At 59.4% G+C, this 56815-nt stretch carries 54 protein-coding genes, 1 rRNA gene and 1 pseudogene (1 of these 56 cut by a window edge); 20 read left to right on the top strand and 36 right to left on the bottom strand.

Going from position 1 to position 56815, the window contains the following annotated elements; genetic code table 11:
* The 3 genes in view from hda to R6W86_RS13460 are tightly spaced (at most 21 nt apart) and all read right to left on the bottom strand, a layout consistent with a single transcriptional unit that may run on beyond the window.
* Window positions 1-368, bottom strand: the 5' portion of a protein-coding gene (hda, locus tag R6W86_RS13470; protein ID WP_410329880.1) for a DnaA regulatory inactivator Hda. 331 nt of this gene lie to the left of the window's left edge; only the first 368 of its 699 coding nucleotides appear in the window; it begins with the start codon at window positions 366-368; its stop codon lies off the left edge, out of view.
* A complete protein-coding gene (locus R6W86_RS13465) occupies window positions 365-925 on the bottom strand; it encodes a CDP-alcohol phosphatidyltransferase family protein (protein WP_410329879.1) in 561 nt (186 codons plus the stop codon). Before R6W86_RS13465 ends, hda begins: the two co-directional genes overlap by 4 nt.
* A gap of 21 nt (window positions 926-946) precedes the next feature.
* Entirely contained in the window at window positions 947-2260 is a 1314-nt protein-coding gene (locus tag R6W86_RS13460; protein WP_410329878.1) for a DUF2066 domain-containing protein, read from the bottom strand.
* Between the two features lie 113 nt (window positions 2261-2373).
* Between R6W86_RS13460 and purM the strand changes: the two genes are divergently transcribed.
* From purM to R6W86_RS13445, 3 genes are all read left to right on the top strand, one after another.
* Window positions 2374-3438, top strand: a complete 1065-nt coding sequence (gene purM / locus R6W86_RS13455) for a phosphoribosylformylglycinamidine cyclo-ligase (protein WP_410329877.1) — start codon at window positions 2374-2376, stop codon at window positions 3436-3438.
* The gene (gene purN / locus R6W86_RS13450; RefSeq protein ID WP_410329876.1) at window positions 3435-4097 is read left to right on the top strand and encodes a phosphoribosylglycinamide formyltransferase; all 663 of its coding nucleotides are present in this window, start codon (window positions 3435-3437) and stop codon (window positions 4095-4097) included. The genes purM and purN overlap by 4 nt, the downstream gene beginning before the upstream one ends.
* A 133-nt stretch (window positions 4098-4230) precedes the next feature.
* Window positions 4231-4923, top strand: a complete 693-nt coding sequence (locus tag R6W86_RS13445) for a DUF3108 domain-containing protein (RefSeq protein WP_410329875.1) — start codon at window positions 4231-4233, stop codon at window positions 4921-4923.
* On the opposite strand, the gene R6W86_RS13440 is transcribed toward R6W86_RS13445, so the two are convergent.
* The 4 genes from R6W86_RS13440 to apbC form a co-directional block, all read right to left on the bottom strand.
* The gene (locus R6W86_RS13440; protein WP_410329874.1) at window positions 4920-6197 is read right to left on the bottom strand and encodes a valine--pyruvate transaminase; all 1278 of its coding nucleotides are present in this window, start codon (window positions 6195-6197) and stop codon (window positions 4920-4922) included. The two genes, R6W86_RS13445 and R6W86_RS13440, sit on opposite strands and share 4 nt — an antisense overlap.
* Window positions 6198-6262: 65 nt before the next feature.
* A complete protein-coding gene (locus R6W86_RS13435) occupies window positions 6263-6862 on the bottom strand; it encodes a YjaG family protein (protein ID WP_410329873.1) in 600 nt (199 codons plus the stop codon).
* Window positions 6859-7425, bottom strand: coding sequence for a dCTP deaminase (dcd, locus tag R6W86_RS13430; protein ID WP_092002980.1), 567 nt, complete (start codon window positions 7423-7425; stop codon window positions 6859-6861). The genes R6W86_RS13435 and dcd overlap by 4 nt, the downstream gene beginning before the upstream one ends.
* 250 nt (window positions 7426-7675) lie before the next feature.
* Window positions 7676-8776, bottom strand: coding sequence for an iron-sulfur cluster carrier protein ApbC (apbC, locus tag R6W86_RS13425; protein WP_410329872.1), 1101 nt, complete (start codon window positions 8774-8776; stop codon window positions 7676-7678).
* A 190-nt stretch (window positions 8777-8966) separates the two neighbouring features.
* Between apbC and metG the strand changes: the two genes are divergently transcribed.
* The 8 genes from metG to nth are packed head-to-tail and all read left to right on the top strand — an operon-like array spanning window position 8967 to window position 17127.
* Window positions 8967-10997, top strand: coding sequence for a methionine--tRNA ligase (gene metG / locus R6W86_RS13420; RefSeq protein WP_410329871.1), 2031 nt, complete (start codon window positions 8967-8969; stop codon window positions 10995-10997).
* Window positions 10998-11022: 25 nt separating this feature from the next.
* A complete protein-coding gene (rsxA, locus tag R6W86_RS13415) occupies window positions 11023-11604 on the top strand; it encodes an electron transport complex subunit RsxA (protein WP_092002993.1) in 582 nt (193 codons plus the stop codon).
* Window positions 11605-11620: 16 nt separating this feature from the next.
* A complete protein-coding gene (gene rsxB, locus R6W86_RS13410) occupies window positions 11621-12199 on the top strand; it encodes an electron transport complex subunit RsxB (RefSeq protein ID WP_410329870.1) in 579 nt (192 codons plus the stop codon).
* The gene (gene rsxC / locus R6W86_RS13405) at window positions 12199-14028 is read left to right on the top strand and encodes an electron transport complex subunit RsxC (RefSeq protein ID WP_410329869.1); all 1830 of its coding nucleotides are present in this window, start codon (window positions 12199-12201) and stop codon (window positions 14026-14028) included. Before rsxB ends, rsxC begins: the two co-directional genes overlap by 1 nt.
* Window positions 14029-14049: 21 nt before the next feature.
* The gene (gene rsxD / locus R6W86_RS13400) at window positions 14050-15102 is read left to right on the top strand and encodes an electron transport complex subunit RsxD (RefSeq protein ID WP_410329868.1); all 1053 of its coding nucleotides are present in this window, start codon (window positions 14050-14052) and stop codon (window positions 15100-15102) included.
* A 3-nt stretch (window positions 15103-15105) separates the two neighbouring features.
* Window positions 15106-15741 carry an electron transport complex subunit RsxG gene (rsxG, locus tag R6W86_RS13395; protein WP_410329867.1) on the top strand — a complete coding sequence of 212 codons (636 nt, stop codon included), beginning with the start codon at window positions 15106-15108 and terminating at the stop codon, window positions 15739-15741.
* A gap of 2 nt (window positions 15742-15743) precedes the next feature.
* Window positions 15744-16460, top strand: coding sequence for an electron transport complex subunit E (locus R6W86_RS13390; RefSeq protein WP_410329866.1), 717 nt, complete (start codon window positions 15744-15746; stop codon window positions 16458-16460).
* Window positions 16461-16488: 28 nt separating this feature from the next.
* Window positions 16489-17127: an endonuclease III gene (gene nth, locus R6W86_RS13385; protein ID WP_113862198.1), complete on the top strand. Its 639-nt coding sequence runs from the start codon at window positions 16489-16491 to the stop codon at window positions 17125-17127.
* A 79-nt stretch (window positions 17128-17206) separates the two neighbouring features.
* Here nth and R6W86_RS13380 read toward each other — a convergent pair whose 3' ends face one another.
* The 17 genes from R6W86_RS13380 to R6W86_RS13300 form a co-directional block, all read right to left on the bottom strand.
* On the bottom strand, window positions 17207-17782 hold the full coding sequence (locus tag R6W86_RS13380) for a chalcone isomerase family protein (RefSeq protein WP_410329865.1): 576 nt from the start codon (window positions 17780-17782) through the stop codon (window positions 17207-17209).
* Between the two features lie 200 nt (window positions 17783-17982).
* Entirely contained in the window at window positions 17983-18972 is a 990-nt protein-coding gene (rpoS, locus tag R6W86_RS13375; RefSeq protein WP_410329864.1) for an RNA polymerase sigma factor RpoS, read from the bottom strand.
* Between the two features lie 205 nt (window positions 18973-19177).
* Window positions 19178-19975: a peptidoglycan DD-metalloendopeptidase family protein gene (locus R6W86_RS13370; protein WP_410329863.1), complete on the bottom strand. Its 798-nt coding sequence runs from the start codon at window positions 19973-19975 to the stop codon at window positions 19178-19180.
* Between the two features lie 205 nt (window positions 19976-20180).
* Window positions 20181-21095: a DUF368 domain-containing protein gene (locus R6W86_RS13365; protein WP_410329924.1), complete on the bottom strand. Its 915-nt coding sequence runs from the start codon at window positions 21093-21095 to the stop codon at window positions 20181-20183.
* 86 nt (window positions 21096-21181) lie between these two features.
* Complete coding sequence (locus R6W86_RS13360) at window positions 21182-21838, bottom strand: protein-L-isoaspartate(D-aspartate) O-methyltransferase (RefSeq protein ID WP_410329862.1); 657 nt, start codon at window positions 21836-21838, stop codon at window positions 21182-21184.
* Window positions 21835-22605 (bottom strand): 5'/3'-nucleotidase SurE, encoded by a 771-nt coding sequence (surE, locus tag R6W86_RS13355; RefSeq protein ID WP_410329861.1) that lies wholly within the window; start codon window positions 22603-22605, stop codon window positions 21835-21837. The genes R6W86_RS13360 and surE overlap by 4 nt, the downstream gene beginning before the upstream one ends.
* 21 nt (window positions 22606-22626) lie before the next feature.
* Entirely contained in the window at window positions 22627-23679 is a 1053-nt protein-coding gene (gene truD / locus R6W86_RS13350) for a tRNA pseudouridine(13) synthase TruD (RefSeq protein ID WP_410329860.1), read from the bottom strand.
* Window positions 23676-24155, bottom strand: coding sequence for a 2-C-methyl-D-erythritol 2,4-cyclodiphosphate synthase (gene ispF, locus R6W86_RS13345; protein ID WP_410329859.1), 480 nt, complete (start codon window positions 24153-24155; stop codon window positions 23676-23678). The genes truD and ispF overlap by 4 nt, the downstream gene beginning before the upstream one ends.
* Before the next feature lie 42 nt (window positions 24156-24197).
* Window positions 24198-24899, bottom strand: coding sequence for a 2-C-methyl-D-erythritol 4-phosphate cytidylyltransferase (gene ispD / locus R6W86_RS13340; protein WP_410329858.1), 702 nt, complete (start codon window positions 24897-24899; stop codon window positions 24198-24200).
* A 150-nt stretch (window positions 24900-25049) separates the two neighbouring features.
* A complete protein-coding gene (locus tag R6W86_RS13335; protein ID WP_410329857.1) occupies window positions 25050-25322 on the bottom strand; it encodes a septum formation initiator family protein in 273 nt (90 codons plus the stop codon).
* Between the two features lie 200 nt (window positions 25323-25522).
* Complete coding sequence (gene eno / locus R6W86_RS13330; RefSeq protein WP_410329856.1) at window positions 25523-26818, bottom strand: phosphopyruvate hydratase; 1296 nt, start codon at window positions 26816-26818, stop codon at window positions 25523-25525.
* A 180-nt stretch (window positions 26819-26998) separates the two neighbouring features.
* Window positions 26999-27844 carry a 3-deoxy-8-phosphooctulonate synthase gene (gene kdsA / locus R6W86_RS13325; RefSeq protein WP_410329855.1) on the bottom strand — a complete coding sequence of 282 codons (846 nt, stop codon included), beginning with the start codon at window positions 27842-27844 and terminating at the stop codon, window positions 26999-27001.
* Window positions 27845-27846: 2 nt separating this feature from the next.
* A complete protein-coding gene (locus R6W86_RS13320; protein ID WP_410329854.1) occupies window positions 27847-29475 on the bottom strand; it encodes a CTP synthase in 1629 nt (542 codons plus the stop codon).
* A gap of 88 nt (window positions 29476-29563) precedes the next feature.
* Window positions 29564-30919, bottom strand: coding sequence for a tRNA lysidine(34) synthetase TilS (tilS, locus tag R6W86_RS13315; RefSeq protein WP_410329853.1), 1356 nt, complete (start codon window positions 30917-30919; stop codon window positions 29564-29566).
* Window positions 30903-31856: an acetyl-CoA carboxylase carboxyl transferase subunit alpha gene (accA, locus tag R6W86_RS13310; protein WP_410329852.1), complete on the bottom strand. Its 954-nt coding sequence runs from the start codon at window positions 31854-31856 to the stop codon at window positions 30903-30905. Before accA ends, tilS begins: the two co-directional genes overlap by 17 nt.
* Window positions 31857-31961: 105 nt before the next feature.
* Window positions 31962-35444, bottom strand: a complete 3483-nt coding sequence (dnaE, locus tag R6W86_RS13305; protein WP_410329851.1) for a DNA polymerase III subunit alpha — start codon at window positions 35442-35444, stop codon at window positions 31962-31964.
* Window positions 35445-35487: 43 nt separating this feature from the next.
* Window positions 35488-35952, bottom strand: coding sequence for a TlpA family protein disulfide reductase (locus R6W86_RS13300; protein ID WP_410329850.1), 465 nt, complete (start codon window positions 35950-35952; stop codon window positions 35488-35490).
* 72 nt (window positions 35953-36024) lie between these two features.
* Between R6W86_RS13300 and arsC the strand changes: the two genes are divergently transcribed.
* From arsC to R6W86_RS13285, 3 genes are read left to right on the top strand one after another with little or no spacing between them, the layout of a single operon-like run.
* Window positions 36025-36378, top strand: a complete 354-nt coding sequence (gene arsC / locus R6W86_RS13295) for an arsenate reductase (glutaredoxin) (RefSeq protein ID WP_410329849.1) — start codon at window positions 36025-36027, stop codon at window positions 36376-36378.
* A 49-nt stretch (window positions 36379-36427) separates the two neighbouring features.
* Window positions 36428-37033: an NAD(P)H:quinone oxidoreductase gene (gene wrbA, locus R6W86_RS13290; RefSeq protein WP_410329848.1), complete on the top strand. Its 606-nt coding sequence runs from the start codon at window positions 36428-36430 to the stop codon at window positions 37031-37033.
* A 13-nt stretch (window positions 37034-37046) separates the two neighbouring features.
* The gene (locus tag R6W86_RS13285) at window positions 37047-37406 is read left to right on the top strand and encodes a DUF2069 domain-containing protein (protein ID WP_410329847.1); all 360 of its coding nucleotides are present in this window, start codon (window positions 37047-37049) and stop codon (window positions 37404-37406) included.
* Between the two features lie 25 nt (window positions 37407-37431).
* On the opposite strand, the gene R6W86_RS13280 is transcribed toward R6W86_RS13285, so the two are convergent.
* From R6W86_RS13280 to smrA, 9 genes are all read right to left on the bottom strand, one after another.
* Window positions 37432-38490 carry a DUF3080 domain-containing protein gene (locus tag R6W86_RS13280; RefSeq protein WP_410329846.1) on the bottom strand — a complete coding sequence of 353 codons (1059 nt, stop codon included), beginning with the start codon at window positions 38488-38490 and terminating at the stop codon, window positions 37432-37434.
* Between the two features lie 29 nt (window positions 38491-38519).
* Window positions 38520-39209, bottom strand: coding sequence for an acireductone synthase (gene mtnC / locus R6W86_RS13275; RefSeq protein ID WP_410329845.1), 690 nt, complete (start codon window positions 39207-39209; stop codon window positions 38520-38522).
* Complete coding sequence (locus tag R6W86_RS13270; RefSeq protein WP_410329844.1) at window positions 39206-39766, bottom strand: 1,2-dihydroxy-3-keto-5-methylthiopentene dioxygenase; 561 nt, start codon at window positions 39764-39766, stop codon at window positions 39206-39208. The genes mtnC and R6W86_RS13270 overlap by 4 nt, the downstream gene beginning before the upstream one ends.
* The gene (locus tag R6W86_RS13265) at window positions 39763-40389 is read right to left on the bottom strand and encodes a methylthioribulose 1-phosphate dehydratase (RefSeq protein ID WP_410329843.1); all 627 of its coding nucleotides are present in this window, start codon (window positions 40387-40389) and stop codon (window positions 39763-39765) included. The genes R6W86_RS13270 and R6W86_RS13265 overlap by 4 nt, the downstream gene beginning before the upstream one ends.
* Before the next feature lie 72 nt (window positions 40390-40461).
* Window positions 40462-41457: an XdhC family protein gene (locus tag R6W86_RS13260; protein WP_410329842.1), complete on the bottom strand. Its 996-nt coding sequence runs from the start codon at window positions 41455-41457 to the stop codon at window positions 40462-40464.
* Entirely contained in the window at window positions 41450-43654 is a 2205-nt protein-coding gene (locus R6W86_RS13255; RefSeq protein ID WP_410329841.1) for a molybdopterin cofactor-binding domain-containing protein, read from the bottom strand. The genes R6W86_RS13260 and R6W86_RS13255 overlap by 8 nt, the downstream gene beginning before the upstream one ends.
* A 1-nt stretch (window position 43655) precedes the next feature.
* Window positions 43656-44135, bottom strand: coding sequence for a (2Fe-2S)-binding protein (locus tag R6W86_RS13250; RefSeq protein ID WP_410329840.1), 480 nt, complete (start codon window positions 44133-44135; stop codon window positions 43656-43658).
* A 72-nt stretch (window positions 44136-44207) separates the two neighbouring features.
* Complete coding sequence (locus R6W86_RS13245; protein WP_410329839.1) at window positions 44208-44402, bottom strand: hypothetical protein; 195 nt, start codon at window positions 44400-44402, stop codon at window positions 44208-44210.
* Window positions 44403-44463: 61 nt separating this feature from the next.
* A complete protein-coding gene (gene smrA, locus R6W86_RS13240) occupies window positions 44464-45045 on the bottom strand; it encodes a DNA endonuclease SmrA (RefSeq protein ID WP_410329838.1) in 582 nt (193 codons plus the stop codon).
* A gap of 169 nt (window positions 45046-45214) precedes the next feature.
* On the opposite strand from smrA, the gene R6W86_RS13235 reads away from it, so the two are divergent.
* From R6W86_RS13235 to R6W86_RS13210, 6 genes are all read left to right on the top strand, one after another.
* Window positions 45215-47128, top strand: a complete 1914-nt coding sequence (locus R6W86_RS13235; RefSeq protein ID WP_410329837.1) for a putative nucleotidyltransferase substrate binding domain-containing protein — start codon at window positions 45215-45217, stop codon at window positions 47126-47128.
* Between the two features lie 12 nt (window positions 47129-47140).
* Entirely contained in the window at window positions 47141-47848 is a 708-nt protein-coding gene (locus R6W86_RS13230; RefSeq protein ID WP_410329836.1) for a PolC-type DNA polymerase III, read from the top strand.
* Between the two features lie 210 nt (window positions 47849-48058).
* Window positions 48059-48322, top strand: a complete 264-nt coding sequence (locus R6W86_RS13225) for a DUF4212 domain-containing protein (protein WP_410329835.1) — start codon at window positions 48059-48061, stop codon at window positions 48320-48322.
* A 6-nt stretch (window positions 48323-48328) separates the two neighbouring features.
* Complete coding sequence (locus R6W86_RS13220; protein WP_410329834.1) at window positions 48329-50095, top strand: sodium:solute symporter family protein; 1767 nt, start codon at window positions 48329-48331, stop codon at window positions 50093-50095.
* 97 nt (window positions 50096-50192) lie between these two features.
* Complete coding sequence (locus R6W86_RS13215) at window positions 50193-50699, top strand: hypothetical protein (RefSeq protein ID WP_410329833.1); 507 nt, start codon at window positions 50193-50195, stop codon at window positions 50697-50699.
* Between the two features lie 51 nt (window positions 50700-50750).
* Complete coding sequence (locus R6W86_RS13210; RefSeq protein ID WP_410329832.1) at window positions 50751-54266, top strand: NahK/ErcS family hybrid sensor histidine kinase/response regulator; 3516 nt, start codon at window positions 50751-50753, stop codon at window positions 54264-54266.
* A 244-nt stretch (window positions 54267-54510) separates the two neighbouring features.
* Here R6W86_RS13210 and R6W86_RS13205 read toward each other — a convergent pair.
* The 3 genes and pseudogenes from R6W86_RS13205 to rrf form a co-directional block, all read right to left on the bottom strand.
* Window positions 54511-54738: pseudogene (locus R6W86_RS13205) on the bottom strand (transposase); the annotation flags it as partial.
* A gap of 397 nt (window positions 54739-55135) precedes the next feature.
* Window positions 55136-56026: a diguanylate cyclase gene (locus R6W86_RS13200; protein ID WP_410329831.1), complete on the bottom strand. Its 891-nt coding sequence runs from the start codon at window positions 56024-56026 to the stop codon at window positions 55136-55138.
* A gap of 604 nt (window positions 56027-56630) precedes the next feature.
* Window positions 56631-56745, bottom strand: a 5S ribosomal RNA gene (rrf, locus tag R6W86_RS13195).
* Between the last annotated feature and the right edge of the window lie 70 nt (window positions 56746-56815).

Genomic DNA, 56815 nt, shown 5'->3' with positions numbered 1-56815 from the left:
CGGTTGTAAAGGTGGAAAACAGCTTCTTCCCAGGCGGCATCACCGGCGATCCGGTCCAGGTCATCGAGGCTGACAAGATCCTGCGTATCAAGACCGGCCAGCGCCTCGGGGCCGAACGCCTCAAGCTCTGCGATACTGACACAGACGGCTGACCAGCCGCGGGCCTCGGCATGGTGACAGGCGGCCTGGAGCAAGTGGCTTCTTCCGGTGTCGGAATCGCCACAAATGACCACCACAGGCACCCCGGCGGGCTGATCGCAGATTGCTTTCAGGCGCCGCGCGGCTTCAATGTTGCGATCACCATGGAAATTATCGAACCGGGCGTCGTCCCGTAACTTGACCCCGAGAACCAGCTGGGAAGCGCTCATGACTGCTTGGCCCTCCAGGCCCGTACACCCCAGACCAGCATGTAATGCCCCCCGCTGATCACGGCCGAAACCGCCACCAGCGGGATACCCGCATCCAGGACCCATGGCTGCATGGGCAAATCTGCAAGCAGGATGATGATGGCCAGCACTACCAGGATCTGGATCAGCGTATTGATCTTACCGAGCACGCTCGGCTCCATTTCATACTGCCCGATGCTGTAATGATAGGCTAGCGCCCCGATGACAATCAGAAGATCACGCCCCAGCACAACCAGAAACAGCCAGACCGGCAACACCGAAGTCAGCGTCAGCATCAGATACGCCGCGATCAGCAGCGCCTTGTCTGCCAGCGGATCCGCGATTGCGCCAACCCGGGAACGCCAGTTGTAATGCCGTGCCAGGAAGCCGTCAAAACCATCAGAAACCGCCGCCACGAAAAAGATCAGCAGGGCAAGCCGATAGTTTTCCATCCAGAGGGCGCCGGCAAAGGGAGCTATCAGCACAATGCGCAGGAACGTCAGCGCATTGGGTATCCATCGCCAGCGTTGCGAATTCACAAGGCTCCCTCCGGTAATGCCTTACTCTTCTCCGGCATTTCCAATGGCTGGTGCTGGTTGCCAGCGGTAGTACAGCAACTGGTAAAGCGACTCGAAGGCCTGTTCCGTACCCTCGGAATCCAGTGGCAGCTCTCCGGACTGAGGCTCGGCTTTTGCCGCCGTTTCGCTGGCTGCATTGTCCAGGGCCCCGGCACCACTCTCAACCCCGACTTCCGGCATGGCTTCAGCTTCTGAAGCGGGATTCGTCTCCGGCTCTGGTTCCGGGCTCTCCGGTTCCGGATCGGGCACATAGGAACCAGCGTCCAGGGGGATAAAGCGGGGGTCCAGTGCAACATACTCCTTGAGCTGGTCCAGTTCGCCGTTGAAGGTGACTCGCAGGGTCAGCTGATCACCTTTGACCCGCGAGGCGCCCACTGCCTGAACCGGCGTGAACCCCTCAATAATCCGGGTTGCCTTGCCGTAATCCTCCACCGACTGGATACCCTGTACCACGATATCAACCTGGGGAAGATCGCCTACTTCGCCGGCGGCTACCGCATAACGACCGGCATACCGGTCTGCCCAGCGGTCAATCACCGCCCGGGCAAGGGCCTGGGGATTTGCCTCGGTGACCACTTCCTCGCCACCGTCCATGGACATGCCGTCAAAGACCCAACCGGCACGCCACTGGCCGCCACTCTGACTGACCCGGACCAACGCCATCACATCATGACTGGTGTCCGGCGCGGAGGAGCGAACGCGGCCGACAAACTGGCCCCAGATCTCGGACAACAACTCCCGGTCTCCCCGGAAGGTCTCGGGGGGAAGTGTCAGCGGAAGCCCCCGCTCGCTGGCCGCCTGCGCAAAAGCCGACTGCCATTGGTCCGCCTCGGCACCTTCTGTGATCAGGCGACGGGAGCCCCTTTCCTCGACCGCGATCCAGGCCAGGGTCAGGGGCCGGTTAGCGCCCCAGACCGGGGCATCGATGGAAGCCAGGGCCAGGTTGACACCAACCGCCCCGAACGACATCTGCAACCGGTTACCACCATCCTCTCCCCGGAGGAACTGGTAAGAAAGCAGCAGGGATTCTGCTTCGGCAAGTACTGACTGAACGCCATCCCGGGCCAGCACGTCCCGGCTTCCGGAGACACGCACCAGCACCCGGCGCAATCCCTCTGCATAACCCTGCTGCAGCTGCGCAGCGGAGGAGTCGTCCACCGGCACCTCGACGGAATAGAGCCCGGAGACTGTTACGGCCTGAGCCGGCGCACCCAGAAAGGCAAAGCCCAATAACAAAACGGCCGCCCGCACGGCAGCCCTGGATACCCGCGCCAAGTATTGTCCTTTTACTGACATGAATCACCCTGGTGTTCGCATGGATGGCGCATAGGATACACCATGGCCTATACAGTGAGTAGCTGTTAAAATCCGCGGCCTGTCCCACTTTTGCCAACGGCCCTATAAACACCATGAGCGAACAGAAGCCCTCCCTGACTTACCGCGACGCCGGCGTTGACATCGACGCGGGCAACGACCTCGTCAACCGGATCAAGGACACCGCCGCCCGCACCCGCCGGCCGGAAGTGCTTGGCGGCCTCGGCGGCTTCGGAGCCATGGTGGCCATCCCCCCTGGCTACAACGAACCGGTGTTGGTCTCCGGCACTGACGGTGTTGGCACCAAGCTACGCCTGGCCATGCAGCTCGAAAAGCACGACACCATCGGTATCGACCTGGTTGCCATGTGCGTCAACGATCTGGTCGTCGGCGGCGCCGAGCCGCTGTTTTTCCTGGATTATTTCGCCACCGGCAAACTGAACGTTGATGTGGCCGCCCAGGTGGTATCCGGCATCGGCGAAGGTTGCGAACAGGCCGGTTGCGCCTTGGTGGGAGGCGAGACCGCCGAGATGCCGGGCATGTACGAGGGCGAAGATTACGATTTGGCAGGATTCTGTGTCGGCGTGGCAGAGCGCAGCGAAATCATTGACGGCAGCCGTGTGCAGGCCGGCGATGTGCTGCTGGCCCTGGGCTCCTCCGGCCCCCATTCCAACGGTTACTCCCTGATCCGCAAGATCCTGGAGGTGAGCAGGGCCGATCTTGACCAGCCCATGGGCGACACCACCCTGGCCAACGCTCTGATGGCCCCGACGCGGATCTACGTCAAGAACCTGCTGCAGCTGATCCGAGAAGTGGATGTCCGCGCCCTGTCCCACATTACCGGGGGTGGCCTGCCCGAGAACATCCCCAGGGTACTGCCAAACGGCAGCATCGCTGCCATTGATACCGAGAGTTGGAAACTGCCTGCGGTATTCCAGTGGCTGAAAGATGCCGGCGGCGTTGCGATCGAGGAAATGTATCGCACCTTCAATTGTGGCATCGGCATGATTGTCTGCGTGCCAGCCAACCAGAAAGACCTGGCGCTGGATACTCTCAATGCCATGGGTGAGAAGGCCTGGCAGGTCGGCGTAATCGAAAGCGGCGATGATGTGGAAGCCGATGCGGTGGTTCGTTACGCACCGGGGCTGCTGTCAGCATGAAGGCAGAACAGGCCCCACTGCCCAGAATCCTCGTCCTTGTTTCCGGCAGCGGCACCAACCTGCAGGCGCTGATTGATGCCAGTCGGGAACGCGACTTTCCCGGCCAGATCACCGCCGTTGGCTCCAACCGCCCCGGGGTCTTTGCCCTGGAGCGGGCGGCCCAGGCCAACATCGAAACCTTTGTGATCGATCACAAGAGATTCGAAAGCCGGGAGGAGTTTGATGCCGCGCTGATGGCTGAGATTCGCCGCCACAACCCCGACCTCATTGTCCTGGCAGGCTTCATGCGGATCCTGACCACGGACTTTGTGCGGGCCTTCCGGGGCAAGATGCTCAATATCCATCCATCCCTGCTGCCCAAATACACTGGCCTCAACACCCATCAGCGTGCCATTGAAGCGGGCGACACCCTGCATGGGGTTTCGATTCATTTCGTGACGGAAGAACTGGATGGCGGCCCGGTGATTGCCCAGGCGGAAGTTCAGGTGGCCCCGGACGACGCCCCGAAATCCCTGGCAGAGAAAGTACAGGAGAAGGAACACATACTGTATCCGATCGTGGTTCGCTGGTTCTGCGAGGGTCGCATCCAACTGGGCAGCGACTACATCCTGTTCGACGGCGAAATCCTGAAAGCCCCGATGCGGCTGCCCGACAACTGAACAGATTGTCATCCTCACGCCGTCCGGGAGCAGCTACACTGTCGCTGACTTTGACAGTTTGAAGGCTTGGCTCATGCGCATGTCAGGATTATTCAGAAGACACGGCAGATCCCCTGCATTCCGGCGGCTGGCCATGCTGGCGTTCCTGTTATTGCCCATTACCGCTGCGGCACGGGAACCGGCGCCCGAGCTGATCCCCTCCCGGGTAAGCTACACCGCCACGATGGACAAGGGCCTAGAGATCAACGGCACCGCTATACGTAGCCTAACCTCCCAAGGCAATGGAATCTGGCTGTACCGCACGGATGTCGACTCGTTCATCGGGGACATCGACGAATCACTGATCCTGAAATGGGAAAACGGCCGGGTGATCCCCCTGCGTTACCGCTACCGCCTCTCCGGCGTTTTTATCAGGGACCGGGAACAGTCCATCGACTTTGACTGGACCCAGGGAATCGCAACCGGCAGCTACCGGGATAGGGGTTTTCAACTGCCATTGAAGGAAGGTGCACTGGACCCGCTCGGCTACCAGCTTCAGCTTCGCCAGGACATCAAGGCGGGCGAGCGGGAAATGAGCTACCAGGTCATCGACGGCAACAACTATGACGAGGAGAAGTTTGCCGTCATCGACGAAGAGCAGGTCTCGACCAACGGCGACACCATCACCCTTCTGAAAGCAGAAAAGGTTCGAGGTGAGAATGCCCGCCGCCAGACTCTGATGTGGTTCGATCCACAACAGGATTTTCTGCTGTCACGCCTGCTGCAGATTGAACCCGACGGCAGCCGTTATGAATTGCGCCTGAAGGATGCAGAATTGGGTAATTAAGCTTTCTTTTCGACCTCTGCCCACACGGCTTTCACTTCGTCCGCGATGATTCGGAGGCCTTCAGCCACACGCTCATCGTCCTGGGAATAGGTCACCCGCAGGCACTCGTGGCGGTGGCGCCAGCCATCCTCCGGCAATCCCGGGAAGAAGTAGTGCCCGGATACCACCAACACTCCCCTGCCCTTCAGTCGCTGGTATAGCTCCAGACTGGAGATGGGCAGGTCCGGGAACCAAAACCACAAGAACATGGCGCCTTCGGGTTTGTGGATGTACCAGCGGCAGCTGTCCTCGCCCATGGCGTCCCGGAAGACGGCCACCGCCTTTTCCATCTTGGCCTTGTAGAAGGGGCAGACCACATCCCGGCTCAGGGACAGAATCTCCCCGGATCGCACCAGCGGCTCTGCCAGCATGGCACCGAAACTCCCGGTGGCCAGGTTCAGGATCGCATTGATCCCGGACAATGCCTTGATGATCGGCTCGGCGGCGATGACGATACCGGTACGTGCGGCCGGCAGGCCCAGCTTGGAGAGACTCAGGCAGAGTATCATCTGCTCGTTCCAGGTGGGATGCGCATCCACGAAGAGCAAACTCGGGAACGGTGTGCCGTAGGCGCCGTCGACAATCAGGGGAATGTCGTGCTGCCTGGCCATCACTTCCAACCGGGCCAGCTCCCCGTCGGTGATGACGTTGCCGGTGGGGTTGGTCGGACGGGAGACGCAAATTGCCCCGGTCTCGCCGGTGACCTCCACCGCATCAAAGTCCACATGGTATTTGAATTCATGGGCATCGGTGAAAGAGATATCCGGCTGCACGGCCCGGAATAGTTCCGGCTCGATGCCTGCGTCGGCGTAACCGATATACTCCGGCGCCAGGGGCAGCAGTATGTGTTTGCGGTGGCCGTCACCGTAATCGCCGCCAAACATGTTGAACAACATGAAGAAGGCGGCCTGGCTGCCGTTGGTCAGGGCAATGTTTTCGGGTTTGAGGCCCCAGCCATACTCCCGGTTCAGCAGGTCCGCCAGCGAGGCGATAAATTGCTTCTCGCCCTGGGGCGGATCGTAGACACCCACCAAGCGGCGGACGTCGTCCTCATTCCGGCTCATATCCCCGAGAATTTCCTGCACCCGTTGCTGGATTTCGGGAATATGCCCGGGATTCCCTCCGCCCATCATGATCATGTCATCCCCTGACGCCATGGCATTTCCCAGATCATCCATCAGGGAAGTGATGCCGGCATCGGCGGTGAATTTGCGACCAAAAGCAGAGAGTTTCATGGCGCTATCCAATCAGGGCTGACAAACAGGTTTAACATCAAGTGTAGCGCGGACAGCCGGTTTATTTAGCTGTCCAGGGCAATTCCGAGATTGCTGACACCGTCGTTGACGGCTTCCGCCCTCAACTCGGCGATAAAGGACTCCTTGGGTACCCGCTGGCGTTTCAGTGCAAGCACCAGATCCCGCTGGAACATCTTGTCTTCTTTCATCAGAGGGTGATGATCGAGCAGGCGAACCAGCTCATCTTCCGGCAGATCTTCGCCTTCGGACATCTCGATGAAGTTCATCACCGTTGCGGTGGCCACCTGGGAGGCCTCGGTTGCCCGATGCTTGTTGGGGTTCAGGCGGTTGAGCAACGCCTGCTCCAGTAACTGACAGAAGTCGAAGGCCGGGTAGACGCCATAGGCGTCGTAGTCGTCCACGTTGGGCGACAGGGTTTCGAGTTTGCTGAGTAACTGTGGAATGGCGGCTTCGCTGGCCTCTTTCTGGAGCATGTCCCACCCCAGATCCAGCAGCTGGCGCATCTTGGCGCCCGTTTTCAGACCAACGGCGTCGGCGAACAGGGCGTAATTTGGAAACGAACGTTCAGCGAGGGCCAGCAGGAAGGCGCATTCACGCCATCCCTGCAGTTGTGCGACGGCTTTGAGAAACTGGTTGGCGTTCATGTCCTGGGCAGGGTCACGCCGGTCTGGCCGAGATATTTGCCGCCCCGGTCTTTGTAGCTTGTTTCACAGACTTCGTCGGATTCGAAGAAGAGCATCTGGGCGACGCCTTCGTTGGCATAGATCTTGGCCGGGAGGTTGGTGGTGTTGGAAAATTCCAGGGTCACCTGACCTTCCCACTCGGGTTCCAGCGGGGTGACGTTGACGATGATGCCGCAGCGGGCGTAGGTGCTCTTGCCCAGGCAGATGGTGAGTACGTTGCGCGGGATGCGGAAGTACTCGACGGTGCGGGCCAGGGCGAAGGAGTTCGGTGGAATGATGCAGACGTCACCGGTGTAGTTGACGAAGCTGTTGTCGTCGAAGTTCTTCGGATCCACTGTCGCGCTGTGGACGTTGGTGAAGATTTTGAATTCGTTGCTGCAGCGGACGTCGTAACCGTAGCTGGAGGTTCCGTAGGAGATGACACGGCCTTTTTCGGTTTCGCGAACCTGTCCATGTTCGAACGGTTCGATCATGCCGTGTTGTTCGGACATCCGGCGGATCCACTTGTCGGATTTGATGCTCATTGGTGAAATCTCGTTTCCACTGGAAAAATTGAGGCGTAGTTTACCTGTTCCCTTGGGGTCTGTCGAAGGCTCATGGGCTTATCTCAGGACTGCTTGTTTGGGGGCTGCGAGGCCTGGGGCTGCTGTCCAAAACACGCTACAAGCACATCCCTGTGCGCTTGTTTCGGGCCGTCCCTGGCCCTCAACAGTTTTGGACAGCAGCCCCAGGCCTCGCGATCGAGCCTTTCGGAATTCGCCCACTAAAGCCGGCTTAGTGTTCGGTTACGGAAACACTTGAGATTGAGCCGGACAGGTTGCGCTCCCGGGTGGACAGTTCTGCCCCAACCCGGCGAGCTATGTCACGATAACGGCGCGCCACTTCGGAATCCGGCTCTGCGACGACAGAGGGAGTGCCGCCGTCGGTCTGTTCCCGGATGGTCATGTGCAGTGGCAACTGGCCTAACAGGGTGGTGTCGTACTCCTCGGCGATGCGTTCGCCACCACCGTGGCCGAACAGGGATTCTTCGTGGCCGCAGTTGCTGCAGATGTGGACGCTCATGTTTTCGACCACGCCCAGGACCGGGATGTCGACTTTGCGGAACATTTCGATGCCTTTTTTGGCGTCCAACAAGGCGATGTCCTGGGGGGTGGTGACGATGACGGCGCCGGTGACCGGGACTTTCTGGGCCAGGGTTAGCTGGATGTCGCCCGTGCCCGGGGGCATGTCGATGATGAGGTAGTCGAGTTCGTTCCAGAGGGTCTGTTGCAACAGCTGCATGACGGCGCCGCTGACCATGGGCCCGCGCCAGACCATGGGGGTTTTCTCGGTGACGACGAAGGCCATGGAGTTGGCTTGCAGGCCGTGGGCTTCCATGGGGACGAAGTATTTGTTTTCTCTCGTATCCGGGCGTTTGCCTTCGGGGACGCCGAGCATCATGCCGATGCTGGGGCCGTAGATGTCGGCGTCGAGGATGCCGACTCTGGCGCCTTCGGCCTGCAATGCCAGGGCGAGGTTGACGGCGGTGGTGGATTTTCCCACGCCGCCTTTGCCGGAGGCCACGGCGATGATGTTCTTGACGCCGGGGACGGACGGGATGTCTTTCTGGACTTTGTAGGAGTGGATCTTCTGGCCGACGTGGACGTCGGCGCTGTCAACGCCGTCGACGTTTTCCAGGGCATTGGTGACGATCTGTTTGAGCGCTCCGGCAATGCCTTTGGACGGGTATGGCAACTCGACCATGAGGGTGACTTTGCCGCTGTCGTCGGCGGCCAGTTTTTTGACGGCGCCGAGTTCGTACAGGTCCTTTTCAAGGTAAGGGTCCCGGTATTCGCGGACAGCGGCTTCGAGGGCCTGCTGGGAAATCTGGGTCATCGGGTTCTCCGGAATAAGCTCATGAACACGGAAACGGGCGTTTCAGGTGAAAAATTACTGCTTGGAAGGTATCATCTGTGCCCGTTTCTGACCATATGGGGTCTTTACCTGGAGCAATCAATTCGGGATCTGTGCCAGGACCCTGTTTTTGTCTTTCCAACCCTTACCAACAGAAGGTTCGGACATCACCATGACGCAAGCGAGCAAGCATCAGCGCAACATTCTGGTTACCAGCGCCCTGCCCTATGCCAACGGGCCGATCCACCTGGGTCACCTGCTGGAGTATATTCAGACCGATATCTGGGTGCGCTACCAGAACATGCGTGGCCACAACTGCTACTACGTTTGCGCCGACGATGCCCATGGCACCGCGATCATGCTGCGGGCCGAGCGTGAAGGCATTACTCCGAAGCAACTGATCGACCGGATCAGCCAGGAGCACCAGGAAGATTTTGCCGGCTTTCATATCCGCTTTGACAACTACTACTCCACCCATTCGGAGGAGAACCGTTACTTCTCCGAGTACATCTACCGCCAGCTGCAGGAAAACGGGCACATCGCCACCCGGAAGATCACCCAGTTCTTCGATCCGGAGAAGGAGATGTTTCTGGCGGACCGTTTCATCAAGGGCACCTGCCCGAAATGCAAGGCGGAAGATCAGTATGGCGACAATTGTGAGGCCTGTGGCGCCACCTATACGCCGGCGGAGCTGATCAATCCGCGCTCTGCAGTGTCCGGTGCCACACCGGTGGAGAAGCAATCCGAACACTATTTCTTCAAGCTTCCGGATTTCCATGACTTCCTGGCCAAGTGGACCCGTAGCGGCACCCTGCAGCCGCAGGTGGCCAACAAGCTGGCTGAGTGGCTGGATGCCGGCCTGCAGGAGTGGGACATCAGCCGTGATGCGCCCTACTTCGGTTTCGAGATTCCCGATGCGCCGGGCAAGTATTTCTATGTCTGGCTGGATGCACCCATCGGCTACCTGGCCAGCTTCAAGAACCTGTGCAACCGCGAAGGCATCGACTTTGAACACTTCTGGAAAGCGGATTCCGAGGCCGAGGTATATCACTTCATCGGCAAGGACATCATCAATTTCCACGCCCTGTTCTGGCCGTCCATGCTGCACGATGCCGGTTTCCGGACGCCGACCGCAGTCTGGGCCCACGGCTTTGTGACCGTCAACGGCAAGAAGATGTCCAAGTCCCGCGGCACCTTCATCATGGCGCGTACCTACCTGGATCACCTGGACCCGGAGTACCTGCGCTACTACTTCGCGGCCAAGCTCACCGGCAGCGTCGATGACATGGACCTGAACCTGGAAGACTTCGCAGCGCGGGTGAATTCGGACCTGGTGGGCAAGGTGGTGAACATCGCCAGCCGCAGCGCCGGTTTTATCACCAAGCGCTTTGACGGTCAGCTGGGCAAGGTGACCGAGCATGAAAAGCTGAAGGACTTCATCGAGGCGGGCAAAGAGATCGAGGAGTTCTTCGAGGCCCGTGAATTCGGCCGCGCCATGCGCCGGATCATGGAGCTGGCGGATATCGCCAACCAGTATGTGAACGACGAGCAGCCCTGGGTCATCGCCAAGCAGGAAGGCCAGGACGACAACCTGCAGGCAATCTGCACCAATGCCATCAACATGTTCCGGATCCTGATGACCTACCTGGCACCGGTGCTGCCGAAGACAGCCGAGGCCTCCGAGGCGTTCCTGAATGCCAGGCTGGACTGGAACAACCGTGCGGAACTGCTGGAAAACCACGGTATCAACAAGTTCAAGCCCCTGATGAACCGCGTGGACATGGCCCAGATCGAGAAGATGCTGGATACCTCCAAAGAGGAACTGCCTGCAGCGACTGGTCAGCCGGAACCTGCTGCCAATCTGGAGCCGATCGCCGATGAGATAGAATTCGGTGATTTCGCGACAGTGGACCTTCGGGTCGTTAAAATTGTCAAAGCAGAGCATGTTGAGGGTGCCGACAAGCTACTTCGCCTGACTCTTGACGTGGGACATGGCGAACGCAACGTGTTCGCTGGTATCAAGTCCGCCTACAAGCCGGAGGAACTGGAAGGCCGCATGACCGTGATGGTGGCCAACCTGAAGCCGAGGAAAATGAAGTTCGGCATGTCCGAGGGCATGGTTCTGGCCGCCGGTCCGGGTGGCAAGGATATTTTCATCCTGTCGCCGGACTCCGGTGCGACCCCGGGCATGCGGGTAATGTAAGGCAGCGCGAGGAAGAGCAGCTCCGATGACAGAGTATTTACTGATACTGGTCAGCACCATTCTGGTGAATAATTTCGTACTGGTTCAGTTCCTGGGCCTGTGCCCGTTCATGGGTGTGTCCGGGAAGCTGGAGACCGCCATGGGCATGTCTCTGGCCACCACCTTTGTGCTGACCCTGTCATCGGTATGCAGTTACCTGGCTTACACCTACCTGCTGGCGCCGCTGGATCTGGCATTCCTGAAGACCATCACCTTTATCCTGGTGATTGCAGTGGTGGTCCAGTTCACCGAGATGGTGGTTCGCAAGACCAGCCCGCTGCTCTACCGGGTTTTGGGCATCTTCCTGCCCCTGATCACCACGAACTGCGCTGTTCTCGGCGTGGCACTTCTTAACCTTAATAAAAACAACAACTTCGTTGAGTCTGTCCTGTACGGGTTCGGTGCAGCGGCCGGTTTCTCCATGGTACTGGTGCTGTTTGCCGCCATGCGCGAGCGTATCGCGGTGGCCGATGTTCCGGTTGCCTTCCGGGGAGCCGCCATTGGTATGGTAACCGCAGGGCTGATGTCGCTGGCATTTTTGGGCTTCACTGGCCTGGTCACTGTCTGACGGAGCATTTGTTGTTATGTGGACGGGCATTCTGATCGCCGTTGCTGTGCTGTTGGCCCTGGCCGTGGTTTTTGGCGGTCTGCTGGGCTTTGCCTCCGAACGGTTCAAGGTTGAGGGCAACCCTCTGGTCGACCAGATCGACGCCCTGCTGCCACAGACCCAGTGTGGCCAGTGCGGCTTCCCGGGTTGCCGCCCGTACGCCGAAGCCATCGCCCAGGGCGAAGCCATCAACAAGTGCCCTCCGGGCGGCGAAAGTACCATCAAGGCCCTCGCCGACCTGCTGGACGTCGAACCCCAGCCCCTGGATGCCGAACACGGCGTCGAGCAGGCCAAGCGCGTCGCGGTCATCCGTGAGGATGAATGCATCGGCTGTACCAAGTGCATCCAGGCCTGCCCGGTGGATGCCATCCTGGGCGCAGCAAAACACATGCACACGGTGATCGAGAGCGAGTGCACCGGTTGCGACCTGTGCGTCGAGCCGTGTCCGGTTGACTGTATCGACATGGTCACCCTCGAACCGGACATCCGCACCTGGACCTGGACACCGCCGAGTTCCGGAATCATTGCCACCGACCGCCAGGGAGCCAACGCCTGATGACTCAATTGTGGGATTTCTCCGGCGGCATCCATCCGGCCGAGAACAAGCAACAGTCCACCTCCCGACCGATCCGGACAGCCGGGTTGCCCGAACGCCTGGTCCTGCCGCTGCAGCAACATATCGGTGATCCTGCAGAACCACTGGTGGAAGTCGGTGAACGGGTGCTGAAGGGACAGAAGATTGCCGATGTCACCATCGGCATGGGCGTTCCGGTTCACGCCCCCACGTCCGGGGTGATAGAGAGTATTGCCAAAATGCCGGTGCCACACCCTTCGGGGCTGGATGACTGGTGCATCACCCTCAAACCTGACGGTGAGGATCAATGGCGGGAACGGAATCCGATGTCCGATTACCGTAGGCTGGAGAGGGAGACGGTGCTGGGAATCATCCATGAGGCCGGCATTTCCGGCATGGGCGGCGCCGGCTTCCCCACCGACATCAAGCTCCGTCCACCCAAGGACCGCAAGGTGGACACCCTGATTCTCAACGGTGCCGAGTGCGAGCCCTACATCACCGCCGATGACATGACCATGCGGGAGAAAGCGGCCGAAGTGGTTGCCGGCCTGAAGGTAATGGCCTGGATCCTGCGCCCGGAGCGTTGCGTGATCGGCATCGAGGACAACAAGCCCGAGGCCATCGAAGCCATGCAAAAGGCCTGTGAAGGCACCCAGATCGAAATTGCGGTGATCCCGACCAGGTACCCGTCCGGCGGTGAAAAACAGCTGATCCGGGTACTGACCGGGCTGGAAGTCCCCAGTGCCGGAATCCCGGCCGATATCGGCGTCATGTGCCAGAACATCGGCACCGCCGTTGCGATCTCCCGGGCGGTCTTTGAAGACAGCCCGCTGATCTCCCGGATCGTCACCATTACCGGAGACGCGCTCCGGGAGCCGGGCACGTTCGAGGCGCTGATCGGCACACCGATCGACTACCTGCTTGAACGGGCAGAGCTGGAGCCGCAGAAGGTCAACCGCCTGGTACTGGGCGGCCCCATGATGGGGTACACACTTACCACCACGGCGGTTCCGGTGACCAAGACCACCAACTGCGTGATCGCCGCCACCGAGGCCGAATTGCCCGCGCCGCCGCCGGAACAGCCATGCATCCGCTGCGGCCAGTGTGTGGAAGTGTGCCCCATGGAACTGTTACCCCAGCAGTTGTTCTGGTATTCGAAATCCGGCGAATTCGAGAAGGCGGAACACCTGAATCTGTTCGATTGCATCGAATGCGGTGCCTGTTCCTACGTGTGCCCGAGCGCCATTCCCCTGGTGCAGTATTACCGTTACGCCAAGGGCGAAATCCGTGTCCAGCGGGCGGAGCAGATCAAGGCCGACCGCGCCCGGGAGCGCTTCGAGGCCCGCCAGGTACGACTGGAGCGGGAGCAGCAGGAAAAGGAGCTGCGTCGTAAGGAGCGTGCGAAAGCCGCTGCCGAAGCCCAGGCGAAGAAACAGGCAGAGGCTGAAAAGGCCGCCGAGGCTGGTGAGGCGGTTGACGATCGTGCCGCCAAGGCGGCGCTTGTGCAGCAGGCCCTGGAACGCAAGAAGGCCAAAGCCGCCAAGGCCAGTCCGGAAGCCAGTGCGCAGACAGCCACCAGCGACGCTAAGCCGGACATCGAGGCCCTGAAAAAACAGTTGAGTCAGGCCAAATCAAAACTGGACACCATGCAGAGCATGCTGGATGACGCCAAGTCTCAGCAGGCCGACAACGTCGACAAGCTAGAGCGCGCGGTGGCAAAAAATCATGATCGAGTGCAACGTGCCCAGCAGGCCCTGGCGGACGCCCGCGAGGGCCTGGCCAGCACCACCGAATCCCAGACATCCGATTAACCGAGCCCAGGCCCATTCTCCATGGCATTTGTTCAGCAATCATCGCCCCACGCCCGCAACGCCCGACCGACGTCCCGGGTCATGCTCTGGGTCATCATCGCGGCATTGCCCGGGATGATTGCCCAGACTGTCTTCTTCGGCTGGGGCAACCTGATTAACGTGGTCTGGTGTATTGCCGTCGCCCTCGCCTCAGAGGCGGCTTTCCTGAAACTGCGCGGCAAACCCGTGGCGTTTTTCCTGAAGGACAATACCGCAGCCGTTACTGGCATGTTGCTGGGTCTCTCTCTGCCTCAGTTTGCCCCCTGGTGGGTGTCCGCTATTGCCGTGATCACCGCCATCATTATCGCCAAGCAACTCTACGGTGGCCTGGGTTCCAATCCCTTCAATCCTGCCATGGTCGGCTATGCCTTGGTGCTGATTTCATTCCCTGTCGCCATGACCACCAACTGGGCCGAGGCTGCCATGCTGTTCCAGGGCGCGCCCGAATTCGGTGAAACCCTGGCCCGGATTTTCTCGGCTTCCCAGACAGCCGTCGACGGCTGGACCATGGCAACACCGCTGGGTGAGTACAAACACAAGATTGCCTCCCATACGGCCACCGAAGTGCTGAACCACCCCACGTTCGGCGACGGCATCGCCCGAGGCTGGGAATGGGTCAATGTTGCCTTCCTGGCCGGCGGCCTCGTGCTGATTTTCCTGCGCATTATCACCTGGCATATTCCTGCAGCTTTTCTTGGCGGGCTGGTGATCATGAGCGTGGCCTTCGGCGCCAATGCCGACCAGTACGCGCCGCTGTCCCTGCACCTGCTGGCGGGCGGTACCATGCTGGGTGCCTTCTTTATCGCAACCGATCCCGTATCAGCAGCAACCAGCCACCAGGGCAAGCTGATCTACGGGGTGGGCATTGGCGTCCTGGTCTACATCATTCGGTCCTGGGGTAACTTCCCGGATGCAGTAGCGTTCAGCGTCTTGCTGATGAATTTTGCCGTGCCTTTTATCGATTACTACACGCCACCGCGTGCTTATGGCCACCACAAGGCCCGGCGCGGTTTGCCTGGCAAAAATCAGGGGTAAGACATGGCTGCACTGGCACAATCCATTCGACGCAGCGCCATCGGCCTGGGCCTCTTTGCCATCATCACCGGCGGATCCATCGCGGTGACCCAGGCCCTGACCGAGGAGCGCATCCAGGAAGAGGCGGCACGGGCAGAGGCCCGAGCTCTGTTTGAAATCATTCCGGAATCGCAGCATGACAACGACCTGCTGAACGATACGGTCCAGTTACCGGCCAGTGATCGGATTGCCATCAAAGGACAGGTGACCGTCTGGGTAGCGCGGAGAAACGGCGAACCAACGGGCTTCATCATGCCCGCAGTGGCCCCTGACGGGTACTCCGGCGACATTCGGCTATTGGTCGGCATCGACCTCCAGGGCACGGTGCTTGGCGTGCGAGTGGTAAGCCACAAGGAGACACCGGGACTCGGTGACCGGATCGAGACCAAGAAATCCGACTGGATTTACAGTTTCCAGGGCCGATCCCTCGATAACCCGGAACCCCGCAACTGGAACGTCAAGAAAAACGGCGGTGTGTTCGACCAGTTCACTGGCGCAACCATCACCCCCCGTGCGGTGGTCAAGGCGGTCCAGAAGTCTCTGGTATACTTCCGCCAGAATCGACGGGAAATCCTGAACCGACTTGAGGAGACGCCCTGATCATGGCAAGCAAGACCTCCGCAGAGATCATCCGCGACGGGCTGTGGAACAACAACCCGGCACTTGTTCAGGTCTTGGGTTTGTGCCCGCTGCTGGCGGTGACCAGTACCGTGGTCAATGCCATTGGCCTCGGCCTGGCCACGCTGATGGTGCTCATGGGTTCGAACCTGGCGGTATCGCTGATTCGCAACTTCGTGGGGGAGTCCGTTCGGTTGCCGGCGTTTGTGATGATCATTGCCTCGTTCGTCACCTGTGCTGAGTTGCTGATGCAGGCCTTCACTTACGAGCTTTACCAGATTCTGGGCATCTTCATTCCCCTGATCGTCACCAATTGCACGATTCTGGGGCGAGCAGACGCCTTTGCCTCCAAGAACAGCCCGGGACCGGCGGTGCTGGATGGCACCATGATGGGCCTTGGATTTCTGGCGGTGCTGATTGTTCTGGGGGGAATGCGCGAGCTGATCGGCCAGGGCACCCTGTTTGCCGATATGAATCTGCTGTTGGGACCCATGGCCACCGACTGGGTGGTTCGCCCGTTTGAAAACTATCCGGACATGCTGTTCATGGTGCTGCCTCCCGGCGCTTTTGTCGGGCTGGGTCTGCTGATCGCCCTGAAGAACGGCATCGATAGTCAACTCGAGGCCAGGCGCAAGGCCGCAGCGCCGGAACCCGCCACCAGTGGCAGCAAGCGTGTCCGCGTCACGGGCAATGTTTCCTGAACCCATACCAGAGCAGTATTGCTGACGGATGAACAAGCAAAAACGTATCGAAATCTTTACCCGGCTGCGGGATGCCAACCCCAACCCGACCACGGAGCTGAACTACTCGTCGCCGTTCGAGTTACTGATTGCCGTGATTCTCTCGGCCCAGGCTACGGACGTGGGAGTCAACAAGGCCACCGACAAGCTGTTTCCGGTGGCAAACACACCGGAAGCGATTCTGGCGCTCGGGGTGGACGGACTCAAGGAATACATCAAGACCATTGGCCTGTTCAACAGCAAGGCCGAAAACGTCATCAAGACCTGCAGGATCCTGATCGAAAAGCATGGCGGCCGGGTCCCGGAAAAGCGTGAGGATCTCGAAGCCCTGCCCGGTGTCGGGCGAAAGACCGCCAACGTGGTGCTCAACACCGCTTTCGGTCACATGGCCATGGCCGTGGATACCCATATTTTCCGGGTATCGAACCGCACCGGCATTGCACCGGGGAAAAACGTCCTGGAAGTGGAAAAGCGCCTGTTGCGCCTGGTACCGAAGGAATTCCTTCTGGATGCCCACCATTGGCTCATCCTCCACGGCCGTTACACCTGCACCGCCCGCAAGCCCAAGTGTGGCGCCTGCATCATCGAGGATCTGTGCGAGTTCAAACAGAAGCGGGACTACCTCTGATCCCCCGCTCCGGAAACAAAAGAGCCGACGCTCCCTGGCAGGTGCGCCGGCTTCCCGATGCGTTCGCAGCGGCTGAGGATCAGCGCTGACCCAGCATCCGCTCTTTCAGGTTTTCCTGGGCCGGCTTATCGGACAGCCAGATTCCGAACAGCGCCTTCTTGAACGCCAGATCACCCACGGTATCCCGCACTTCGCCGTTCTTCAGGACCCGCACGCCCTCACGCGGCAAGTAGACCAGATCAAACACATCGCCTTCCTTGATCTCTTCCTGGAATACAGCCATGAACTGGTCGATGTCATCCTGGACCGCTGCCATGTTGCCGTCGGTAGAGGCCTTGAAGCCCTCAAGAGTCGCCTCGGTCATACGTTCGCTGGTAATCATCCCCGAGATAATGTGCAGGGTAATGGCCTGGGGCTCGTCGGCATTGATCACCGCCTCGCCGTCGCTGATACTTTCCGGAACGTACAGACCACCCACATAGAGGTCCATGAACCATTTGGAGCGGGTACCGGCGCCGTTGAGCTTCAGTTCGGTGCCCATGGCCTGATAGGTCTCGGGAACATCAACGCCTTCAACGGTCAGAGCCGAGGCAGTGGCTGATAACATTGCTGTGAGAATCAGGGATGCAAATCCTGATGAGAGAGCCTTCTTCATAGTCCTTTCCTTTTCCATCGTTATTATTCAATGCGTTTTCATTCGTCACCGGGGCTCGACACCCTATCCTGCCCGGTCAACGCATTCTAACAACGACCCCGGGCAGCAGAGCGCCACCTGGTTCTCATTTGCGAGGCATGAAAACAGAAAAGCCGGCCAAGGTCATTGGCCGGCTTTTCGATTACTGGGGTCAGTGGAACTTACTGGAACAGCAGATTACCGGAAAGGCCTTCCTTTTCCAGGATTTCCCGCAGGCGGCGAAGCGCTTCCACCTGGATCTGACGTACCCGCTCGCGGGTCAGCCCGATTTCCTGGCCAACCTCCTCGAGGGTACTCACCGGATAGCCCCGGAGACCAAAACGGCGGGAAAGCACTTCCTGCTGCTTATCGCTGAGCTGGTCAATCCACTTCTCGAGGCAGGAACACATGTTGTTATCCTGCAACAGGTCCGCTGGATCCGAAGCACCTTCGTCTGCCACGGTATCGAGCAGGGATTTCTCACCTCCGGCACCGATCGGGGTGTCCATGGAGGCAACCCGTTCATTGAGGCCCAGCAGGCGCTTCACGTCCGACGCCGGCTTATCGACCATCTGAGCGATCTCTTCCGCAGAAGGCTCATGATCCAGTTTCTGGGTCAGCTCACGGGCCGCACGCAGATAGAGGTTGAGTTCCTTGACCACATGAATCGGCAGACGGATAGTCCGGGTCTGGTTCATGATGGCCCGCTCGATGGTCTGGCGAATCCACCAGGTCGCATAGGTGGAGAACCGGAAGCCACGCTCCGGATCAAACTTCTCGACCGCACGAATCAGGCCCAGGTTGCCCTCTTCAATCAGATCAAGCAGGGTCAGACCGCGATTGACGTACCGGCGGGCGATCTTGACCACCAGGCGCAGGTTGCTTTCAATCATGCGTTTACGCCCTGATTCCTCGCCTTTACGGGCGAGACGGGCGAAGTAGACTTCCTCTTCCGGCGTCAGGAGGGGTGAAAAACCGATTTCGTTGAGATAGAGCTGGGTTGCGTCCAGCTGCTTCTGGCTGGTGAAGTACCGTCCCTGAGTGGAAATTTCCTCTTCATCGGCGCTATCCGCCGACTCTTTTTGAACTTTGTCTTCTGCTAGCACCTGATCCTCGGAATCATCCAGATCCTCGACACGATCAACAATAATATCTTCTTGCTCTGCTGACATGTTTCTTGCCCCGCCTCTCAATAATCCTGTGGAAGGTCCGATACTTCTTCTAATCCCGGACTCTGCTTCATAAGTCTTCGTTTTATTCAGGACATTTTTGTATGGCCAAATCCGGCCGGATCATTCTTGTTATTTTGCCGTATGCGGTTTCTGTCAGTGCCGGGGTTCAGGGTTGCAACAGCGATCCTGGCTGCTTGCGTGAGGGCTAGCGGGGTGGCAGGTAATGGAGTGGATCGACGGGGTTGCCATTCTTCCGGATTTCAAAATGCAACATGGGTCGTTCCGCACCGCTGCTTCCGAGCTCTGCGATCACCTGTCCGGCGTTAACGTCCTCCCCTTCCTGCACCAGAATCTTCCGGTTGTGGGCGTAAGCACTCAAATAGTGCTCATTATGATTCACGATAATGAGGTTGCCGTAACCAAGCAACCCGTTACCGGCATAGACCACGTTTCCACTGGCCGCCGCTTTCACAGCATCACCGGCTTTTCCGGCGATATCAATACCTTTATTGACTTTTCCGGATGTTGAATATCGTGCAATTACGGTGCCAGCGTTCGGCCAGCGCCAGCTGACGCTGGCTACGGTTTGCGAGCGTTGATCCAGGGAGTCACCGGGTGCTGCAGGCCTGGTAACTTTCGGTCTGGGCGCCGATTTAGGCGTCGGCGCGGGCGGCGTAACCCTGGACGGAACCGCGGCAACCCTCTGCGTCTGACTATTCTGGCCAGAAGATGTGACAGTTCCGCGAAGGTCCAGGCGCAGCACCTGGCCGGGTTTGATCGTCCAGGGAGGCTCCATACCGTTGGCGCTGCCCAGCTCCCGGTAGTCACGGCCATATTGCCAGGCAATCCGGTAGAGGGTTTCACCGGGCTGAACGACGTGTCGTCCCCAGTACACGGGGGGGTTGTAGAGATCGTCCTGATAGATCGCCGAAGTGTTGCAGGCCGTGAGCGCAACGACACCCAGCGCGACCAGGAGCATTTTCAGGAAACGAGGCTGGGGCATGGCACCTGGCTGGAACCGCGGGAAGGCCGACCGTGCGGCATTGACGAGCCCACGCAAAAATCTCACAGGAATAAAACTGCCCCAGTTATGAAAAATCCGTCTAAAAAGACCGAAGGATCAATCCAGATTCTAAAGTTTTTATAGTAACTCGCTAATTTATTGCATATTTTCAGAGGCAATCCAAGTTACGTGCTGGTCGCCTTTGTTACCTTGAGGAACACTGATTCTGTGCGTCAGGTAACACTTTTCGATTCCCGACCCATTCAATTGCCAGCACCAGAAACAACCCGACCAGTGCCATAAACAATGCCATGAGCACCTGCGGATCCTGTCCGGTCAGCTGCTCAAAGGTCGCCGGACCAATACTGGTCTCGTTAAAAGGTACCTGCTCGCCCGCACTGTTGGTGCGCCAGCTGAGAACCTCTTTCCAGGGCCAGACCTTGTTCAGTGCCCCGATCATGAAACCGGTCAGCAGCGCCAGCACCATGTCGTGAAAACGATGGAATGCCCAGGTGATCAGCCGCGCGATCGACAGCAGCCCGACCAGGCACCCGGCCATGAACAACGCCAGAACCCCGAGGTCCGCCGCCTTGATGGCTGCCAGAACCGGCGCGTACATACCGATAATCACCAGGATGAAGCTCCCGGAAATACCGGGAAGGATCATGGCGCAAATCGCCAGGGCGCCGGAACCAAAAAATACCAGTGCCGACGGAGAAAGCTGGCCGCCGGACAGCGTCGTAACCCACCAGGCTACGGCAATGCCCGCAATCAACGGCACCAACAGGGAGACGCGATAGCGGCGAACCTGCCGGCCCACATGCCAGACGGACGCCACGACCAACCCGAAGAAAAAGCTCCAGATCAGGATCGGATAGTTGGCCAGGGCAAAGCTGATGGCTGAGGAAAGGGTCACAATACTGGACAGGATACCCGCCAGCAGGCACAGCAGAAACGTTCCGTCACAGGCAGACCAGAACGCCCGGAGCCGCCCCTTGCGCAAGTCACGGAAAATAGCGACCGGAACGGCATTGATGGCTTCCAGCAAGCGGAAATAGATGCCGGTGATGAAAGCGATGGTACCGCCGGAAACACCCGGAACAATATCGGCTGCCCCCATGGCCACGCCACGGAGGAATACAGCAGCCGGGTGCTGATTTCTCTGGACTTCAGGAATAATTTCGTTCGATCCGCCACTTGCTTCTTTCACCGGATCACTCCCCCAAGCAGGGGCACGAAGTGCACGGGCTCAAGCACCCGCCGCTCAAAGTGCTCGCCACGGCGGACGACTTCCACCAACACCTGTTTCACCTCTCCGACCGGGGCAATCAGCACCCCGTTATCCGCCAGCTGCGTCAGCAGCTCTTTCGGCACGTCGACGGGTGCGGCGGTCACGATAATACCGTCAAACGGTCCCCGCTCCGGCCAACCCATGCCACCATCAGCGTGCTTGAGCAGGACATTGCGCACGCCCAGCTGCCGCAATCGGTCCCGGGCGCGATCTTGTAAAGGCTTGATGCGCTCCACGCTATATACTTCCTCGAACAGCTGCGACAGCACCGCCGTCTGGTATCCGGACCCGGTCCCCAGTTCCAGGATACGAGCCGGCCCGTGTTGATGCAGGATTTCGGTCATGCGGGCGACGATATAGGGCTGGGACAGGGTTTGCCCGTAGCCGATGGGAAGCGAGGTGTCCTCGTAGGCCCGATGGGCCAGTGCCTCATCCAGGAAGATGTGACGGGGTACCTCACCGATAACCTCCAACACCCTGTCGGATTCGATCCCGGATTCCCGCAGCCGGTGCACCAGGCGCATCCGGGTGCGCCGGGAGGTCATTCCAATTCCCTGGAGCTGGGCACTCATGACGACAGCCCTCCGTCGGACACCAGTTCCTCGACCCACTCCCGCAGCGGCACCAGCGCCTCATGGCGGGTCATATCAATGTGCACCGGGGTGATTGAGACATAACCTTCACGGACGGCATGGAAGTCGGTACCGGGGCCGGCGTCGCCCCCCTCTCCGGCCGCACCGATCCAGTACCTCTGCTTGCCCCTGGGACAGGTCATGGGCACCGCCCCTTCGGCACGCTCCCGGTGGCCGAGGCGGGTGACCCGAATACCGGCCAACTGCTCCCAGGGCAAATCGGGAACATTCACATTCAGGATCGAGCGGGGGCCGAGCTGAAGCGGACGGTCCTGTTCCAGGAGTATGCGGACAATCCGCGCGGCGGTCCCGTAATGGAAATGGCCATCGTTCACCAGGGACACCGCAATTGCCGGCAAACCCAGGTGACGTCCTTCGGTAGCGGCAGCCACCGTACCGGAATAAATGATGTCATCACCCAGGTTGGCGTGGGTATTGATACCGGACACCACGCGATCGAAGGATTCCTCGAACAGACCATTCACCGCCAAATGCACGCAATCGGTAGGCGTGCCATCCACGGAATGGAAACCGTTGGGATGCTCCTCAACGGTGAGAGGCCGATTCAGGGTGAGTGCGTTACTCGCACCGCTGTGGTCCCGGTCCGGGGCCACGACTTCAAGATATCCCAGGCCCTGAAGCCCCTCATAGAGGGCAACAAGCCCCGGCGAATGCACACCATCATCATTCGATAACAGAATTCGCACAGTGTTCTCCGCTAGCACTTTTTATTCGTTATGACGGCCGAGGCTCATGTCGTCCAGCTCGAAAATATCGCCCAGCACGGTGGTGGCATACTGGCCAGGGGGCAAAACAAAACGAATCTCAAGGGTATTCTCGCCCTGCCATTGCCAGTCCAGCTCCTGCGGCTGAGCGACCAGTGGCCGACGTTCCGGCTGCATCCGCGTGGCAGCGAACAACCGCTCAAGCCCGGGCCGCTGCCCGACCACTTCCCGCTCCAGGGTTTCCTGGTCGTTGGTTGCGGTGGTCCCGCCATCGCCCCACATCGGTCCTGTGGGCCCCGAGGCGCTGTCTCCTGGCTCTCCCGTCAGGCAGGTGGTCCAGCTACCATTTGATACCCGAGCGGCAAGCACTTCGTTGAACAACCAGGATCGCGCCGCCGAAAAGTACAATACGTTTTTCGATCCGTCCCTGCCACCTCGGGAACCACGTTTTGAGCGACCTGCCCGGCGGTTCAGCTGCGAGGGGTCAATTTTCAGGGCCCGGTCGAGGTTGCCACCATCACGGCCAAAGCGCTGCGGCCCGAAGTAATTGGGCGCGCCCTGCTCACCGAGGCGATTCAATGCCTCGTCAATCTCCGCCTTCTGACCTTTGATGTTCCTCAGCACGATGGTAAACCGGTTAGCCGAATGCTCCCCACGCCGCAATTTCCGGGGTGCCCTACCCGACGCCAACACGCGCCAGTGCATGGCCACATCCCGGATAAAGTCATCGTCTGAGGCTTCCATACCCGGGCGGTAGAGACTAAACCACTGGGTGGTCACCGCATGGCGATCCTTGAGACCACAGAACCCCACATCAAAACCGCGACAACCGGCCATGCGCGCCAACTGCCTGGCCACAAACTCGGTGTTATCACCCGTCTTCTTCAGAAGGAGGCAAAGGTGCTCACCTTCTCCGGGAATCAGATCAGAAACCGCCAGGACTTCCTCGACCCGGAAATCCTCGGGAACACTCTTCAGCTGCGCCCTCGCGACCCGACCATGACTGGCGGGCCAGTCCAGGCGCCATTGACCGCGTGCAGTATCGCCGTTACTCACGTATTCACCGGCTCAAGCAGACAGAACGCCTGACAGGCAATCCCCTCGCCCCGGCCGGTAAAGCCCAGCTTCTCCGTGGTGGTCGCCTTGACACTCACCCGGTTCGCGGCAACCCCGAGATCTTCAGCAATGTTCAGACGCATGGCCTCGACATGCGGTGCCATCCTCGGCGCCTGGGCGATGATCGTACTGTCCACGTTCACCACCTCGTAGCCTTCGTCACGCACCCGGGCCATAACCCGGCGCAGCAGATCCCGGCTGTCCGCACCCGCCCACTCGTCACTGGTATCCGGAAACAGATGGCCGATATCGCCCAAGGCAACGGCCCCGAGCAGCGCATCCGCCAGGGCATGGAGCAACACATCCCCATCAGAATGCGCTTTCAGGCCCTGACTGTGAGGAATCTGGACACCACCAAGAATGACGGAATCACCTTCGCAAAAGGCATGGACATCAAAGCCCTGACCAATCCGCATGCTGTTCTCCGGAACGTTGAAAGGAATTTCGGGCGGAACCGGTCACAACCGGCTCAGGATAAAACCGGCCAGTGCCAGATCTGACGGAACCGTAATCTTGATATTATCCGGCCGCCCTTCCACCAGAACCGGCATGTTACCGGAAAATTCCATCGCAGAGGACTCATCCGTCACCCTATGCCCGGCATCCAGACACGCTTCCAGCGCCCGGATCAGCGCCCCGAACCGGAACATCTGCGGCGTCAACGCCCGCCACAACCTGCTACGATCCACCGTCGCCTCAACCTCCGGCGGCTGGCCGTCGTCGGCTTGCTTCAACGTATCCGCCACCGGAGCCGCCAGCAGCCCGCCAATGGGGTGCCCGGAAAGGGTATCGATAAGGTTTGCCAGATCATCAGGGTGAACACAGGGCCGGGCAGCATCGTGCACCAGCACCCAATCGTTCTCATCGGCCTGCTCCTGCAACGCATGAAGCGCCGAAAGCACCGAATCGGCACGTTCCTTGCCACCGGTGCAGCTCTGGATACGGTCATCGTTGACCGCCTCGGTATCCGGCCACCAGTGGTCCTGGGGGCTCAGGGGGACCATGCAGCCAGAAAAATCGGCATTATCGAGTAGGCGGGAAAGAGTAATATCGAGAATGAAACGGTTCGACAGCGTCAGGTACTGTTTCGGCACTTCTGACTTCATGCGCTTGCCGATGCCAGCGGCGGGGACAACAAGCCAAAAATTCGGGATAGTCATGTGGTATACGCACTCAGCTGGGAGAGTGGCGGGGGTATTCTTTCCGGGAATGTCTGTGGCCAAGGATGGCCACAGTCAAGCGCACATGGACGTGCTCGTAGCGTTTCCCGGAAAGAATACCCCCGCCGCTCAGTGCTCCCAAGCGGAAGATCAATTCTCAACAACCAGGAAAAAAGTCTCGTCCTCGCGAATCAACCCAAGGTTCATCCTGGCCCGCTCCTCCAACGCCCCCTGCTCACTGCGCAGGTTCCGCACCTCCGCATACAGGCGATCATTACGGGCCGCCAATTCGGAATTCTCCGCACGCTGCTCGGCAATCGACTGTTCCAGGGACCACACCTGCGCAAAGCTACCCTCCCCAACCCACAGGCGCACCTGCAGCAGGAGAATCAACACAACCATGATGGCCCAAAGCGACTTCATTCCAATTCCGTCGGAGAAATAACCGTTCAAAAATTCAACACTGGCTAATGAGTATAGACCTTAGAGTAGATTAACAACAAATTCCTCTAACTAATTGTACAAAAAGGCCATCGTGTCTGAATTTTCATCCAGACCGCGATGGCCTTAACATTGTCTTACCTACCGGCCCGCCCCGGCAAGCAATTTTTTACCGCCGGACCTCAGCCCTGACCTTTGATCTCACTCAGGCCACGGTAAGGCGCCTTGCCATCCAGCACCTCTTCAATGCGCAGCAACTGGTTGTACTTGGCAACACGGTCGGAACGGCACAGGGAACCGGTCTTGATCTGGCCCGCACAGGTGGCAACCGCCAGATCCGCGATAGTGGTGTCCTCGGTCTCACCGGAACGGTGGGAGATGACCGCGGTATAACCCGAATCCTGGGCCATCTTGATGGCATCCAGGGTCTCGGTCAGGCTGCCGATCTGATTGAACTTGATCAGGATCGAGTTACCAATGCCCTTGTCGATACCCTGCTGGAGGATCTTGGTGTTGGTCACGAACAGATCGTCACCCACCAGTTGAATCTTGCTGCCCAGTTTGTCGGTCAGCACTTTCCAGCCGTCCCAGTCGCTCTCGTCCATACCGTCTTCGATGGACACAATCGGGTAACGCTCGCACAGGCCCGCCAGGTAATCGGCAAAGCCCTCGGAATCGAAGCTCTTGCCTTCGCCGGAGAGCTGATACTGGCCGTCCTTGTAGAACTCGGAAGAGGCACAGTCCAGGGCGAGGGTTACATCGGTACCCAGCTTGTAGCCCGCCTTTTCAACCGCTTCCTTGATCACAGCCAGTGCCGCCTCGTTAGACGGCAGGTTCGGGGCAAAACCACCTTCATCACCGACTGCGGTGTTCAGGCCCTGTGCCTGCAGGACTTTCTTCAGACTGTGGAAGATCTCCGCGCCAACACGAAGGGCTTCGGAAAACGTCTTGGCAGAAACCGGCTGAACCATGAACTCCTGGATATCAACGTTGTTATCCGCGTGCTCGCCACCGTTGAGGATGTTCATCATGGGAACCGGCATGGAGTACTTGCCGGAGGTACCGTTGATGTCTGCGATGTGCGCATACAGCGGCCTGCCCAGAGAGATCGCCGCAGCTTTGGCCACTGCCAGAGAGACCGCCAGAATGGCGTTGGCGCCAAGGTTCGCCTTGTTCTCGGTGCCATCCAGCTCCAGCATGATGTTGTCCAGACCTCGTTGGTCAGCCGCATCTTTGCCAACGAGCGCGTCACGGATCTTGCCGTTCACGGCTTCAACCGCTTTCAGAACACCTTTGCCAAGGTACCGGGACTTGTCGCCATCACGCAGCTCCAGAGCCTCCCGGGAACCGGTTGAAGCGCCGGAAGGTGCGCACGCACTTCCGATTGTTCCATCTTCGAGGATAACGTCTGCTTCGACAGTGGGGTTACCACGGGAATCCAGAACCTCGCGGCCCTTGATGTTGGCAATCTTGGTCATTCTTCTCTGTCTCCAAGTTCGTGTTCAATTTTGGGAGTCAGAGCGAGCGGGAACGGCCCTGCGAAAACCGCTACAAGCACATCCATGTGCGCTTGTTTCGGGCCATCCCTGGCCCTCTACATTTTCGCAGGGCCGTTCCCGCTCGCTCCCATAGTCCGTATGAAACGCCAACACCGCCAATCAGGCGGTGTCGATAGGTTTAAAACTTTTCACCAGGTCATCCACGGCTTTGACCCGCTCCAGGAATGACTCAAGCTGGCTGAGCCGCAAGGCGCAGGGGCCGTCACACTTGGCCTGGTCTGGGTCCGGATGAGCCTCCAGGAACAGACCGGCCAGTCCCTGGGACATACCCGCCAGAGCAAGATCAGTAACCTGGGCACGTCGACCACCGGCCGAATCGGCGCGGCCACCCGGCATCTGCAGGGAATGGGTTACGTCAAACATCACCGGCACGTTCATGGCCTTCATGATGCCAAAGCCGAGCATGTCCACCACCAGGTTGTTGTACCCGAAGCTGCTGCCACGCTCACACAGGATCACCTTGTCATTACCGGCTTCCTCACACTTGGTGATGATGTGTTTCATCTCCTGGGGTGCGAGGAATTGGGCCTTCTTGACGTTGATCACCGCGCCGGTTTCAGCCATGGCGACCACCAGGTCCGTCTGGCGGCTCAGGAAAGCCGGCAGCTGGATGATGTCGCAGACCTCGGCAGCCGGGGCCGCCTGTGCCGGCTCATGGACATCAGAGATGACCGGCACGCCAAACTTGCTCTTGATGTCCGCCAGGATCTGCAACCCCTTCTCAAGTCCGGGACCACGGAAAGAGTGCACGGATGAGCGATTGGCCTTGTCGAAAGATGCCTTGAACACGTAAGGGATGCCGAGTCGACCACAGACATCCACGTAGGTTTCAGCCACCTCGAAGGCAAGCTCCCGGGACTCGAGTACGTTCATACCGCCAAACAGCACGAACGGTTTGTCGTTGGCGACCTCGATGCCCGAGACGTTTACCGTGCTCTGCGCCATACTCAGGACTCCTTCTTATGCGCCAGAGCCGCTCCAACAAAGCCCTTGAACAGCGGGTGGCCGTCCCGGGGCGTGGAGGTGAATTCCGGGTGGAACTGGCAGGCAACGAACCACGGGTGGTCCGGAGCTTCCACTACTTCCACCAACTTGCCGTCGCTGGAGCGGCCGGAGACCTGCAATCCTGCACCCTCAAGGGCGGGCAGGAAATGGTTGTTCACCTCATAGCGATGACGATGACGCTCGCGAATGGTCTTCTTGCCGTAACAGTTGGCAATGGTGGATCCCTCAGTCAGGACACAGTCCTGCGCACCCAGACGCATGGTACCGCCCAAATCGGATTCCTCGGTGCGCTCTTCGCGCTCACCGGTGGCATCCAGCCATTCGGTAATAAGACCCACCACCGGCTCCGGGGTATGGGTGCGGAATTCCGTGCTGTGAGCGTCTTTCAGGCCGGCAACGTTGCGGGCGTATTCAATCACGGCTACCTGCATACCCAGGCAGATCCCCAGGTAGGGCACCTTGTTTTCGCGGGCATACTGTACGGTCCGGATCTTGCCTTCAACACCGCGCTCGCCGAAACCACCGGGCACCAGGATCGCATCGGCGGATTCCAGCACGCGGGTACCATCACGCTCGATGTCTTCGGAATCGATGTAGTTGATATTGACCTTGGTGCGGGTCTTGATGCCCGCGTGCAGCAGGGACTCAATCAGCGACTTGTAGGCATCCAGCAGCTCCATGTACTTGCCGACCATGGCGATGGTCACTTCCTGCTCCGGATGCATCAGGGCATCGACCACGCTGTCCCACTCGCCCAGATCTGCGGCGCGTGCATCCAGACCGAACCGCTCGATCACCAACTGGTCCAGGCCATGCTCGTGCAGCATGCGCGGAATCGCATAGATGGATTTGGCGTCCTGGAGCGGAATGACGGCGCGCTCTTCCACGTTGGTGAACAGCGCAATCTTGCGACGGGAGCTGGCATCCACCTCGTGCTCGGAACGGCACAGCAGGATATCCGGCTGCAGACCGATGGAGCGCATTTCCTTGACGGAATGCTGGGTCGGCTTGGTCTTGATCTCGCCGGCAGTGGCGATATACGGAACCAGGGTCAGGTGCATGAACAGGGCCCGCTGAGGACCGACTTCAACCTTCAGCTGACGGCAGGCTTCCAGGAACGGCAGGGATTCGATGTCACCCACGGTGCCACCGATCTCGATCAGTGCCACATCCACGCCTGCGGCACCTTCCACCACCCGGCGCTTGATTTCATCGGTGATGTGGGGAATGACCTGCACGGTACCGCCCAGGTAGTCGCCACGCCGCTCCTTGCGGATCACTTCTTCGTAGACGCGACCGGTGGTGAAGTTATTACGGCGGCCCATCCGGGTGCGGATGAAGCGCTCATAGTGGCCAAGGTCCAGATCGGTTTCCGCGCCATCTTCGGTGACAAAAACCTCACCGTGCTGGAACGGGCTCATGGTGCCGGGGTCTACGTTGATGTAGGGATCCAGCTTGAGAATGGTGACCTTCAGGCCGCGTGCCTCGAGGATGGCTGCCAGGGAGGCAGACGCAATACCTTTCCCCAAGGAGGACACGACACCGCCGGTGACGAAAATATAACGCGTCATGCAGATTCCGTGATTATCTGGTTCGGTGAAGGAGGGAGATTGTTCATCTCAAGATGGGACGCCAGACTAACAGAAAGCCCCCCCTGACTCAATCACAATCCTGCTCCACAATCAGCCGCCAGCCGGCGGCAGGGGCGCTTCCCGAGTATTGTCCACAACACCACAAATCGCCAATTCCGATCAGGGTTTCGCCCTCCCCATCCCGACTGAAAACCAGCGGAATACGTGGCCTCTCCCAGGGTGGAACGCCCTGCTCCTGAAGCCATTTTTTGACCTTCCTGCCCCGCCCCCCCGGCACCGGATGGAAACGCTCGCCGCCCTGCCTCGTAGATACCCGTATTGCCGGCGGACCCTGTTTCTGGCCAGCGGCAGGAAGCAGCCGGATCCTCCAGCCTCCCCAGCAGAGTGGCTCCTCAGGCACAAGCTCTGCGCTTGCTGCCTCCGGTCCGGGCCGGTCGGGAACCAGGTACAGTCGGCCCCGGAAACGACGGATAGCAAAACCCGCACCGAGCAGTTCCGGCTCACCGTCTTCCCGGGCATCAATCAGATCCGAGATAACCTGCCCCCAGTCCTGTATCGACGGCAACTCATAACCGGAAGTCTGGATCCACCAGCGCAACAGGTTTTTCTGTTCCGGGAGCGGCAGCTGGTTCAGGCGTTCGGTGCATGGATGCCGGCCATCAGGCGCACAGTCGTGCCACTGGATCTCCGCCAGCCGGTCGGTCAGGGCCACCTGTTCGGTACAGGCAGCCGCGGTATGCCTGAGCCTGGCATTCAGGCCGGGCCAGCGTTCCTTGAGTTCAGGCAGGACTTTATGCCTGAGGAAATTCCGGTCGAAACGTTCGTCGACATTACTCGGATCCTCAACCCACTCCAGACCGGCCTCATTGGCCCAATGGGACAACTGCGCACGGTCGAACTCAAGCAGTGGGCGCACCAGTCGCCCTGCCCCCAATGCCCGCTCACGGGGCATACCCGCCAACCCCCGGACGCCCGTGCCACGGAGCATCCTGAACAGTACTGTCTCGGCCTGGTCGTCGGAGTGATGGGCCATCAGCAGCAAATCACCGGCTTCCAGGATCTCCTCGAACACGGCGTAGCGGGCGTGGCGGGCGGCCTCCTCAATGCCACCGGCGCTGCCCTCGGCTTTCTCTGTCCTGACATCCACCCGGCGCACGAGCAATGCAATGCTCAGAGCCTCACAGGTCCGTCGACAGAACTGCTCGGATTGCTCCGAATTGGCCTGTAACTGGTGATTGATGTGAACAGCGCGAAGATCGGGACTGCCGGGAAAACAGCAGGCTGCCAAGTGCAGTAGCAGGGTGGAATCCAGACCGCCGCTGAAGGCGATCCAGAGTCTGTTGTGCGCGGGGAGTGACCTGACCGAAGCGCAGAGTGCCTCCGGCCAGGCAAAACCGGGGACGGGCTTACCGCCCGTCGTCATAGCGGGTCAGCCGCTCGTAGCGGCGGGACACCAGCTCGTCCAGGGGCAGCCGGGAAAGTTCCGTGACGCCCTTGGTCAGGGTTTCGCGGAGGGATTCCGCCATCTTTTCCGGATTGCGGTGGGCGCCACCCAGCGGCTCGGGAATAACGTTGTCCGCCAGCCCGAGATCCTTGAGTCGGTCTGCCGTCACACCCATGGCCTCGGCAGCCTGGGCTGCGTATTCCGCGCTCTTCCAGAGGATGGAGGCACAACCCTCCGGTGAAATTACCGCATAGGTGGAATACTGAAGCATGTTCAGTTGGTCGCAGACGCCGATTGCCAGCGCGCCACCAGAGCCACCCTCGCCAATCACCGTGGAGATGATAGGGGTTTTCAATCGGGACATCACGGCGAGGTTGAACGCAATCGCCTCACTCTGGCCCCGCTCCTCGGCACCGATACCGGGATAGGCACCCGGGGTGTCGATGAAGGTCAGAATGGGCATCTTGAATCGTTCGGCCATCTCCATCAGGCGCAGGGCCTTGCGGTACCCCTCGGGGCGGGGCATGCCAAAGTTGCGCCTGACCTTGTCCCTGACTTCACGGCCCTTCTGATGGCCGATAACTATGACCGGCTTGTCGCCCAAGCGTGCGGTACCGCCAACAATGGCCTGGTCATCCGCGTAACGGCGATCCCCGTGCAGCTCGTCGAAATCATCGAAAATCATCTCGATGTAATCGAACGTGTAGGGCCGGCGCGGGTGCCGGGCCAGCCGGGCAATATCCCAGGGCTGCAGGTTCGAGAAAATGCTCTCCGTGAGACTGACGCTCTTCTTCTTGAGGCGGCTGATCTCATCGGTGATGTTGATGTCTGTGTCGTTGCCGACCATGCGAAGCTCTTCAATTTTGGCTTCCAGGTCGGCGATCGGCTGTTCAAAATCCAGGTAATTAGGGTTCATGATGTTCCATCATTTTGATTTGCCTGACGACCCGACGGGCCGCCAAAACCAGAATTTGGGACAAAGATAGCAGTGCATAAAGGCCGGCTAAAGCGGACATTGGTCTTAATCATAGACCAGTTCAACCGATTGGTCGCCCACCAGGTACCGGAGTTCCAGCAACAGGTTATCGTCCGGCTGCACCCGCCAGGACTCTCCCAGCTCGATACGGGTCCGGGCCTCGGGACTGCGATACTCGATCCACACCGGACTACCTTCGCAGCGGAAGGGCCGCAGGGTTTCATCCAGCTTGTCCAGCAGACCGTTCTGCAGTTGATCCGCCGCCAGCTCCAGTTTCAGCCCCCGGCTGAACTGTTGCCGGGCGGTGGCCACGTCCATCACGGAGTTGACCCGCATTTTCATCTGCCCGGAGTAGTCATCGTGACTGACCTGCCCTTCCACCACAATAACCTGGTCCGATTGCAACAACTCCCGGTTCTCAAAGAAGGTCTCGGAGAACAGGGTTGCCTCGATGCGGGCGCTGCGGTCGTCCAGGGTAATGAAACACATGGTCGAGCCGGTCCGGGTTTTCATGGTGCGCTGTGCAACCACCAGTCCTGCCACACGCTGGGGTGCCTTGTTCGGTTTCAGGTCGGCTATGGATGAGCGGACGAACCGGCGCACCTCCTTCTCGTACTCATCGAAGGGATGACCGGTCAGGTACAGGCCAAGGGTATCCTTCTCACCCTTGAGACGTTCCTTTTTCGGCCACTCACGGACGTGAGCCACATCGGCGTAGGCATCGCCATCCTCGCCACCGGCCTCGAGCATTTCACCAAACATGTCCATCATGCCCACGGCATCGTTACGGGACTGCTGGTCTGCCTGCTGCACCGCCTTGTCGATGCTCGCCATGAGCTGGGCCCGGCCGGGGCCGAGTTTGTCCATGGCCCCGGCACGGATCAGAGCCTCCATGGCCCGCTTGTTGACCTTCTTGAGGTCCACCCGCCGGCAGAAATCGAAGATATCCTCGAAAGGACCGTCCTCGGCCGCCGCCACGATACTGTCAATCGGGCCCTCACCCAGGCCCTTGATAGCGCCAAGACCGTAGACGATCTGGCCATCATCGTTGACGGTAAAGGTGTAGGCGGAACGGCTGACGTCCGGCACCAGCAGGTCCAGCTTCATGTTCCGGCACTCTTCCACCAGCGTCACCACCTTGTCGGTGTTCTGCATATCGGCGGTGAGTACCGCGGCCATGAACTCGGCCGGGTAATGGGCCTTGAGCCACAGGGTCTGGTAGGACACCAGGGCATACGCAGCAGAGTGCGACTTGTTGAAGCCGTAACCGGCGAACTTTTCCACCAGGTCGAAGATGTTCTCGGCCAGGGTCTTGTCGATAGCGTTCTTTTCACAACCGTCCAGGAAAATGGCTTTCTGCTTGGCCATCTCCTCCGGTTTCTTCTTACCCATGGCGCGGCGAAGCATGTCCGCGCCACCCAGGGTATAGCCGGCCATGACCTGGGCAATCTGCATGACCTGCTCCTGGTACAGGATGACTCCGTAGGTGGGCTCCAGTACCGGCTTCAGACCCTGGTACTGGTAATCCGGGTGCGGATAGGACATTGGCTGCCGGCCATGCTTCCGGTCGATGAAGTCGTCCACCATGCCGGACTGCAACGGGCCCGGGCGGAACAGCGCCACCAGGGCGATCATGTCTTCCAGGGAATCCGGCTGCAGGCGGCGGATGAGATCCTTCATGCCGCGGGATTCCAACTGGAACACCGCCGTGGTTTCGGCCCGCTTCAGCATCTCGAAGGAGGGCTTGTCATCCAGCGGGATGGTGCTGATATCCAGGACACCCTCGCCAAGCTTTTCCCGGCGCGGGTTGATCATGTTCAGGGCCCACTTGATGATGGTGAGGGTCCGCAAACCCAGGAAGTCGAACTTCACCAGGCCGGCGTCTTCCACGTCCCCCTTGTCAAACTGGGTTACCAGGCTTCCGCCCTCGTCATCACAGTAAAGCGGCGAGAAGTCGGTAATCTTTGTGGGGGCGATAACCACACCACCGGCGTGCTTGCCTGCGTTCCGGCAGACACCTTCGAGTTTGAGGGCCATTTCCCAGATTTCCTGGGCTTCCTCATCCTGCTCCAGGAATTCCTTGAGCTGGGGCTCCTGCTCGATCGCCTTTTCCAGGGTCATACCCACTTCGAACGGAATCAGCTTGGACAGCTTGTCCGCCAGACCGTAGGACTTGCCCTGAACCCGCGCCACATCTCGCACCACCGCCTTGGCAGCCATGGTACCGAAGGTGATGATCTGGGAGACCGCCTCACGACCGTACTTCTCGGCGGTATAGTCGATCACCCGGTCGCGGCCTTCCATGCAGAAGTCGACGTCGAAGTCGGGCATGGATACCCGTTCCGGGTTCAGGAACCGCTCGAACAGCAGGTCGTATTCCAGCGGGTCCAGATCGGTGATCAGCAGAGCATAGGCCACCAGGGAACCCGCACCGGAACCCCGGCCGGGGCCTACCGGCACGCCGTTGTTCTTGGCCCACTTGATGAAGTCCATCACGATCAGGAAGTAACCCGGGAACCCCATCTGGGTGATGATATCCAGCTCGAAGTTCAGGCGTTTGTAGTAGGCTTCCCGTTTCTGATCGTATTCCGGGTCGTCCTTGCTCAGGGTTTTCGCCAGGCGCGCTTCCAGGCCCTCTTCAGACACATGGCGGAAATATTCGTCCATGGTCATGGCGTCGGGGATCGGATAGTTGGGCAGGAAATACTCGCCCATGCGCACTTTCACCGAGCAGCGACGGGCAATTTCCACCGTATTTTCGACCGCCTCGGGGATGTCCGAGAACAGCTCGATCATCTCCTCGGCACTGCGCAGGTATTGCTGGTCACTGAACCGGCGTTCCCGACGGGGATCGTCCAGGGTCCGGCTTTCACCGATGCAGACCCGGGCCTCGTGGGCCTCGAAGTCATCCGCCTCCAGGAAGTGGACATCGTTGGTGGCCACCACCGGTAAGCCCAACTCTGCCGCCAGCTCCACACTCAGGTGCAGACAGTCTTCATCACCCGCCCGCCCGGTGCGCTGGAGCTCCAGGTAGTAACTGTCCGGATAGAGGTTCATCCAGTATTCGGCGCGCTCACGGGCCAGCTCGGGCTTGCCCGCCAACATCGCCTTGCCGACATCGCCCAGTTTGGCCCCGGAGAGCGCGATCAGGCCCTTTGCCCGTTCTTCCAGCCAGCTTCGCTGGATGATGGGTTTGCCGAAGCGCTGACCGTCGGTGTAGCCGAGGGAGATGATTTCCGTAAGATTCAGGTAGCCGTCGTTGTCCCGCGCCAGCAGCGTCAGGCGGAACGGGTTGTCCGGCTCGTCCGGGTTTTCCAGCCACAGGTCGGCGCCGATAACCGGTTTGACACCGGCACCGGTGGCCGCCTTGTAGAAACGCACCAGCGAGCACATATTGGACTGCTCGGTCAGTCCCACTGCGGGCATACCCAGCTCGGCGACTCGGCTGATCAGGGGTTTCACCCGGACCAGTCCATCCACCATGGAGTATTCGGAATGTACGCGAAGGTGTACGAAGGTTTGCGCCATAATATGAGGCTGTTCCTGCTTGTGTTCAGTCTTGGGCGCGGGCTCAGCCGCCAATCAACGCCCGGATATCCGCTTCTGTCTGGGGGCCGAAGCGGGTTTCCAGCAATTCTCCGTCCGGATTAACGACGAACGTGGCCGGCAGGGCCACGGGAATCTGCCAACCAAACCGGGAAGCGGGATCTTCCGCCAGCATGGTGAACTCGATGCCCATCCGATCGCCCAGCTCTGTCAGTTCCGCTCCCTTTACGCCGTCAAAGTTGACGCCAAGCACCGCAATATCCGGCGCTTTGTCCAGTTCGTTCAGTTCCGGGATTTCCTCCAGGCAGGGCTTGCACCATTCGGCCCAGTAATTGACCAGCACCCACTGGCCTCGCAGGCTGTCCCAATTCAGTCGGGGCCCTTCCGCGCGCTCAAATTCGGCTTTCTGGCAGCCTGACAAAAAAACCGCCATCAGCACGGCTGCAACCATCAACCCTCGGGTTCGGCCACCCGACACAGGGTACTGCACGGCAACTCCTCCTGTTAGACTACGGGCCTTTGACAAACCCGCCGTATCCATCCCAGACAATCAGGCCAGAAGATGACAGAACCGACCCGGATTTTCCACAACCCGCGCTGCTCCAAGTCACGTCAAACACTTGAACTGCTTAACGAACGGGGAATCGAGCCGGAAATTATACGCTACCTGGAAACCCCTCCGACAGCGGAAGAGCTCGGGAATATCCTCGACATGCTGGGCTGCCAGCCCCGCGAACTCATGCGAACCAAGGAAACCGAGTACAGGGAGCGGGGCCTGGATAATCCTGAACTGTCCCGTGAGCAGCTGCTCCAGGCGATGTCCGAGCATCCGAAACTGATCGAGCGCCCCATTGTGGTGCGTAACAACAAAGCGGCCCTTGGCAGACCACCAGAGAATGTTCTGACCATTCTGTAATGTAAATACCGAATCCAGTTCCACACCGCCAAGCTAGGAAACCTGTTCCATGGCAGAGCATGCACCGTACGTCCTGATTCTTTACTACAGTCGCAACGGCCAGACTGCAGAGCTGGCCGGCCAGATCGGTCGGGGCGTTGCCCGGGTCCCGGGCATCGAGGCCCGCCTGCGCGCGGTGCCGCCGGTATCCCCCGACACCGAGGCCAGTCTGCCGCCGGTGCCCGATGAGGGAGCACCGTATGCCACCAAGGCCGATCTCGCCGGATGCGCGGGCCTGGCCATTGGCAGCCCCACACGCTTCGGCAACATGGCGGCGCCTCTGAAGCATTTTCTCGATACCACTGGTGACCTGTGGCTGAGCGGCGCCCTGACCGGAAAACCTGCCGGTGCCTTCACGTCGACCGGCAGCCTACACGGTGGCCAGGAAACCACCCTGATGACCATGATGATACCACTGCTCCACCATGGCATGGTGTTGTGTGGCCTGCCCTACACCGAACAGGCACTGAGCGAGACCGAATCCGGGGGAACACCTTACGGCCCCTCCCACTGGGCCGGTACCGCTGAACAGCTGCCCCTGAGCAAACACGAGAAGACCCTGTGCCAGGCCTTCGGCCAACGCCTGGCCACCCTGGCCCTTAAACTGTCCGATTGAACCGGGAAAAACCATGCTCCACAACGCAAAAGCCAAACAGACGGCCCGGCTGACCATTCTGCTGTACCTGTCGGTGCTGGCGACCCTTATTGCCACCACCTTTTTCCCCGCGCCGGTTGAGGGAGTTTCCGTCACCCTGATGCTGGCAGTAAAACTGGTGCCTCTATTGGCTTTCGCCGTGCCGGTATTCCGGGGTCACAATCGCGGCTACATCTGGATGGCCTTCGTGGTGATTTTCTATTTCACCCAGGCAGTAGTGTCAGCCTGGCTCAGCGAGGGGGCACCGGGCCCGGTACTGTTGACGGTGCTGACGCTGCTGCTGTTCGTGGTGGCAATGGTCCACCTGAAGGTAAATCGTCCTCAGGCGAGCTGATTCAGGCCTGGCCTGCGCCCTGGCATCATGCCCCGGGGCGCAGGCCACACTGTCCCAGCAGGTCCTGCCAGGCCCGGGTGTGATCCGCCATTGCCTGGTCCAGCTCAAGCCAGAGGCTGCCTTCCGCGGATAGGGACAGGTGGCGCCGGTACCACTCCCGGAAACGCTCCGGCATCACCCCTTCCTGCTGCTGCGCCAGCCTGGCCAGAGGTTCGATAAGGGCATTCCGGGCCCGGCGAATCTCTCCCATGTAGGGCTGGATCTCCCCGATGTATACGCTGAAGAACATGTTCTGCACAATGTCGGACTGATTGTTCGGCTTGCCATTGAGGCACAGCGGATGGCCTTTCAGCCGCTCCTGCAACAGACCGGTGGCGTCGTCCAGCCTGGCCGCCAGCAACCGGGCGCTGTTTATCAGCTGCCCCGCCCGATATTCCGCCTGCCATCGCTGATGAACGTTGCCAGCGAAGTCCAGTGACACATCCACCTTCTTATCCAGCAACCTGGCGGTGGCGGCATTTAACTGCTGCGCATCCACGGCCAGATCGGAAACCGGGTCGCCTTCCGGGGCTACCGGGTAATAGCCCTTGGCCAGGGTGAACAGGTTCTCCACCTCCTCCACGCCCCAGATAGCATTCCACACTGCGATGGGCAGGGACTCCCTCTTACTCTCGATAGCCTCATCCAGGACCTCTTCAAGCTCTTCATCATCGACCTCCGGCAGGCATTCCCGGGCCGCCTCGATAAACCGCACCTCGTAACGAAGGCGGTTGAGGGGCTGCATGACCCGGCCCATCACAGAATTCTTTTCGCCCACCACAAACTGCAGTTCGCAGCCATAGAGGGAGAGGAAGTCGAGCATGCCCAAGTCCAGTTCCGGCATGGCCAGCACCCGGTCACGACGCCGGGGAATCTGTTCCGCGGGTTCAGGGGAAGAAAGCTCGGGTTCCGTCTCCAGAACCCGGGCGACCCGCTCCACGTATTCATCCAGCATGGGGCGGGCCTCAGAGAAGGGATTACAGGCACTCAGGACCGGAATAATAAGCAGCAGCGCCATCGGGCGGGCCCGGTGTTTTCCGGTCATGGAATCCTCCTGTAGGTCGGGCGGAGGTGTCAGCGCTTGCGCAGCAGGGTCTCCACCTCCGAGAAATCACGGGCGACGAAACGGCCAGTGTCAGGCAGCTCGCCCTCCCGGACCAGCCAGGCGGTCTTCATGCCGGCAGCCTCTGCCGCATCGAGTTCCGACTCGACATCGGACAGGAACAGCATGGTTTCCGGCTCGACACCCAGCTCTTTCAGAATATTACGATAGGAATCGGCTTCTTTCTTGCCGCCGATGCGGGTGTCGAAATACCCGGAGAAAAACGGCGTAAAATCACCCTCGGTGGTAAAGCCGAAAATGAGCTTCTGGGCCTTCACCGAACCGGAAGAGTATACGAACAGACGCAGGCCCCGATCATGCCAGCGCTGCAGGTAATCAGCCGCGTCCGGGTAGATATGGCCCTTCAGCTCGCCCTGCTGGTAGCCCTGTTCCCAGACCATGCCCTGCAGGGCTTTCAGGGAGGTTTCCTTGCGGTCCTCCCGGATCCATTGCTGGAGCACCTCGACGAGGCCCTCGACATCCTGCCGATCGACGCCACTTTTTGCTGCAACCGCATCGAGCTGCTCAGCCACGGCAGGTTCCTCCCGGTTGTCGGTCACGAACCCGGGCAGGTGTTCAGCCGCGAACGGGAACAGCACGTCGTGCACAAACGAAATGGAGCTGGTGGTGCCCTCAATATCCGTCAGGATAACCCGGATCATCCACCCGCCTCCGCCAGCGCTTCGTACCGGGGCAGTCTGCTGGCAATGTCCTCACCGGTAAAGTCGGCCACCCAGCCTTCAGGATTGCTGAACAGGCGGATGCAGGTGAATTTCGGCTCAGGCCCCATATCAAACCAGTGCCGGGTGCCGTCCGGAACGCTGATCAGATCATTCTTCTGGCACATCACCGCGTAGACCTGGTCACCGAAGTGCAGGTAGAACAGGCCCTGGCCCCGCACGAAAAAACGCACCTCGTCCTCACTGTGGGTGTGCTCATCCAGGAATTTCTGGCGGAACGCCTCTTTCTGCGGGTTATCCGGATTCAGGCTGACCACATCAGCGGTCTGGAATCCGCATTCTTCCTTCAGCCGGGCCACTTCCTCGCTGTAGACCTCCAGGATCTGTTTCTGGGTGGCATCGGCCGGCAAGTCACGGGTCGGCCACTGCTCGAAGCGAATGCCCTGGGTGGCCAACAGCTCACGGATTTCCGACGGGTCTTCCGTCACGGTCCGGGCGTGCTCTGGCTGGTTTTGATCAAAGATGCTCAGGGTGGTCATGGGCGGACCCTCATGGTTTCAAGTTCACATTCAAAGAGGAATTCAAACGCTTCCACATGGCGCAGGCAATCGGCCATGGTGTTGCCCCAGGTGTACAGGCCGTGGCCCCGGATCAGGTAGCCCGGCTGCTTCGGGTGCTCTGCGAACCAGGCTTTGGTATCCCGGGCGAGCGCATCGATATCCTGGGTATTATCGAACAACGGAACCGTCAGTACGGATTCGTGGGTCTGCACGCCGGCAAAGGCCTTCTGCAGCTCATAGCCTTCGAGCTCCAGTGCCCGGCCCGGCTCAAGCAGCCGGCTCAGTACGGTGGCTTTCACTGAATGGGTGTGCAGCACCGCCCCGACCTCCGGGAACAGTTCATAAAGCACGGTGTGCAGCCGGGTTTCTGCCGAGGAACGGCAATTGCTCTGGACGGACTGACCGGACAGATCCACCACCATCACATCGCCGGCACCCAGCTGGCCCTTGTGCCGGCCGGAAACCGTGATCGCGATGTGCTCGTCATCAATCCGCGCCGAGTAGTTGCTGCTGGTGGCCGGTGACCAGCCCCGCTGGTAAAGGAAGCGACCGGCTTCGGCGATGGATTCTGCCGCAATGGCGTATCGGGTGACATCAAACACGGTGTTTCTCCACGGACCAGGTGACAGGGGTGTCCCCGCCTACCGGAAATTATCAACCCTCGATTGCCGCCATTATAGGGATGGTTGGGCGGCCCGCAAATCATGTCGCGCGGTAATCAGGTCCGCCACGATGGAAATGGCAATTTCCGCGGGAGTCTTGCTGGGAATATTGACCCCGATTGGCGCCCTGAGCCGGGCGAGCGCCGCCTCATCCAGCCCCAGGGAGGCGAGCCTGGAGCGACGTGCCTCGGAGGTTTTGTGAGAGCCCATGGCGCCGACATAGAACGCCGGCGTCTGCAGCGCCGCCAGCAAACCCATATCATCAACCCGCGGGTCGTGGGCCAGTGCCAGAACCCCGGACCATTGATCACCATAGTCTTCGGCAATGAGATCGTCCGGCAGCCGGCGGATCAAGGGAATATGCGGATACTGCCAGCCTTCTGCAAAGGTATCACGGGGCTCGCACAGGGTAACGGTGAACCCGGTTGCCGAGGCAAACTCCGCCACGTGGCGTGCCACCTCGCCGGCGCCGATCAGCAGTAGCGGGCACTCTGGCTGCAGAGTGTGGACCAGGGTCTGGCCGTCAAAGGTCACCCCATTGCGGGCGTTACCGTCTGCTCCTACGAGGCACATACCGCCGCCAACCACCACTTCCCGCACAACCGGTTGTCGTTCAGAGATTGCTCGTAACAGACTATCGATATGGGACAGATTGTCCGACGGCACCAGCGGCTCCACCAGCAACCGGATCCGTCCGCCACAGGGCAACTGGAAGCGGTCCCGGTCCCCGTCGGCAATTCCATAGTCAATCAGGATTGATTCGACGGGCCCCTCAGCGGCGGTTCGGCGCAGCAACTCCTCCTCCAAACAGCCGCCAGAGACCGAGCCGCTCCAGCGACCGCTCTCCGACACCGCCAGCCAGGAGCCCACCGGCCTCGGGGACGAACCCCAGGTTTCCACAATGGTGCACAACCAGACCCGTTCGCCGGCAGACAGCCAACGACGGACACTGTCCATAACGAAAGCCGGGGCGGAAATCACGGGCGCACTACCGCAGCCATCAGGCATCCGCCTTCAGAGGCAGGGTCCGCTGGCGCTTGCCGGTCAGCGCAAACAGGGCATTTCCCAGGGCCGGAATCACTGGCGGCACACCGGGTTCACCGACGCCGGTCGGCGTCTCGGTGCTGTCCACAACCTCCACCTCGACATCCGGCCGCTCATACTGTCGCAGCAGCGGGTAGTCGTGGAAGTTGGATTGCTGAACCTCGCCCTGTTCCAAGGTAATTTCCCCGTACAATGCTGCCGTCAGGCCGAACAGGATACCGCCCTCGATCTGGTCAACCACGATCGCCGGGTTGACCACCTGGCCGCAATCCACGGCCGCGGCAACCTTATAGACCCGGATCGAGCCATTCTCGAGTCCGGCTTCCACCACCTGGGCCACGTAGGTGCCAAAGCTGCGCATCAGGGCAATGCCCCGGGCCCGGCCCTCCGGTACCGGCGTGTCCCAGCCGCCCAGTCGGGCCGCCCGGTCCAGTACCTCCCGATGTCGGGGCTCGTTCTCCAGCAGGCGGTAACGGAAGCGGTAAGGGTCCTGCCCCGCTTCGTGGGCCAGTTCATCCATGAACGTCTCGACGGCAAAGCCGTTATGGGAATAACCCACCGAGCGCCACCAGGTGATGGGAACCCCCGGATCGATATGGGTATGGCGGATATCGATGTTTGCCACCTGGTAGGGATATTCGATCGCCCCCTCGATGGCGGAGATATCTTTCGGGGTGGCAATGCCTTCGGCCCAGACTCCGACCTTGCCGAGGGTGTCGTAAAGGAACTTGGGCGTCCACGGGAACTGCGCCGGGCCAGCATTGCGAACGTACCAGTTCAGAATCTGCGGCCCGACGATCTGGTGATCCCAGCCACTGAGCTCACCCTTGTTCAGGCCCGCCTTCATCCGGTGCAGCATCGCCGGGCGGTACAGGTCGTGGCGGGTATCCTCTTCCCGGGACCAGATCACCTTCACCGGCCGGTCCACACGGAACGCGACGGCTGCGGCTTCTTCGATGTAGTCCTGGGTCAGGCGGCGGCCAAAGCCACCCCCGAGGAAGGTGGTGTTGATGGTGACCTCGTCCGGGGCAAGATCGGTCACCCGGGCAGCGGCAATCCGGCCCAGATCCGGCGCCTGGGTCGGCGCCCAGATCTCCATATGATCGTTGCGGTACCAGGCGGTAGCGTTCATGGGCTCAAGGGTGGCGTGCGCCAGGTATGGCTGGCTGTACTCGGCCACCACCACCTTGTCAGCAGTTGCCAGAACGCTTTCGGTATCGCCCTCGCTGCGCTCTGACTTGCCGGCATCCTCGTCCGCCGCCTTGCGATAGGTCTTGAACACCTCGGCCGTGGACAGCCCCAATGCCTCAGCGAAGTCCCACTGGACCTTGAGTGCCTCCTGGGCCTTGCGGGCACGCCAGTACTTGTCGGCGACGATGGCCACGCCGCGGTCGATTTCCATGACCTCCAGAACCCCGGCCATGGCCCGGACCTCATCGCCATTGAACGACTGGACCTTGCCGCCGAAACGGGGTGGACGGGTGACCACTGCATACACCATGTCCGGCAGGCTGACATCAATGCCGTACACGGCTTTGCCGGTGGACTTGGCCCGGGCATCCAGCCGCCGGTTCTGTTTGCCAATGTATTTCCACTCAGCTGCCGGCTTGAGCGCGACGTCCCCGCGCAGAATTTCTTTGGAAGCCAGCTCAACCAGCCGGCCGTAGCGCATGGAATCGATGCCATTGGGGTGGATGACCCGGCCTTCGCTGGCCGAGCACTCTGCGGCATCAACCTGCCAGACGCCTGCGGCCGCCCGGACCAGCATCTCCCGGGCCTCCGCACCGGCGGTCCTCAGGGGCTCCCAACTGGTAGCCAGACTGGTGCTGCCCCCAGTGAGCTGCAGCTTGTACAACGGATTCTTGTACTCATCGGCAACGGGGGCAAAGCGTGGTTCAATGGCCTCCGGGGCCACCTCCAGCTCTTCAGCGATAAGCGTGGTGAGGCCGGTGTAGGTGCCCTGCCCCATTTCCACCCGCGCCAGGGTGAAATAGATCCGGTCATCCCGGGTAATCTCCAGCCAGGCATCCGGGCGCCATTCGCCGGTCTCCTCCTCGTAGCCCGTGGGAAGTCCGGCGCATCCGGGCAGAGACAGGGAAAGCATCAGGCTGCCGGACGCCCCGGCACCGACTTTCAGGAAATCCCTTCGGTTCATCGCCATGTCACGCCTTCTCCTGCGCCGGCTTCTCGCCGGCAACCACGGATTCCACGGCAGCGATGATCCGGCTGTAGGTGCCACACCGGCATAGGTTGCCGGTCATGGCTGCAACGATCTCGTCACGACCCGGTGAGGGAGTGGTCGCAAGCAAATGGGCGGCGCTCATGATCTGGCCGGACTGGCAATAACCGCACTGGGGCACCCCGTGGTCAATCCAGGCCTGCTGCAATGCATGCAACCGGTCGCCACTTTCCAGTCCTTCGATCGTGGTCACTTCGCCATTCTCTGCCATTTCCACCGGTGTGGAGCAGGAGCGCACCGGCTGCCCGTTCAGGTGCACCGTACAGGCGCCACACAGTCCCGCTCCACATCCGAACTTGGTGCCAGGCAGCCCCAGTTCGTCCCGCAGCACCCATAACAGGGGCGTATCGGCCTCGATATCCAGCGAGTGAGTCTCGCCATTCACTGTCAGGCGCAATGCCAATCCCTCTCTCCTGTGCAGGAGCTTTTAGTCCGCCCACTTCTGTTATTAGGGGGCAGGTCGACACAGAGGCCCTTATTTGACGACTTCCTCACCATCTTTGTTTTCCCAGATCTTGCGCTCACTGGACTCCATCTGACCGTTGGAATTCCAGACTTCACGATCCTCCGTGGCTTCCTCGACCTTGCCGTTATCATTCCAGATCACGCGATCCTTGCAGCCGGCCAGAGCCAGCACTGAGAACACAATCACAACCAACTGCTTAACCACACTTACCTCCAGTACCGGTTTTCCCGGTGCTTCATCATGATGTTGGCAAGGACTGGATACCTTACCGGCTTCCGTGGATTTCACGATTGCGCTGCTTATCGCGATCACTCTTCCGTACCATGACATAAACCGCCCCGGTGCCACCATGGTGTTTTTGGGCCGAATGAAACGCCAGCACATCGTCAAGCTCGGGTAGCCACTTGGCAAGGTAGCTTTTCAGCTGGGCGATGCCGTCAGGGTTACGCTCGCCCTTGCCATGAAGAATGATCACCGAGCGAAGGCCGTAACGGACGCAATCACCGATGAAGGTGAATACTTCCCGCCGGGCCTGCTCAACGGTCATGCGATGCAGGTCAAGGCGAGCTTCAATAGGATACTGACCGAGTCGGAGCTTGCGAAAGACACCATGCTGGATGCCCGGCCGCTGCCAACTCAGAATATCGTGCGCGGTCAGCGGCGCCACCATATCGGAAGTCAGCGGATTGACATCCTTCAGCGGTTTCTCCACGGCCGCGCGCTGACGCTCCAGGTGACCCGGAGTCAGCTCCCTGGGCGTGGAGACCTCCGCCCGGTTCGGTTTGCGGATGCGCCGAACGTCCTTCATTTCTTCCAGGAAGGCCAGGCGCTCATCTTTATTGGTCATGGATCGGCGTGTATCTGGATTGATTGATATCAGAACTTTACCACCGCCCCGGTATACCATAAAGAATGCAGCTACCCAGACCGCCGCCTGAGACGAAAATCGTAGGGCTCGATCCCCGGCCTTGCACTACACTCAGGCAGACAATAATAACGAGCGAACGGATCCGGATATGGCCTCAAACCAGGACAGTAACCGCCCCCAGAATACCCGCGCCATCATGAGCTTCCTACGGGAACATGCACCTTTCTCCAGCATGGACGATGCCCATCTGGCCCATTTTGCCGAGCACGCGACCCTCAGGTTCTTTGCGGATGGTGACGAAGTACTCTCACCGGATGACGGTGTCGTTAAACGATTTTACGTGGTCAAACAGGGACGGATCCGCGGCGAACGCCACAATGACAAAGAAGACCGGACCGAAACCACCTTTGAAATCAGCCGCGGCGAATGCTTTCCCCTGGCAGCACTGATCGGCGAACGCCCGACCCGCACCCTGCACCGGGCTGACGGCGACACCTTTTGCCTGAGCATTGAGCAGGACGCCTTCATCACCCTGTTCTCCGAGAGCGACCCGTTCCGCGATTTCTGTCTCAGGGGCGTCAGCAGCCTGCTTGACCAGGTGAACCAGCGCATCCAGTCCAACGCCATGGCGTCCATGGGGTCCAGCAACAGCCTGGATACCCCGCTGGAGCGCTATGCCTTGCGCAACCCGATTGTCTGCTCTCCGGATCTACCGGTGCGCAAGGCCGTAGCACGCATGCACGAGAACAATGTCGGCAGCATCATTATTACCGACGACAACCGGCACCCGATCGGCATTTTCACCCTGCGCGACTTACGCACCATGATCGCCGAGGAAAAAGGCCCCCTGGATACACCGGTCCGCCAGGTGATGACACCCGAGCCGTGCCGACTGCCCGCCGGCGCAGACGCCTTCGAAGCAGCGATGCTGATGGCCGAGCACCATTTTGCCCACCTATGTGTAATTGACGATGAACAACGCCTGATCGGCGTGGTCTCCGAGCGGGATCTGTTCGCGCTGCAGCGGGTGGATCTGGTCAACCTGGCCCGCACCATAGGCACCGCTACCCATCTGCGCACCCTGGTAAGCCTGCGAAGCGACGTATCCCGGCTGGTGGACGCCATGCTGGCCCATGGTGCCGATTCCGGCCAGGTGGTGAAGATCATCACCACTCTCAATGATGTCACCGTACGCCGGGTCCTGGAACTGAATCTGCAGAAGAACGATCCGGGCATCCCCTTCACCTGGCTGACCTTCGGTTCCGAGGGTCGCCAGGAGCAGACCCTGCTCACCGACCAGGACAACGGCATCCTGTTCCGGACGCCAGCGGGAATGACCGAGGAGCAGGTCCGGGAGAAGCTGTTGCCCTTCGCCCAGACCGTCAACAAGGAGCTGGCCGAGTGCGGCTTCACCCTGTGCAAGGGCAACATAATGGCCAGCAACCCGAAGCTCTGCCTGAGCGACCGGGAATGGGATGACTGGTTCATCCGCTTTATCGATGCCTCCACACCCCAGAACCTGGTGTACTCATCGATATTCCTGGACATGCGGGCGGTGTTCGGCCCAACGGAACCCTTGCATGAACTCCTGGAAAAGGTCCTGACACGAATCCGCAAGAACGCCCTTTTCCAGAAGATGCTGGCCGGCAACGCGCTGCAGCGCAAACCACCCCTGACGATGTTCCGCAACTTCCGTTACCTGAACGAGGAGAAGAAACACGCCCTGGATCTCAAGCGTCAGGGTCTGGCGCCGTTTGTGGAATCGGTGCGGGTATTCGCCCTGGCCAATGGCGTGGAGACCGCCAACACCCTGGAACGGATGGAAGAACTGGCGAAAAAGGGGGTATTCGACCCGAAAGATGCCAATGCCTGGAAAGAAGCCTACAGCCTCATCCAGGCCATTCGCATGCGCGCCCACCAGGAAATGCTGGATCGTGGCGAGGACCTGACCAACTACATTGATCCGGACGACCTGAACCCGCTGGACCGGCGGATCCTGCGCGAATCCTTCCGCCAGGCCCAGCGACTCCAGCAGAAGCTGGAAGTCACCTATCAACTCTGAGAGCCGGACAGGATGCTGGATTTCATCAAACAATGGCTGGAACGGCGCCGGGCCGGCCAGATCGGCGAGCACGACTGGGATAACCTTCCTGCACCCAAAAGTGCAGGCGACCAGCTGTTATCCAACAGCCGACTGATTGTGCTCGACCTCGAAACCACCGGCCTTAACGCCGCCAAGGACGAGGTGATTGCTATTGGGGCGGTGGCCATCAGCGGCGGAGTCATCCACCTCGATGACCAGTTCGACCTGATTCTCAGGCGCCCTGAACTGGATATCAGTGAAACGGTCCTGATCCATGGCATCGGACCGGAAGCCCTGACCCAGGGCCACGAAACCGAGGATGCCCTGCTGTACCTGCTGGAATGGATGAACGGCGACCCGGTGCTGGCCTACCACTCCGCCTTCGACCAGAAATTCCTGGAAAAGACGCTCAAGGCGGAGCTGGGCTATACCCAGCAACATCTGTGGATCGATGTGGCCGACCTGCTTCCGGCATTTTTTCCGGACGCCAAAACCGGTGGCAAGGGCCTGGACAACTGGGCAGATTTCTTCGGGCTGGAAGTCAGCGAGCGGCACCAGGCCGCCGCCGACGCCCTTGCCACTGGCGAACTCTCCCTGGTGGCGCTGAACAAGGCACGGAAGGAAGATGTAAAAACCCTGAAAGAATTGAATGACAAGCTTCGATATCACCGGAGATTGCAAAACATGCATCGTTTTTAAGGGAGGGCAAAACCGCTTCACAAAATTGACCAATCCCAAGGCAAATTACTGAGAATTAGACCTTTTGCCAATATCTATATGTTGGTTGACCAGTAAAGTCATTAGGGACAACAGTCGGAGAAGTACTTATATGAATAATAAATTCTCTATCCGAAATACCTCACCAAAAATCCATCCAACCTCCACAACAACAACACAGGAGTGACTCCTATGTCAGGTCATAGCTACGACGCTGAAAACTACTGGAAGGCGAACCTCCGCCTGATATTCGGGAGCCTGATTGTCTGGGCCCTGGTATCTTATGGCTGCGCCATCCTGCTTCGTCCAATGCTGGCGGGCATTCCCGTTGGCGGAACCGATCTGGGCTTCTGGTTCGCCCAGCAGGGCTCCATCCTTGCCTTTATCGCTCTGATCTTCCACTACGCGTGGCGCATGAACAAGATCGACGAAAAATTCGGCGTACACGAGGAGTAAGGACGAATGAGCCAATTTGCCATCAACCTCATTTTCGTAGGGGGCTCTTTCCTCCTCTATATCCTGATTGCTATCTGGGCGAAAGCCAGTAGCACCAAGGACTTCTACGTTGCCGGCGGCGGCGTTCACCCGGTCACCAACGGTATGGCGATCGGTGCAGACTGGATGTCGGCGGCATCCTTCATCTCCATGGCCGGCCTGATTGCTGCCGGCGGTTATGCCAACTCCACCTTCCTCATGGGCTGGACCGGCGGTTACGTACTTCTGGCCATGCTGCTGGCTCCGTACCTGCGGAAGTTCGGCAAGTTCACGGTTCCCGAGTTCATCGGTGACCGTTTCTACAGCAAGAACGCCCGCCTGGTGGCTGTTATCTGCCTCATCGTGGCGTCCGTGACCTACGTAATCGGTCAAATGGCCGGTGCCGGCGTTGCCTTCTCCCGCTTCCTGGAGGTGGAGTCCACCATGGGTCTGATGATCGCCGCAGTAGTTGTATTCGTGTACGCCGTACTCGGCGGCATGAAGGGCATCACCTACACCCAGGTTGCCCAGTACTGCGTACTGATCATTGCCTACACCATCCCCGCTGTGTTCATCTCCCTGCAGCTGACGGGCAACCCGCTGCCGCCGCTGGGTCTGTTCTCAACCCACACTGACTCCGGCCTGCCGATTCTGGAGAAGCTGAACCAGGTCATCACCGACCTCGGGTTCAACTCCTACACCGCCGACATCGATAACAAGCTGAACATGGTTCTGTTCACCCTGTCCCTGATGATCGGTACTGCAGGTCTGCCGCACGTTATCATCCGGTTCTTCACGGTACCCAAGGTTGCCGACGCGCGCTGGTCAGCCGGCTGGGCTCTGGTCTTCATCGCCCTGCTGTACCTGACTGCTCCGGCCGTTGCGTCCATGGCTCGCCTGAACCTGATGACCACCATCTACCCGGATGGCACTGACGCGGCTCCGATCCTGTACGAAGAGCGCCCGAACTGGGTCAAGGAGTGGGAAGTTACCGGTCTTATCCAGTTCGAGGACAAGAACAACGACGGTCGCATTCAGCACTACAACGCCAGCGAATCCTTCCAGCCTGAAGCGGACGCGCGTGGCTGGGCTGGCAACGAGCTGACCGTTAACCGGGATATCCTGGTACTGGCTAACCCGGAAATCGCCAACCTGCCAGGCTGGGTAATCGGCCTGATTGCGGCCGGTGGTCTGGCAGCGGCACTGTCCACAGCAGCGGGTCTGTTGCTGGCGATCTCCTCTGCGGTGAGTCACGACCTGATCAAGGGTTCCATTAACCCGAACATCACGGAAAAAGGCGAACTGCGGGCAGCCCGGATTTCCATGGCTGTGGCCATCGTGGTAGCCACCTGGCTTGGTGCTAACCCGCCCGGTTTCGCGGCACAGGTAGTAGCTCTGGCGTTCGGTATCGCCGCAGCCTCCCTGTTCCCGGCGCTGATGATGGGTATCTTCTCCAAGCGCGTAAACAACGTTGGCGCCATTGCTGGCATGTTGTCCGGTCTGGCTTTCACCCTGGCATACATCTTCGTGTATAAGGGCTGGCTGTTCATCCCGGGCACCAACAACCTGCCGGATACCCCGGAGAACTGGGTACTGGGCATCTCCCCGCTGTCTATCGGTGCGGTTGGTGCAATCGTCAACTTTGCGGTAGCCTTCGTTGTATCCAATGCAACTGAAGAACCGCCCGTTGAGATTCAGGAGCTGGTTGAAAGCGTCCGTTACCCGCGTGGTGCCGGTCAGGCTCAAGACCACTAAGCAACAATTCAACCTGATTCATTCGATGAATTGACAGGTTGATACTGGACGGGCTTCCTCATCGAGGGAGCCCGTTCTTTTTTGAGGAAGTAGATTTATGTTCTGGACCTTTATCGCCACAGTCTTTTGCGGCCTCGGCGCGGCCGGCATTGCCCTGGGTATCCGCGCCATCACCCGCAACAAGGCTCCCCGCTGGCTCATCCCCGTATTTGCCGGCGCCGGCATGCTCGGCTATCTAATCTATGGCGAGTACACCTGGTACGATCACAAGAAAACCCTGCTGCCCGAAGAGGCCGTAATCGTCGGTACCGAGAATGATGGTATCCTCTGGCGCCCATGGACGTTCGTGTTCCCTTACGTCACCGCATTCTCGACTGTGGATGTCAAAAGCATCAGCCGTGATACTGACAACCCGGGAATCGTTCGCTTTACCCTCTACCGTTTCGAACAGAAGATGACCGATGCGGTCTCCCATCGAGTGCATATCATCAACTGCGAAAGCCGTGAGCTGGTCCCGCTGGGGGCTGACGGAACGCCTCGGGTGGACAACATGAAGGTCCTTGAATCCGGTAACCCGCTGTTTCATACCGTCTGCGCCGACTGACCGGAGGTTTGAAACGGAGACTCCAAGCTGTTTTAACGAGAAGAGCGTTTCATGATTAGCGCCTGGCTGCTGGTATTAATCTCGATCACCTACATTTCCATCCTGTTTGTCATCGCCTGGGCCGGTGACAAGCATCCGGGACTTTACCGGAAACGCCTTGCGCGAACCCACATCTACGCCCTTTCCCTCGCGGTCTACTTCACCTCCTGGACGTTCTACGGCGCCGTCGGCCGTGCCACCCAGGAAGGCCTGGGCTTCTTACCCATCTACCTCGGACCGTTATTGGTGTTCATCTTCGGAGCCCCATTGCTCCGGCGCATCATTTACATCAGCAAACGCAACAACAGTACCTCGATTGCCGACTTTATCGCCTCCCGCTACGGCAAATCGCAGCTTCTGGCGGCCATGATCGCCACCTTTGCCCTGATCGGCAGCGTGCCCTACATCGCCCTGCAGCTAAAAGCGATTGCCATGGGCTTCAACGTCCTGTCCGAGAGCGGCACCGGCTACCGTGAGCTCAGCTCAGCCGCCTGGAATGATTCGGCCTGGTACATCACCCTGGCTCTGGCGGTGTTTACCGTGCTCTTCGGCACCCGCCACCTGGAATCCACCGAGCATCATCGGGGCATGATACAGGCAGTCGCCTTTGAATCCCTGATCAAACTGATTGCGTTTGTTGCCGTCGGTCTGTTCGTAGGCTTCGGCCTGTACAACGGGTTCGGCGACCTGTTCGACCAGGTTCGGGCGGCGGACCTTGCCAGCGCACTGACCACAGACGGCCTGGAGGCGCCCGCCTTCATTACCCAGACCCTCGTGGCGATGCTGGCGATCATCTGCCTGCCCCGGCAATTCCACGTCATGGTGGTGGAAAACACCGATCACCGGGACTTCGAAGTGGCGCGCTGGGCGATGCCCATTTACCTGGTGGTGGCCAGCGCCTTTGTGCTGCCCATTGCCGCCGCCGGACTGCTGTCGCCGGATATCATGATGGGCAATCCGGACATCCTGATCCTCCAGTTGCCCATTTTTGCCGGCGAAGAGTGGCTGGCGATTCTCGTATTCCTTGGGGGTGGCTCTGCGGCCGCCGCGATGGTGATTGTCTGTTCGGTTGCGATCGCCACCATGGTCAGTAACGAAATCGTCATGCCAGCGCTTCTCAAGTTCTTCCGCCCTGGCATGAACCGACGTACAGACCTCAGCTACCTGTTACTGAGCATCCGCCGGGTAGCGATCTTTGTAGTTCTGCTCACCGCCTATGGTTTTTACCGGATGGCCGGCGAAGACTACAGCCTGACGGCCTTTGGCTTGCTGTCGTTCGCCGCGGCGGCCCAGTTCGGCCCGGCACTCGTGGGTGGAATCATCTGGCGCCAGGGCAATTACACGGGCGCCGTCTGGGGCCTGGCCCTGGGTTTCCTGATGTGGTGCTACACCTTACTGCTGCCGGCTCTGACGACCACGGGCTGGATTGCAGACAGCCTGATCAACCATGGCCTCTGGGGCCTTGGCTGGACCCGACCCACGGCCCTGTTCGGCTCCGATCTTGACCAGACCAGCCACGGCATCATCTGGAGTCTCGGGGTCAACACCGTGACCTATATCGTCCTGTCCATGCTGACCCGTCAGCGGGTGCGCGAGAAGATCCAGATCGCCTCGTTTTTCCATGACCCCCAACCCAAAGCGGAGACCGCCCAGCACCAGAGCTGGCAGGGAGAGATCCTGATTTCGGATCTGCAGGCGCTGACCGACCGTTTCATGGGCGAGGACCGCTCCGAGACCATTTTCCGGAACTACGAACGACGTAACGCCATTCGTCTGCACCCTCACCGGCCAGCCTCCACGCACCTGATGAAATATATTGAGCGCCAGCTTGCCTCGGTGATTGGCGCTTCCACCGCCCGTGTGGTGCTGGAATCCACCCTCACCGGCCGGGACATGCAGATCGAGGATGTGGTCAGTATCGTCGATGAAGCGTCTCAGGCGATGACGTTCAGCCGGGAACTGCTGCAATCGGCCATCGAGAACATAAGCCTCGGAGTCTCGGTGGTGAATCACCAGCAGCAACTGGTGGTCTGGAATCACCGCTACCTTGAGCTGTTCAATTACCCCAAGGGCTTCGTCCGGGTTGGCCGGCCGGTGGAAGACCTGATGCGTTACAACCTCACCAACGCCAATCATTCCGCCCGACGCATCGATGAGATCATTGCCAACCGCTGCAACAGTATGCGCGAGGGTAAGCCGATGTCCTACGAGCGCCAACGTCCCGACGGCACGGTGCTCCGGATCGACGGCAGCCCCATCCCCGGTGGCGGCTACGTGACCACTTTCCAGGACATCACGCCAATGCGCCGAACCGAACAGGCGCTGAAAGAAACCAATATATACCTGGAACAACGGGTGAAGGAACGTACCCAGGAGCTGCAGGTCATCAACGAGCAGATGCTCAAAGCCAAATCCGTGGCCGAGCAGGCCAACCAGAGCAAGACCCGGTTTCTGGCTTCAGCCAGTCACGACCTGCTGCAACCCCTGAATGCCGCCCGACTATTTACTTCTGCTGTTGCCGGCAAGGCCAATGATGACGAAACCAGGGAACTTGTAGAACATATCGACAGCTCCCTGGGTGCAGCGGAAGAAATTATCAGCACCCTGCTGGACATCTCAAAACTGGATGCCGGGGCCCTGGAACCGGATATCGGTGCTTTCCCGGTCAATGAGCTTTTACGCCACCTGGCGACCGACTTCACTGCCATCGCCAAGGAACAGGGCCTGGAACTGCACGTGGTGCCCAGTACGGCCTGGGTGAGATCCGATGCAAAACTGCTGCGTCGGGTGGTCCAGAATTTCCTGTCAAATGCTATCCGCTATACACCCAGCGGAAAGATACTCATGGGGTGCCGTCGCCTGAAGGGCTATATCCGGATTGAAGTTTGGGACACCGGCCCCGGCATTCCGGAAGACCAGCTGGCCCATATTTTTGAGGAGTTCCGCCGTTTCCAGCACGGGCGGGACAAGAAGGGGCTTGGCCTGGGACTGGCGATTGTCGATCGGATCAGTGGCATGCTGAACCACCCTGTGAGCGTCCATTCCGTCCAGGGGCGCGGTAGCGTGTTCGGCATTACGGTGCCTTCGGCCGCTCCTGAGCAGACCGAACCAAGCACCAAGCCTGCATCCAGTCCAAGGCGGGTTTCAAACCTGGGAGGGCTCCAGGTACTGTGTATTGACAATGATCCGGCAATCCTACAGGGCATGGCTGCCCTTTTGGGCAACTGGCAGTGTGACATAACCTCAGCGGAAAGCCTTGAGGATGCACTCGAGAAGCTCGATGGCCAGCAGCCGGATATTATACTTGCCGATTACCAGCTGGATGATAACCGGAATGGCCTGGATGCCATGGACAGCCTCAGGGCTGCTATCAGCGAGGATATTCCAGGAATACTCATCACCGGCTATATGGCGCCTGAAGTGCGTGAGGATGCGATCGAAAGGGGCTACCAGATTCTTTACAAGCCCGTTAAGCCTGCTGCGTTGAGGGCGATGGTGAACAAGCAGCTGAAGCAGAAGCGGGGGTGATTGACTGAGAGCCTTCTCAATTGGCTTCCAGTATGTATAAAAACCCCGGTGGCGTCATGGCCCGGGGTTTTTGTTTTGTGTTGGGAGCACTGCGTGCTGCAGATGACCTACTTTGCTAAGGCCTGTCGGCCTTCGATAACCGTCCGGTGATCCTATCTTGAGCTTGGCGTTGTTTTCTTTACCGGCACCCGGAGCAACACATCCTTGGGATCCGTGCCCGTTCAACAGTGTTGACGGATCAGGCTCATAATGGCCGCCGCCGCGCGGACCACTGATGTAACGCATGGGCAATAGGCCGGGCTTTGGGTTCTAGGATTTCCTTCCGTTTATCCGGCGGCAAGTCTTTGGTTTCCCGCTCGATGCCGTAGAGACCTCCGACGTAATCCGGCGCCTTGGCGGGCAACTCGCTCCCGTTCGCTTCGTGCAGATCGCAGAACCTGCGCCTGGCGTTGGCCATACAGCCGATTTCATTGACGCCAGTGGCAAAGCCAGCCTTGTGACCGGCCTAATTATCACGAACCAAATTGCTCTGCCAGTCTTCCCTTCGGTCTGGGGGAAGCGCGGAATTCCCCGAGCGACCCGACCCAACATCCGCTACAGCCCACTAAACTTCTTGTTCAGAGTTTTCACCTCAAAGGCACTACCTACCCCATATCGCGGACATGCCACCGCCTTTCCTCAGCTGCTTTCAGCGGAACAGGAGACTTGCTGATATACCATGACGCCGGACAGGGCTCGGTTATGATTATGTTGGTAAGGTTGAGTGTCCACTCGCAGATCAGTGGACACCATCGTGACATTGGCAATTAACGCCTCGGCCACAGGAGAACCATGTTGGATCGCGACTATTATTGCTGTGCAGCTACTTGTTAGACATGGACTACCACACGGTTTCGGCCAGTCGCCTTAGCTTCATACATAGCTTTATCCGCACGATCTATCGATTCTTCGACGGTTTGGAATGGCGTGAGTACTGTAATACCAAAGGAAGCCGTCATTTGTTGGCCCCCCCTAGCTTTATCAAATTGAAAGCGTTGCTCGGCGATAGCCGCCCTTACTCGTTCTACCACATGGCATCCCTGGTCTATGTTTGTACCGGGCATGCATATAATGAACTCCTCTCCCCCATACCTGTAGACTCGGTCGAATCGACGAAGATGAGATTTCACGTGGTGTATGGTTGAGACAAGCACCTTATCACCAGCAGCATGGCCATACTCATCGTTAATACGCTTGAAATGGTCAAGATCAAACAGTGCTATTGTGCAGGTCTGCCTTCCTCTTTCGACTAAAGCGTGCTGCTCGCGAAGATCGTGAAGCAGGCTGGCTCTGGTTAGAGTGTCAGTAAGTGGATCTTGGTTTTGCGCCATTCCGGCAAACGCATCCCGTAACGCTTTGAACTCCAGACGCATTCTGCCAAGGCTGTTGTCGAAATGGTCCCACTCACTCACTGAAATAGGTAGGTTCTCGGAAATCCGCTGAAGCAAAGTTCGTGCTTCGTTGTGCATTGTTTCATGCGCATCGCCTAATAACGCGAAGGACGGGTTTTCTTGTAGAGACGCTGCCTGAGGGCCCTCATACCATTGACCGAAGTCACATCGCCGGTGTGCATCCGGCAGCATATCGGCTTCATCTGGTGACAGGCGAGCAATCAACACACGCAAAAAATTCTTGTACCACTGATCGTGGCTTTGAATAGCCCGATCAAGCTGTGTAACCACCAACTGCAATTGCTGATTGGTTAACTGGGATATACCCATGTTCTCGTTACAGCTTTCACTAGGCGGTAGAGAAACCGGATTCCGAGCCACTTTTACTGCCTGCCTTTTTATTATATTTGTCGTCTCGGTTATGAAATCGGCCGAGTTCCGGGCTGACTCATCACGTTGACTTATTCCGGCGAACGCGAGTCATTATCTCGGTGGTTGTAACCAATTTGCGCACGGCCATCCCACGTTGTCAAGGTTATAATGGACTTCCAGTCATGGGGCAATAGCTCATCGATGGTCATCCAGGTAGCGTGTGAGCGTTTCCCAGCGTTTTAGGCTGTAATCCATGCTTTGGCCGTGCCGGAGCCATCCGGCACTTTCTGGCGGTGCGCCAGTATTCATTGGTGCAGGGCATCGGCAAGGGGTTGGGCAAGCAATTCCCCGGAATGAATCTCGCCATCCTGGAGAAGGGTTATCAGTGCTTCGCGCTGCTGACGATGACCCGGAGCATCCCGAGACGGGGTGCTCGTCCTTACCTGAACGAGCGATGCTCGCTCTGCCTTCGGCACCAGTGCGGACACTCTCGTAGGTCATCTCTTTCTTGCAGCTAATAAAAAACCCCAACACCTTGCGGTGCTGGGGTTTTGTATTAGGAGCCTGACGATGACCTACTCTCGCATGGGCCATGCCACACTACCATCGGCGCAGGTCTGTTTCACTTCTGAGTTCGGGATGGGATCAGGTGGTTCCAGACCGCTATGGTCGTCAGGCAAAACGGTTGATCACTGGGGGACGGGATAGAACGGTCAGTTGGACTGACAGTGATAGTGATTTCGTTTG

Source organism: Marinobacter sp. (assembly GCF_046484525.1).
In the GTDB taxonomy this organism is placed as follows: domain Bacteria; phylum Pseudomonadota; class Gammaproteobacteria; order Pseudomonadales; family Oleiphilaceae; genus Marinobacter.
This window is presented reverse-complemented; position numbering and strand designations above follow the sequence as displayed.

Excerpts from the sequence above, each read along its gene's own strand:
- R6W86_RS13320 (WP_410329854.1), bottom strand. The coding sequence starts at position 29,475 with ATGACGCGTTATATTTTCGTCACCGGCGGTGTCGTGTCCTCCTTGGGG.
- apbC (WP_410329872.1), bottom strand. The coding sequence starts at position 8,776 with ATGACCCAGATTTCCCAGCAGGCCCTCGAAGCCGCTGTCCGCGAATAC.
- rsxA (WP_092002993.1), top strand. The coding sequence starts at position 11,023 with ATGACAGAGTATTTACTGATACTGGTCAGCACCATTCTGGTGAATAAT.
- wrbA (WP_410329848.1), top strand. The coding sequence starts at position 36,428 with ATGGCAGAGCATGCACCGTACGTCCTGATTCTTTACTACAGTCGCAAC.
- R6W86_RS13435 (WP_410329873.1), bottom strand. The coding sequence starts at position 6,862 with ATGAACGCCAACCAGTTTCTCAAAGCCGTCGCACAACTGCAGGGATGG.
- purM (WP_410329877.1), top strand. The coding sequence starts at position 2,374 with ATGAGCGAACAGAAGCCCTCCCTGACTTACCGCGACGCCGGCGTTGAC.
- metG (WP_410329871.1), top strand. The coding sequence starts at position 8,967 with ATGACGCAAGCGAGCAAGCATCAGCGCAACATTCTGGTTACCAGCGCC.
- R6W86_RS13270 (WP_410329844.1), bottom strand. The coding sequence starts at position 39,766 with ATGACCACCCTGAGCATCTTTGATCAAAACCAGCCAGAGCACGCCCGG.
- rsxG (WP_410329867.1), top strand. The coding sequence starts at position 15,106 with ATGGCTGCACTGGCACAATCCATTCGACGCAGCGCCATCGGCCTGGGC.
- rsxD (WP_410329868.1), top strand. The coding sequence starts at position 14,050 with ATGGCATTTGTTCAGCAATCATCGCCCCACGCCCGCAACGCCCGACCG.
- R6W86_RS13370 (WP_410329863.1), bottom strand. The coding sequence starts at position 19,975 with ATGCCCCAGCCTCGTTTCCTGAAAATGCTCCTGGTCGCGCTGGGTGTC.
- eno (WP_410329856.1), bottom strand. The coding sequence starts at position 26,818 with ATGACCAAGATTGCCAACATCAAGGGCCGCGAGGTTCTGGATTCCCGT.
- R6W86_RS13445 (WP_410329875.1), top strand. The coding sequence starts at position 4,231 with ATGCTGGCGTTCCTGTTATTGCCCATTACCGCTGCGGCACGGGAACCG.
- R6W86_RS13380 (WP_410329865.1), bottom strand. The coding sequence starts at position 17,782 with ATGAAGAAGGCTCTCTCATCAGGATTTGCATCCCTGATTCTCACAGCA.
- R6W86_RS13225 (WP_410329835.1), top strand. The coding sequence starts at position 48,059 with ATGTCAGGTCATAGCTACGACGCTGAAAACTACTGGAAGGCGAACCTC.
- R6W86_RS13440 (WP_410329874.1), bottom strand. The coding sequence starts at position 6,197 with ATGAAACTCTCTGCTTTTGGTCGCAAATTCACCGCCGATGCCGGCATC.
- arsC (WP_410329849.1), top strand. The coding sequence starts at position 36,025 with ATGACAGAACCGACCCGGATTTTCCACAACCCGCGCTGCTCCAAGTCA.
- R6W86_RS13390 (WP_410329866.1), top strand. The coding sequence starts at position 15,744 with ATGGCAAGCAAGACCTCCGCAGAGATCATCCGCGACGGGCTGTGGAAC.
- R6W86_RS13460 (WP_410329878.1), bottom strand. The coding sequence starts at position 2,260 with ATGTCAGTAAAAGGACAATACTTGGCGCGGGTATCCAGGGCTGCCGTG.
- R6W86_RS13215 (WP_410329833.1), top strand. The coding sequence starts at position 50,193 with ATGTTCTGGACCTTTATCGCCACAGTCTTTTGCGGCCTCGGCGCGGCC.
- R6W86_RS13285 (WP_410329847.1), top strand. The coding sequence starts at position 37,047 with ATGCTCCACAACGCAAAAGCCAAACAGACGGCCCGGCTGACCATTCTG.
- rsxC (WP_410329869.1), top strand. The coding sequence starts at position 12,199 with ATGACTCAATTGTGGGATTTCTCCGGCGGCATCCATCCGGCCGAGAAC.
- R6W86_RS13200 (WP_410329831.1), bottom strand. The coding sequence starts at position 56,026 with ATGGGTATATCCCAGTTAACCAATCAGCAATTGCAGTTGGTGGTTACA.
- accA (WP_410329852.1), bottom strand. The coding sequence starts at position 31,856 with ATGAACCCTAATTACCTGGATTTTGAACAGCCGATCGCCGACCTGGAA.
- R6W86_RS13210 (WP_410329832.1), top strand. The coding sequence starts at position 50,751 with ATGATTAGCGCCTGGCTGCTGGTATTAATCTCGATCACCTACATTTCC.
- smrA (WP_410329838.1), bottom strand. The coding sequence starts at position 45,045 with ATGACCAATAAAGATGAGCGCCTGGCCTTCCTGGAAGAAATGAAGGAC.
- ispF (WP_410329859.1), bottom strand. The coding sequence starts at position 24,155 with ATGCGGATTGGTCAGGGCTTTGATGTCCATGCCTTTTGCGAAGGTGAT.
- R6W86_RS13220 (WP_410329834.1), top strand. The coding sequence starts at position 48,329 with ATGAGCCAATTTGCCATCAACCTCATTTTCGTAGGGGGCTCTTTCCTC.
- tilS (WP_410329853.1), bottom strand. The coding sequence starts at position 30,919 with ATGACGACGGGCGGTAAGCCCGTCCCCGGTTTTGCCTGGCCGGAGGCA.
- R6W86_RS13365 (WP_410329924.1), bottom strand. The coding sequence starts at position 21,095 with ATGGGGGCAGCCGATATTGTTCCGGGTGTTTCCGGCGGTACCATCGCT.
- R6W86_RS13280 (WP_410329846.1), bottom strand. The coding sequence starts at position 38,490 with ATGACCGGAAAACACCGGGCCCGCCCGATGGCGCTGCTGCTTATTATT.
- R6W86_RS13230 (WP_410329836.1), top strand. The coding sequence starts at position 47,141 with ATGCTGGATTTCATCAAACAATGGCTGGAACGGCGCCGGGCCGGCCAG.
- dcd (WP_092002980.1), bottom strand. The coding sequence starts at position 7,425 with ATGAGCATCAAATCCGACAAGTGGATCCGCCGGATGTCCGAACAACAC.
- kdsA (WP_410329855.1), bottom strand. The coding sequence starts at position 27,844 with ATGGCGCAGAGCACGGTAAACGTCTCGGGCATCGAGGTCGCCAACGAC.
- R6W86_RS13260 (WP_410329842.1), bottom strand. The coding sequence starts at position 41,457 with ATGCCTGATGGCTGCGGTAGTGCGCCCGTGATTTCCGCCCCGGCTTTC.
- dnaE (WP_410329851.1), bottom strand. The coding sequence starts at position 35,444 with ATGGCGCAAACCTTCGTACACCTTCGCGTACATTCCGAATACTCCATG.
- rsxB (WP_410329870.1), top strand. The coding sequence starts at position 11,621 with ATGTGGACGGGCATTCTGATCGCCGTTGCTGTGCTGTTGGCCCTGGCC.
- R6W86_RS13255 (WP_410329841.1), bottom strand. The coding sequence starts at position 43,654 with ATGGCGATGAACCGAAGGGATTTCCTGAAAGTCGGTGCCGGGGCGTCC.
- ispD (WP_410329858.1), bottom strand. The coding sequence starts at position 24,899 with ATGACTATCCCGAATTTTTGGCTTGTTGTCCCCGCCGCTGGCATCGGC.
- purN (WP_410329876.1), top strand. The coding sequence starts at position 3,435 with ATGAAGGCAGAACAGGCCCCACTGCCCAGAATCCTCGTCCTTGTTTCC.
- mtnC (WP_410329845.1), bottom strand. The coding sequence starts at position 39,209 with ATGATCCGGGTTATCCTGACGGATATTGAGGGCACCACCAGCTCCATT.
- nth (WP_113862198.1), top strand. The coding sequence starts at position 16,489 with ATGAACAAGCAAAAACGTATCGAAATCTTTACCCGGCTGCGGGATGCC.
- R6W86_RS13235 (WP_410329837.1), top strand. The coding sequence starts at position 45,215 with ATGGCCTCAAACCAGGACAGTAACCGCCCCCAGAATACCCGCGCCATC.
- R6W86_RS13335 (WP_410329857.1), bottom strand. The coding sequence starts at position 25,322 with ATGAAGTCGCTTTGGGCCATCATGGTTGTGTTGATTCTCCTGCTGCAG.
- rpoS (WP_410329864.1), bottom strand. The coding sequence starts at position 18,972 with ATGTCAGCAGAGCAAGAAGATATTATTGTTGATCGTGTCGAGGATCTG.
- R6W86_RS13360 (WP_410329862.1), bottom strand. The coding sequence starts at position 21,838 with ATGAGTGCCCAGCTCCAGGGAATTGGAATGACCTCCCGGCGCACCCGG.